49 protein-coding genes (2 of these 49 cut by a window edge) are annotated in these 57,671 nt (G+C 35.2%); 17 read left to right on the top strand and 32 right to left on the bottom strand.

What is annotated here, in order from left to right; translation table 11 throughout:
• Positions 1–986: the start of a M13 family metallopeptidase gene (locus tag ZA07_RS15545; RefSeq protein ID WP_053972686.1), read on the bottom strand. 1,036 nt of this gene lie to the left of the window's left edge; only the first 986 of its 2,022 coding nucleotides appear in the window; its start codon is at positions 984–986; its stop codon lies beyond the left edge, outside the window.
• Between the two features lie 253 nt (positions 987–1,239).
• Positions 1,240–2,790 carry a hypothetical protein gene (locus ZA07_RS15540; protein WP_053972685.1) on the bottom strand — a complete coding sequence of 517 codons (1,551 nt, stop codon included), beginning with the start codon at positions 2,788–2,790 and terminating at the stop codon, positions 1,240–1,242.
• A gap of 302 nt (positions 2,791–3,092) precedes the next feature.
• On the opposite strand from ZA07_RS15540, the gene ZA07_RS15535 reads away from it, so the two are divergent.
• Positions 3,093–4,241, top strand: a complete 1,149-nt coding sequence (locus ZA07_RS15535) for a hypothetical protein (protein ID WP_053972684.1) — start codon at positions 3,093–3,095, stop codon at positions 4,239–4,241.
• 78 nt (positions 4,242–4,319) lie between these two features.
• Here the strand turns inward: ZA07_RS15535 and ZA07_RS15530 are convergent, their stop codons facing one another.
• From ZA07_RS15530 to ZA07_RS15515, 4 genes are read right to left on the bottom strand one after another with little or no spacing between them, the layout of a single operon-like run.
• Positions 4,320–5,774 (bottom strand): lipopolysaccharide biosynthesis protein, encoded by a 1,455-nt coding sequence (locus ZA07_RS15530; protein WP_053972683.1) that lies wholly within the window; start codon positions 5,772–5,774, stop codon positions 4,320–4,322.
• Positions 5,765–7,051, bottom strand: coding sequence for a glycosyltransferase family 4 protein (locus tag ZA07_RS15525; protein WP_053972682.1), 1,287 nt, complete (start codon positions 7,049–7,051; stop codon positions 5,765–5,767). The genes ZA07_RS15530 and ZA07_RS15525 overlap by 10 nt, the downstream gene beginning before the upstream one ends.
• Positions 7,044–9,485 carry a YfhO family protein gene (locus tag ZA07_RS15520; protein WP_053972681.1) on the bottom strand — a complete coding sequence of 814 codons (2,442 nt, stop codon included), beginning with the start codon at positions 9,483–9,485 and terminating at the stop codon, positions 7,044–7,046. Before ZA07_RS15520 ends, ZA07_RS15525 begins: the two co-directional genes overlap by 8 nt.
• A 29-nt stretch (positions 9,486–9,514) precedes the next feature.
• Positions 9,515–9,793, bottom strand: coding sequence for a DUF4834 family protein (locus ZA07_RS15515; protein WP_053972680.1), 279 nt, complete (start codon positions 9,791–9,793; stop codon positions 9,515–9,517).
• Positions 9,794–9,963: 170 nt separating this feature from the next.
• Here ZA07_RS15515 and ZA07_RS15510 point away from each other — a divergent pair, with 170 nt between their 5' ends.
• Complete coding sequence (locus ZA07_RS15510) at positions 9,964–10,968, top strand: transporter (RefSeq protein ID WP_053972679.1); 1,005 nt, start codon at positions 9,964–9,966, stop codon at positions 10,966–10,968.
• A gap of 14 nt (positions 10,969–10,982) precedes the next feature.
• Positions 10,983–12,107 (top strand): hypothetical protein, encoded by a 1,125-nt coding sequence (locus ZA07_RS15505; RefSeq protein ID WP_053972678.1) that lies wholly within the window; start codon positions 10,983–10,985, stop codon positions 12,105–12,107.
• A 61-nt stretch (positions 12,108–12,168) separates the two neighbouring features.
• Here ZA07_RS15505 and ZA07_RS15500 read toward each other — a convergent pair whose 3' ends face one another.
• The 3 genes from ZA07_RS15500 to ZA07_RS15490 form a co-directional block, all read right to left on the bottom strand.
• Complete coding sequence (locus ZA07_RS15500) at positions 12,169–13,428, bottom strand: aminotransferase class I/II-fold pyridoxal phosphate-dependent enzyme (RefSeq protein ID WP_053972677.1); 1,260 nt, start codon at positions 13,426–13,428, stop codon at positions 12,169–12,171.
• 146 nt (positions 13,429–13,574) lie between these two features.
• Positions 13,575–14,615: a PLP-dependent cysteine synthase family protein gene (locus ZA07_RS15495; RefSeq protein ID WP_053972676.1), complete on the bottom strand. Its 1,041-nt coding sequence runs from the start codon at positions 14,613–14,615 to the stop codon at positions 13,575–13,577.
• A 69-nt stretch (positions 14,616–14,684) separates the two neighbouring features.
• Positions 14,685–16,703: an oligopeptidase B gene (locus ZA07_RS15490; protein ID WP_053972733.1), complete on the bottom strand. Its 2,019-nt coding sequence runs from the start codon at positions 16,701–16,703 to the stop codon at positions 14,685–14,687.
• A gap of 125 nt (positions 16,704–16,828) precedes the next feature.
• Between ZA07_RS15490 and ZA07_RS15485 the strand changes: the two genes are divergently transcribed.
• A complete protein-coding gene (locus ZA07_RS15485; protein WP_053972675.1) occupies positions 16,829–17,152 on the top strand; it encodes a YbaB/EbfC family nucleoid-associated protein in 324 nt (107 codons plus the stop codon).
• Positions 17,153–17,179: 27 nt separating this feature from the next.
• Here ZA07_RS15485 and ZA07_RS15480 read toward each other — a convergent pair whose 3' ends face one another.
• Positions 17,180–18,202, bottom strand: coding sequence for a low specificity L-threonine aldolase (locus tag ZA07_RS15480; RefSeq protein WP_053972674.1), 1,023 nt, complete (start codon positions 18,200–18,202; stop codon positions 17,180–17,182).
• A gap of 93 nt (positions 18,203–18,295) precedes the next feature.
• Between ZA07_RS15480 and prfB the strand changes: the two genes are divergently transcribed.
• From prfB to ZA07_RS15460, 4 genes are all read left to right on the top strand, one after another.
• Positions 18,296–19,406 (top strand): peptide chain release factor 2 gene (gene prfB / locus ZA07_RS15475; protein WP_157492176.1). Its coding sequence is split into 2 segments (ribosomal slippage): positions 18,296–18,358 and positions 18,360–19,406, totalling 1,110 coding nucleotides; the frame shifts between segments, so codons are not numbered across the junction.
• Entirely contained in the window at positions 19,403–20,020 is a 618-nt protein-coding gene (locus ZA07_RS15470; protein ID WP_231628696.1) for an HAD family hydrolase, read from the top strand. The genes prfB and ZA07_RS15470 overlap by 4 nt, the downstream gene beginning before the upstream one ends.
• A gap of 12 nt (positions 20,021–20,032) precedes the next feature.
• Entirely contained in the window at positions 20,033–20,374 is a 342-nt protein-coding gene (gene arsC / locus ZA07_RS15465; protein WP_053972671.1) for an arsenate reductase (glutaredoxin), read from the top strand.
• 105 nt (positions 20,375–20,479) lie between these two features.
• The gene (locus ZA07_RS15460; protein WP_053972670.1) at positions 20,480–23,005 is read left to right on the top strand and encodes an outer membrane beta-barrel family protein; all 2,526 of its coding nucleotides are present in this window, start codon (positions 20,480–20,482) and stop codon (positions 23,003–23,005) included.
• A 74-nt stretch (positions 23,006–23,079) separates the two neighbouring features.
• Here the strand turns inward: ZA07_RS15460 and ZA07_RS16235 are convergent, their stop codons facing one another.
• The 4 genes from ZA07_RS16235 to ZA07_RS15445 all read right to left on the bottom strand — a co-directional run bounded on the left by ZA07_RS16235 (position 23,080) and on the right by ZA07_RS15445 (position 25,729).
• Entirely contained in the window at positions 23,080–23,256 is a 177-nt protein-coding gene (locus ZA07_RS16235; RefSeq protein ID WP_166958593.1) for a hypothetical protein, read from the bottom strand.
• Positions 23,257–23,535: 279 nt separating this feature from the next.
• A complete protein-coding gene (locus ZA07_RS15455) occupies positions 23,536–24,282 on the bottom strand; it encodes a class I SAM-dependent methyltransferase (RefSeq protein ID WP_053972669.1) in 747 nt (248 codons plus the stop codon).
• A gap of 33 nt (positions 24,283–24,315) precedes the next feature.
• On the bottom strand, positions 24,316–24,957 hold the full coding sequence (locus ZA07_RS15450) for a peroxiredoxin (RefSeq protein ID WP_053972668.1): 642 nt from the start codon (positions 24,955–24,957) through the stop codon (positions 24,316–24,318).
• Positions 24,958–25,138: 181 nt separating this feature from the next.
• Entirely contained in the window at positions 25,139–25,729 is a 591-nt protein-coding gene (locus ZA07_RS15445) for a YkgJ family cysteine cluster protein (RefSeq protein ID WP_053972667.1), read from the bottom strand.
• Positions 25,730–26,002: 273 nt separating this feature from the next.
• On the opposite strand from ZA07_RS15445, the gene fumC reads away from it, so the two are divergent.
• Both fumC and hutI read left to right on the top strand, forming a co-directional pair.
• On the top strand, positions 26,003–27,400 hold the full coding sequence (gene fumC / locus ZA07_RS15440; RefSeq protein ID WP_053972666.1) for a class II fumarate hydratase: 1,398 nt from the start codon (positions 26,003–26,005) through the stop codon (positions 27,398–27,400).
• Positions 27,401–27,488: 88 nt separating this feature from the next.
• On the top strand, positions 27,489–28,724 hold the full coding sequence (hutI, locus tag ZA07_RS15435) for an imidazolonepropionase (protein ID WP_053972665.1): 1,236 nt from the start codon (positions 27,489–27,491) through the stop codon (positions 28,722–28,724).
• Between the two features lie 67 nt (positions 28,725–28,791).
• On the opposite strand, the gene ZA07_RS15430 is transcribed toward hutI, so the two are convergent.
• Positions 28,792–29,673, bottom strand: coding sequence for a hypothetical protein (locus ZA07_RS15430; RefSeq protein WP_053972664.1), 882 nt, complete (start codon positions 29,671–29,673; stop codon positions 28,792–28,794).
• An 80-nt stretch (positions 29,674–29,753) separates the two neighbouring features.
• On the opposite strand from ZA07_RS15430, the gene ZA07_RS15425 reads away from it, so the two are divergent.
• Entirely contained in the window at positions 29,754–30,776 is a 1,023-nt protein-coding gene (locus tag ZA07_RS15425; RefSeq protein WP_053972732.1) for an arginase family protein, read from the top strand.
• A 44-nt stretch (positions 30,777–30,820) separates the two neighbouring features.
• On the opposite strand, the gene aceA is transcribed toward ZA07_RS15425, so the two are convergent.
• On the bottom strand, positions 30,821–32,098 hold the full coding sequence (gene aceA, locus ZA07_RS15420) for an isocitrate lyase (RefSeq protein ID WP_053972663.1): 1,278 nt from the start codon (positions 32,096–32,098) through the stop codon (positions 30,821–30,823).
• Between the two features lie 72 nt (positions 32,099–32,170).
• Positions 32,171–33,769 (bottom strand): malate synthase A, encoded by a 1,599-nt coding sequence (gene aceB / locus ZA07_RS15415; RefSeq protein WP_053972662.1) that lies wholly within the window; start codon positions 33,767–33,769, stop codon positions 32,171–32,173.
• 121 nt (positions 33,770–33,890) lie between these two features.
• On the opposite strand from aceB, the gene ZA07_RS15410 reads away from it, so the two are divergent.
• The gene (locus ZA07_RS15410; protein WP_053972661.1) at positions 33,891–35,366 is read left to right on the top strand and encodes a helix-turn-helix domain-containing protein; all 1,476 of its coding nucleotides are present in this window, start codon (positions 33,891–33,893) and stop codon (positions 35,364–35,366) included.
• Here the strand turns inward: ZA07_RS15410 and ZA07_RS15405 are convergent, their stop codons facing one another.
• The 8 genes from ZA07_RS15405 to ZA07_RS15370 are packed head-to-tail and all read right to left on the bottom strand — an operon-like array spanning position 35,367 to position 45,059.
• Entirely contained in the window at positions 35,367–37,058 is a 1,692-nt protein-coding gene (locus ZA07_RS15405) for a DUF4199 domain-containing protein (RefSeq protein ID WP_053972660.1), read from the bottom strand.
• A gap of 10 nt (positions 37,059–37,068) precedes the next feature.
• Positions 37,069–38,238, bottom strand: a complete 1,170-nt coding sequence (locus ZA07_RS15400; RefSeq protein WP_053972659.1) for a carboxypeptidase-like regulatory domain-containing protein — start codon at positions 38,236–38,238, stop codon at positions 37,069–37,071.
• A 13-nt stretch (positions 38,239–38,251) separates the two neighbouring features.
• Positions 38,252–38,776: a hypothetical protein gene (locus ZA07_RS15395; protein WP_053972658.1), complete on the bottom strand. Its 525-nt coding sequence runs from the start codon at positions 38,774–38,776 to the stop codon at positions 38,252–38,254.
• A gap of 43 nt (positions 38,777–38,819) precedes the next feature.
• On the bottom strand, positions 38,820–40,055 hold the full coding sequence (locus ZA07_RS15390) for a DUF6638 family protein (RefSeq protein ID WP_053972657.1): 1,236 nt from the start codon (positions 40,053–40,055) through the stop codon (positions 38,820–38,822).
• Positions 40,055–40,642: an NUDIX domain-containing protein gene (locus tag ZA07_RS15385; protein WP_053972656.1), complete on the bottom strand. Its 588-nt coding sequence runs from the start codon at positions 40,640–40,642 to the stop codon at positions 40,055–40,057. The genes ZA07_RS15390 and ZA07_RS15385 overlap by 1 nt, the downstream gene beginning before the upstream one ends.
• Complete coding sequence (locus ZA07_RS15380; RefSeq protein WP_053972655.1) at positions 40,629–42,587, bottom strand: AAA family ATPase; 1,959 nt, start codon at positions 42,585–42,587, stop codon at positions 40,629–40,631. The genes ZA07_RS15385 and ZA07_RS15380 overlap by 14 nt, the downstream gene beginning before the upstream one ends.
• A 48-nt stretch (positions 42,588–42,635) precedes the next feature.
• Positions 42,636–43,685, bottom strand: a complete 1,050-nt coding sequence (locus ZA07_RS15375) for a hypothetical protein (RefSeq protein ID WP_053972654.1) — start codon at positions 43,683–43,685, stop codon at positions 42,636–42,638.
• Between the two features lie 36 nt (positions 43,686–43,721).
• Positions 43,722–45,059 carry a microtubule-binding protein gene (locus ZA07_RS15370; protein WP_053972653.1) on the bottom strand — a complete coding sequence of 446 codons (1,338 nt, stop codon included), beginning with the start codon at positions 45,057–45,059 and terminating at the stop codon, positions 43,722–43,724.
• A 229-nt stretch (positions 45,060–45,288) separates the two neighbouring features.
• On the opposite strand from ZA07_RS15370, the gene ZA07_RS15365 reads away from it, so the two are divergent.
• The 3 genes from ZA07_RS15365 (at position 45,289) to ZA07_RS15355 (ending at position 47,854) form a co-directional block, all read left to right on the top strand.
• The gene (locus ZA07_RS15365) at positions 45,289–46,149 is read left to right on the top strand and encodes an MBL fold metallo-hydrolase (protein WP_053972652.1); all 861 of its coding nucleotides are present in this window, start codon (positions 45,289–45,291) and stop codon (positions 46,147–46,149) included.
• 82 nt (positions 46,150–46,231) lie between these two features.
• Complete coding sequence (locus ZA07_RS15360) at positions 46,232–46,459, top strand: OadG family protein (RefSeq protein WP_053972651.1); 228 nt, start codon at positions 46,232–46,234, stop codon at positions 46,457–46,459.
• Positions 46,460–46,888: 429 nt separating this feature from the next.
• Entirely contained in the window at positions 46,889–47,854 is a 966-nt protein-coding gene (locus ZA07_RS15355; protein WP_053972650.1) for a hypothetical protein, read from the top strand.
• Positions 47,855–48,023: 169 nt separating this feature from the next.
• On the opposite strand, the gene ZA07_RS15350 is transcribed toward ZA07_RS15355, so the two are convergent.
• From ZA07_RS15350 to ZA07_RS15325, 6 genes are all read right to left on the bottom strand, one after another.
• Complete coding sequence (locus tag ZA07_RS15350) at positions 48,024–49,352, bottom strand: OmpP1/FadL family transporter (RefSeq protein WP_053972649.1); 1,329 nt, start codon at positions 49,350–49,352, stop codon at positions 48,024–48,026.
• A gap of 176 nt (positions 49,353–49,528) precedes the next feature.
• The gene (gene ettA, locus ZA07_RS15345) at positions 49,529–51,220 is read right to left on the bottom strand and encodes an energy-dependent translational throttle protein EttA (protein ID WP_053972648.1); all 1,692 of its coding nucleotides are present in this window, start codon (positions 51,218–51,220) and stop codon (positions 49,529–49,531) included.
• 46 nt (positions 51,221–51,266) lie between these two features.
• Positions 51,267–51,449, bottom strand: coding sequence for a CAL67264 family membrane protein (locus ZA07_RS15340; protein ID WP_053972647.1), 183 nt, complete (start codon positions 51,447–51,449; stop codon positions 51,267–51,269).
• Between the two features lie 99 nt (positions 51,450–51,548).
• A complete protein-coding gene (locus tag ZA07_RS15335) occupies positions 51,549–52,274 on the bottom strand; it encodes a pirin family protein (RefSeq protein WP_053972646.1) in 726 nt (241 codons plus the stop codon).
• Positions 52,275–52,291: 17 nt separating this feature from the next.
• Entirely contained in the window at positions 52,292–52,729 is a 438-nt protein-coding gene (locus tag ZA07_RS15330; protein ID WP_053972645.1) for a MarR family winged helix-turn-helix transcriptional regulator, read from the bottom strand.
• Positions 52,730–52,739: 10 nt separating this feature from the next.
• Complete coding sequence (locus ZA07_RS15325; protein ID WP_053972644.1) at positions 52,740–53,294, bottom strand: NADPH-dependent FMN reductase; 555 nt, start codon at positions 53,292–53,294, stop codon at positions 52,740–52,742.
• Between the two features lie 152 nt (positions 53,295–53,446).
• Between ZA07_RS15325 and ZA07_RS15320 the strand changes: the two genes are divergently transcribed.
• Both ZA07_RS15320 and ZA07_RS15315 read left to right on the top strand, forming a co-directional pair.
• Complete coding sequence (locus ZA07_RS15320; protein WP_053972643.1) at positions 53,447–55,090, top strand: acyl-CoA carboxylase subunit beta; 1,644 nt, start codon at positions 53,447–53,449, stop codon at positions 55,088–55,090.
• Between the two features lie 54 nt (positions 55,091–55,144).
• Positions 55,145–55,567, top strand: coding sequence for a DoxX family protein (locus tag ZA07_RS15315; RefSeq protein WP_053972642.1), 423 nt, complete (start codon positions 55,145–55,147; stop codon positions 55,565–55,567).
• A 28-nt stretch (positions 55,568–55,595) separates the two neighbouring features.
• Here ZA07_RS15315 and ZA07_RS15310 read toward each other — a convergent pair whose 3' ends face one another.
• Positions 55,596–57,671, bottom strand: the 3' portion of a protein-coding gene (locus ZA07_RS15310) for a VWA domain-containing protein (RefSeq protein ID WP_053972641.1). The gene runs 219 nt beyond the window's last position; only the last 2,076 of its 2,295 coding nucleotides appear in the window; its start codon lies beyond the right edge, outside the window; it ends in the stop codon at positions 55,596–55,598.

Raw genomic sequence — 57,671 nt, 5'->3', positions numbered from 1 at the left:
GTAAATTTAAAAGAAGCATCAACAAAAGGCGTGCTCAAGTAATCTGCATAGTTTGTTAAGGTTTTAGCTTTTAAATAGACTTTCCAATCTTTAAGAGGAACACTATTTAATATTGTATTTAAGGTTTCATAATAAGCAGGTTGTGCAACGTTTATTGAGTCTGTTTGGGTATTCAAATAACCTAAAAATTTGCTCCATTCAATGAATGGTTGATCTGTATTGAGGTTAGCTACTGCCATTTTGTTATAATTAGCTTTGATATCGCGTCGTTCTACCCTAGTCTTATGTGATTTGGCCATTTGCTTTTCTAAATCATAAACCAAGTTTGCTTGTTTGACTGCAACATCTTTATCAGTTCCAATAAGTTGAAGTAAGCTAGCAAGATATTCTTTGTAAGCATTTTGAATTTCTAAAGTAGCAGCATCTGTTTTAAAGTAATAATCTCTATCTGGTAACCCAATGCCCGTTTGATAAGCATGCGCCATATTCATGGCACTATTTTTATCATCAGGACCTACATATAGGCCCATAAAAGAATTGTTGTTCATCTTCATAGCTTCCGCTACAAACCTCATAATTTCCGACTTATTTTTAATGTCCTCTACATTATTAAGAATTCCTTTTATGGGGTCGTAACCTCTTTTTTCTATGGTAATCGTATCCATTCCCGAAGCGTAAAAATCCCCTACTATTTGTTCGATACTTCCTTCCTGATATTCATGACTAGAAACACTATCCAATATACTTTTCAACTTAATGCGTTGAGGGTAATTCATAAACCGATAGGCACCCACCCCTGCTTGTGTAGATGGAATACTTACCGTATCATACCATTTTGCATTGACATACCTAAAAAAGTCATCTCCAGGCCTCAAGTTTTCATCAATTCCAGTAATTTCAATAACAGGTTTGTTTTCAATTTTGGAAGTTTTATTACACGAGGTTAAACAGAGAAGTGCAATAAAGATTACAAATATGTTTTTCATGATTTAGATGATTGGTTTTCAAAAATTATAGTAGGAAAGAAACTTTAAGATTGGAATCTAGCTAAAGATAATCATTTTTATTAGAGGGATTTAAGGATTTAAAAAAAGGATTTTCCAAGTAAGGTTGGACTTTTAGGTATTTAAAATGGATTGTGATCCTATTTGCCTAAATTCAAAAAATTGAGGAGCCACTATTATCTAAATAAAAGCTAGAAAATTGAACAACTAAACTTATTAACTTGGCTAACCTTTTTCATTTAGTGAAATTATTTATTTCCTCTACTGATTGATAGAATGGAAAAGGAATATCATTAGTAATGGTTCCATTTTTAGCAATAAAGGAATACGTTGCTCCTCCGTAACAGAAGGCAGAAATATTTTTATCACTAAAGCTCTTTAATGTAGATTCATTTCCCTCAATAGATAAAAAATAGTGTTTAGCTTTCCAATCATTATCAATTATCCTTGCCGCCCATAGGTTCTTATGAGCTAAGTTATCTATGCATATATAAAGGACGTTTACCCTTTCTTTATTCGTTTCTTCAAACTCTTTTATTACAGGTAAATTATTTACCAAAGATGAACCGGCAAATTGCGCAGACCAAAATACAATGAATAAAGGCTTGTTCTTATAATTTTCTAGCAACCCATTAAATTGCTCATGATCTAACAAATTGTCACTTAAATTATACTCTGCATTATACAGTCCATTTTTCAACAAAGAATTAAAGAATTTAAGTCTTGACACATATTTATTCCCTGAGTTCATTGTGTCTAGTTTTTTATAATATACATTATGGTCATACCCCAAAGTCATGCTATATCCAGATAATGTTGAAAAATATTTAGAAAAAATATCGTTGTTGAAATTCTTTTTTAGGAAGTTTGCCGCCCATTCCATATAGTTTTCATAACGAGGGCCACTAAAAAAAGACTGCCAATTTCCATAAGTGATTTTAACTCCTTCCTTTTGTTTTAAATTTCGTAAATACTCTACTTTCAAAATGCTTTCTAAGCTATTTCCAAAATTCCAATCATTTATGTTATCTAAACTTCTATAGGCATTGCTATTGAAGACATCAAAGGCTTTTGAATTTAAGTTAATTTCTAAGGTCTCAGACTTTTTTTGTTCTGATATCATTGATAAAAAATGAGTCACTAAAGTATATTGCTGATAATTTATACGATTAACTAGGAAATTATATTCTTTTCTGGTCAAAGGAGATTCTAATATAATTTTTTCTATTTCAGCTTTGTTATCGGCTTTAAGAACCCAATCACTTTTTATGTCTTTATAATATATACTATTTAACAGGTTCATTTGTCCTGTAATTACCTCTTCAATATGTTTTGTAAATACAGTGAGGGTCTTATTGTTGTCAAAATCAAAATTATTATATCCAAATTGTTCTAAACGAATTGTATTTATTTTACCAGCTCCTCGACCTTTAACAAATAGAGAATTACTTGGGTTTTTCATATCAAATTCAAGCTGGATACTATCTCCCTGAAACAAAATAAGAGGTATTGAATACTTATTAAATTCTAAAATATAATTTGCCCCATCCGTGATGTGATCTGAATTAAAATTAAATTGGCCTCTTGAATTAATATGAGTAACAAGGCTTCTAAAGTTATCAAAGTTGAGGTTCCCTCGAATTCTTGAAACATAGCTTAAGCAAACATGCTCTTTGTTTGAATTCTTCACATACCCATCAATATAAACTTTTTGAATGTTACCAGAATTTGGTTTAAATGAAACGAGAAGAATAAATAAAATGAAAGCTGTAGAAATGTTTTTCATATTTGTTTAATTAGGTCTAAAGATTGATGGTTTGATCTATTTATTACCGTCATTATTCACCTCCCATTATTTTCAAACAGATTATTCTAGTTTTTATTGTAACCAATAAATAGGAAATTTCACCAGTACATCAGAATCAATTTGGAAATTAAAAATTCTATCAACCACGAATATAACTCCTCATAATCAATTATTTAGTCTAAAAAAGAGGATTCATTCACATATCAATAAAAAAGAACAAAAAATCTTTGGCACGTTGTTTGTAAAACTTAAAAACGAGTTTAATTCAAAACCCTTTCAAAATGAAAAATTTAATAGCTCTTATATTTACAACATTATTAGCCATACCCATGGTGAGTGCTAATACAAATCTTGATAACAAAGCCCAATCTACAACTTTGAGAGGTTATGGAAATTCTTTCATTTTTGTAGAAGGCGGAATTGAATTCTCCATATTTCCAGATGGTCAATTTGATTTTTACATGCCCAGTTATGGTCCTAATGTGAACGTAGCGGTAAATGTTCCTGGAGTAAGCATTAGTTTTAACTCTGGATATGATTATGGTGCCTATGTTCAATATGATGATTTTGGTGCTGTCGTGCAAATTGAAAACACTCCTATTTTTTATGATTACTATGGACGTGTTTCTCAAATAGGTAATGTGTTTATCAATTACAACGGATTTGGTTATGTATCCAGAGTCGGAGGCTTATATGTACATTACAACAATAGGGTTTTCACACATTGTACTGGTTTCATCAATGTTTATAATCGTGTTTATGTTTATAGACCTTGGCATCGATTTTATATGATTCCGCCAGCACCTTATTGTGTTGTTTACAATAGACCTTACAGAAGGTATTACACTCCTGTAAGATACCATTACACCAATCCGTACGTTAATAATTATAGAAGAACAACGGCAGTGGCAAGTAGACGTGGTACTACGGTTAGAAGAAACAGTGCTTTAGCTACACATACGAGAGGAAATGCAACAACTAGAAGAAATGCAACAACAAGAAGTAACCAAGCCCAATCTAGAAACAATCGTGCAACACAAGCAACTAGAAGCAATAGGTCTAACTCACAAACTAGAACGGCCTCTTCGAATAGCAGAAATAATAACTCTAGATCTGTGAACTCATCTCAAGGTAGATCAAGGAATCAAGCAAGCCAAAGAACTACTGGCAATAGATCCAATTCTATTCAAAGAAATCGAGTGGCCATGAATAACCAAGGTTCTCAAAGAACTTATTCCAATCAAAGGAATTCAGGTAATTCTGTTAAGGAAAACCAAAGAAAAACGACCAATAACCGTCAAAGTGTTGGAAAATCGTTAAATAATAGAAATAACTCACGTGTAAATAAACCAAATAACTCAAATACACGTAATTCTAATAGAAATGCACAACAAACAAGAAGTGCATCAAACAGATCGAATAGAAGATAGAATAAATTTTTTGGTTGGTTAGTTAGAAAGTCCTGCGATTAAGTTTGCCTCAAAGCAAATTCGCGGGATTTTCTCGTTTTACCTGTTAAGTAGTTTATTAATAATTTGATTGATATCTTCGGATAGATTGAGCGTATATACAATTATACCGTATCCCAAGGCAATCAATAACGATTTCAAGCCTATATTGACAATAGGATGAAATGAAAAGTCCCAGAAATAAAAAGCTCCCATACAAACCAAAATAAGGATAAATACTTTTACCGTATTGGAAGTGAATGGAGACATTCTAAACTTTTTATACACAAACCCTACCTTTGAAGCACTGTAAAAAAACATAGCCAATAATGTGGCAAATGCAGCACCATTAATGCCAAATAAAGGAATAAATAAAGCATTCAGGATGACGGTCAAAATAGCCAAAAAAACACCAAGGATTAACACCATTCTATAATAATCGCTATTGAACAAAATAGCATTATTATTACCGATTATACCTTCCATCAATTTGGCCAAACCAATTACAAATACCACAACCAAACCATCAGCATATCCAGATTCTAGCATCATATAGAGTTGATTTATATTTAGAACAATAATCAGAAAAATAAACCCTGTTATAATAAATAAGTTGATGGAACTTTTTTGATACAACAACTTTAATCCATCTCTATCCTTTTCATTTAACAATTTAGCTGTTAAAGGACTTGTAATCTGATGAAGAGATCTTGAAGGGACTCCAATAACCGTAGCAATGTAAATAGCCACACCGTAGAAGGCAACATTTTCAATGGGTACATAATAATTGATCATGAATTTATCAATTTCCAAAATAACATTGGCTACAGAACCCGCTATAATAATCAAGGCTGAATATTTTAAAATAGCTCTTACATTCGGGATTTTACTCAATTTAAAAGATGGAAATCGCAAGCTGTAAGCATATAATTTCATAACTATCATCCTTAAAATATAGATACCTACAATACCCCAGATCAATTGGTCTACAGTTAACCAATCCAAATAGAGGAAAACCAATAATAGTGTGGTTAAAATACGATGAAATACCTCCTTCATAAAATTCCCGAACACTGATTGCATTTGAACACGACTCCAGGCGTAAAAGACCTCAAAATAAGCAAAGGATACCGCTGCTATGTATATATGCCAAACATAATCCTTAACAATAGGATTATCACCAGACAACCATTCACTAATAGAAGAAAAAAATAGACATCCCAAAATGCCTGCAGGTATGATTATCGCAAAAGGCAAAAACAACATTAAAATTAAAAAACTGTTCTGGGACTGTTTGCTCCTGAAAGAGGAATAAAATTTGATAATCGTGTTATGAACACCAAAAGCCATTAAAGGCATTAAAATATTGGCAGTAGACAGTATATAGGTAATCAATCCAAAATACTCTGGACTAAGAAATTTGGTATATAAAAACAAGACATTTATAGCGCCAATACCAAATCCAAGGTAGGTCAATACCGTGTTCTTTGCCGATTGATTTAAAACTATTCCCATCGAATCAAATTAGACAAAACTTTAGTCAGTTCCCGTCTATGGTACTTCTGAACCCCAATAGGATTAGTTTTTAAGGAACCGCTTTGGAATTCAAGATAATACTTTAAAATGACTTCCTTTAAAGCAGGTTTGGAATCATAATAAAAATAACTTCCAGTATTGCTTTGGGTAATGATTCGCTCTACATCAGAACCTTTAGGGCCCAAAGCTATAATAGGTCTGTTGGCAGCCATATACTCAAAAAGCTTACCTGGAATAATAGCCTTGGTTTCCTCAGAATCAATCTCAATCAAAAGTAATAATTGAGATTTTTTCTGAAACACAATAGATTCATTATGTGACACATAACCTACTTCATTTACAAATTTAGTTAAACTATAAAGATTCATACTTTCCAATACTTCCTTACTCACAGATCCTACAAAATCCAATCCTAAATCGGTCGCAAAAGATGGGACATCTTGAACCAGCTCACTTAAAACTTGCCACAAAATTTGCGGGTTTCTTTTGGACAACAAAGAACCAATATGCGACAATGAAAATTTAGTGTCCAAAGGTGGTTGATTTACCTTCTCATCATCAAATCCATTGGTAATTACAGAAATGGGTTGTTGCGTAAGGCCTGAAAATTCATCTTTGGTAACTTGGCTTGTAACAATTATATGATCGGCAGAATTTAATACTAAGTGTTCCAATGCCTTGTGCTTCTTTTGGGCAAATGGCAAGAGTTTTAATTCTTTATGATACCCAATACTCGTCCATGGATCCCTGAAATCTGCAATCCAATGCACCCCCAATTGTTTCTTCAATTCTAACCCTATTAAATGGAGACTATGAGGTGGTCCCGTTGTAATTACCGTATCAATGCTATGAATCTTTAAATAGTCTTCCAAATACGTTACAGAAGGTTTCACCCAGGATTTCCTTGCATCAGGAATAAAAAAATTACCCCTTATAAATAACATGAGCTTCTCCACCACTCCTTGCTTCCTTTTATCTGGAATAATCCCTTTACTAATGGTTTTAGATTTATTTTTGGAAAACCTACTGGCTAACTTATAGGGTTCTTTAATAGGTGTCTTAATAACAGTAACATGCTCTGACACTTCGCTTTCAAGAGAAGAATCAGTTAAAGGGTAAGTTGGATTCTCTGGAACAAAAACAATGGGTTCTACATCAAACTGCGGTAGATATTTTACAAACTTGAGCCATCTTTGTACGCCTGGTCCACCGGCAGGTGGCCAATAATACGTTATGATGAGTACTTTTTTAAGCACTTTCCTCCTTTTTAGTCCTAAAGATGTAAAATAAGCCTCCTAAAAATAGTAAACCAAAGATTATGGAGCTTGCCATGGCAATTGTGCTTCCCTTAGAAATAACCTCAGGCTCAAATTTAAACGCCACTTCATGGGTTCCGGAAAGAATAAACATCCCTCTCAGAACATAATTGACTCGTACATGAGGAACTTTCTTTCCATCTAAATAAGCATTCCAACCTTGCTGATAATAAATCTCAGAGAATACTGCAAAACCATCTGAAGCATTATTGGTAACATATTTAATCTTATTGGGTTCATAGTCCTGTACCTTGATACTAGCCAAAGAATCGGTAACAAATTGAGTGGATTTTAAAGTCTTGAGATAGTCATCAAAAACACTTGCATCTATAATGGCCTCTTGTTTTGTATTTAAACTATCCAATGCCAAAATCTCCTCATTGCTATTCGACACGCTCTTCAAGGAATTGATAAACCAAGCATTACCATTGGCATCAGGATTAGTAAAAGGAAAAGGACTTCCTTTCTCATCTTCAGCAATGATATATTTGGTATTCAGCATATTCAAAACTTCCATATTATTTTTAGCAATGTGGAAATCATATAATTCGTCAAAACGTTTCAGTTTAGCAGCGTGATACCCACTCAATGAATTATAAAAGTAAGAAGCTCTTGCAGGTTCCCTATTGAATAAATCAAGCACCCGAAATTCTGTAGTGTCTTTACGAATGTATTGATCCAACTGATTTTCTTGGTAAGGTTTATTCACCTTGATTGAAGCTGTAAAATTCTCATTATTGACATATCTTCTATCAACTCCAACCAAATCAAACACTATTATAATTGCAAAGCCTATTATAACGGCATTTTGCGAGAGTTTTTTTCTTAAAAAGAAAAATATCATTCCAGCAGATATAAGCACTAATATCAAAGTTCTAAACGTATCTTTCATAAAGAAGGACAAACGATCTTCTTTGACGGCATCGATAAATTCCTGACCATAATTCTGACGATAAAACCCATCATTTCCTCCTGCAAAATCAAAAGACGATTTAAACAATAAAAGTAATATGGCTAAACCACCAGTAATGGCAGCCGTATATTTTAAAGCTTTTAATTTCTCCTCTTCTCTAACAACATCATTAAACAAACGAACCAATGCAAAAACTCCCAAAACAGGCATACACAATTCCAAAATTACCTGAATGGAAGTAATAGCTCTAAACTTATCGTAAAGTGGAACTACGTTGATGAAAAAATCGGTCAAAAAGGCTATATGATATCCATAAGATAGCAATAGTGATAAAATAGTACCTCCTACTAACCACCATTTAAGTCTGCCTTTGACCAAAAATAACCCCAGAACAAACAAAAAGATAATAACGGCTCCAACATAGGCAGGTGCTTCTAATATAGGCTGTTCTCCCCAATAAGTGGGAATTCGCTTAGTTTGCTCTAAAGCCTGAACCGGTGTTGCTCCCAATCTTAAAAAATACTGGTAGGAAGCGGATTCCTTTCCTACATCTTCCAAACTTCCTCCTCCCATTAATCTTGGAACAAACAAGTTTAAAGATTCTAAAAATCCATAGCTATATTCGGTAATCTTATCCTTATCAAGTCCGCTGGTGATCTCTTTTGGAGAACCATCCGGGTTAATAGTCAACGTTGATTTCCCACGTGTACTTTCTTTGGCATATTCTTGAGTTGCCATGATGTTTGTAGCATTTAATCCAATCGCTAAAACAACTGCTCCAACCATAATACCTACCGACTTAAAATAATGAGGTAGTTCTTTTTTCCTGCAGGCATCAACTAAATAGGCAATTCCCAAAACCACAACCAAAAACAGCAAATAATAAGTCATTTGAAAATGGTTGGCCACCAACTCCAAAGCCATCGCAATGGTCAATACTAAAAAGCCAGTAATATATTTTTTCCTAAAGGTTAAAATGATACCGCTTAATACCAATGGCATATAAGCTATAGCATGAGCCTTACTATTATGGCCTACTCCCAATATGATAATTAAATAAGTTGAAAACCCGAAAGCTAACGCCCCCAATGCTGATAACTTATAATCTACTTTTAGACATAACAAAAGAATATAGAAACCGATGAAATACAAGAACAAATAATCGGCTGGCCTTGGCAAAAATCTAATAGCCAAATCCAATTTTTTAATATAATTATGAGGATACTTTGCTCCTAATTGATAGGTAGGCATCCCACCAAAAGCACTATTGGTCCAATAGGTTTCTTCTCCGGTAGCTTCACGAAAATCGTTTTGCTGTTTAGACATGCCTATGTAATGAAGGATGTCACTCTGATAGATTTCCTGACCTTTTAAAACGGGATTGAAATAAGCAAGGGAAACAACCACAAAACCTATAAGTACCAAGAAATGTGGAAGTAACTTTTTAAAAGTAAACTGCATCAAATTATGTTAAATCTTGAAGGGGAAAATTAATCAATTTCTTCGTAATCTACATATTCTCCCACCTTTTTATTTGAAGATTGGCGAGATTGCGGCATCTTGTCAATGGTGACTTCTCCCTCCTTATTTTGTTGGGTTTTGTTTTGATAATTATTGAAACCACCATTAAAACGCTCCTCAGCCTTTTTTGCTACATACTTTACCAATACAGGCGCAAAAATTCTTGATAGAATTTTCAATCCATAATATATCAATAGAATGATTAAAATGGTCCTTAGTAAACCAGTAAATGAAGCGTATTGCAACATGCGTTTAGTTTTCAACAAAAATACAATTATCAAATCTTTTATTCCGTTTTAAATACTTAAAAAATCTATAAAATCAATATATTTGATTTTTAACTTTAGTGAAAAAACATAGTGATTTAAGGAGTTCAGAGCAATTGAATTTCTTATTTTAATTCCAAAACCAAAATTTAATGAAAGCTATAAAGCCCTTATTATCTGCACTTACCTTTTTTGCCTGCTTGAATGGATTTTCCCAATATACGGAGGTTATAAACTCCAACAGACCGGGAGTTTCAAAAAGCGCCTTTGCTGTTGGCACCAATGTTCTCCAATTTGAAGCTGGTCCCTACATGCTTACTGAAAAACACAATTTAGCCAATAGAAAAGACAATAGTTTTGGACTTGATTTTGCAGCTAGATATGGTTTGTTATGGTCTCCTTTAGAAATAAATGTCGAAGGTACCTTTCAATCAACCAAGAGAACATATTCTAATAATTTGGCAGAAGATGACAGATTCTCAAATTTTAAAACTTTAACAATAGGTGCTAAATATTTGGTGTATGATCCCTACAAGAACTCCGAAGAAGAAAAACCAAATATTTATAGCTGGAAAGCAAACCATAGCTTCAAATGGAAAAATTTAATTCCTGCCGTTGCTGTTTATGTAGGCGCTAACTTTGACACCAAAGACAACCCTTTTACGGATTATGGCGTTGAAGGATTTAGTCCCAAAGTTATGCTGGCGACGCAAAACAACTTAGCTGGAGGCTGGGTGTTTGTAACTAATTTTATTTTAGACCGCATCGGAACCGATCAAAATGATTTTTCCTATATATTAACCTTAACCAAGTCTATAACAGACCAGTGGGTGGCATTTGGTGAAACACAAGGAATCAAAAGTGATTTCTATGCTGATAACTTATTCCGTTTTGGGGGTGCTTATCTTTGGAGTAAAAACTTCCAATTGGATGCTGGCGTTACCTTAAACACAAAAGACACGCCCTCTGTTTTTGGAGCAACTTTAGGGGCCTCATACCGCTTGGATTTCCATGTAGACAAGAAAATAGACAATGCTAATTCTGCTGAAGAAGAATTGGAAAGAGAAATGAATTCTCGAGGAGAGAATAAAAAAGAAAAGAAAAGACAGCGTAAGCAGAATAGAAAAAAACAAAAAGACGTCGATTTTGATAGTTAGACTAAAAGTGCCTTATGAGTAATGTGACGTTAAAAAAAGTTTCCAACAAGAAGGAACTTAAGGAATTTGTAACCTTCCCATTCAAAATATATCAAGGTTCCAAATACTGGGTACCACCTTTGATTGCTGAGGAAATGACCACTTTCAATCAGGATAAAAATCCAGTTTTTGAAAATGCTGAAGCGCAATTATTTCTCGCTTATAAAAATGGTGAGGTGGTTGGACGTATTGCAGCGTTAATCAATTGGATTGAAATCAATGAACAACAGATTAAACGGATGCGTTTTGGTTGGATGGACTTCATTGATGACCTCGAAGTTTCAAAAGCCTTATTGGATCAAGCTGAAGAAATAGGTAGAGAAAATAACTTAGACTTTATTGAAGGGCCGCTCGGATTTTCCAACTTGGACAAAGCTGGAGCTTTGACCTTTGGATATGACCATATAGGTACCATGGCTACATGGTATAACCACCCCTATTATATTGAACATTTTGGTAAATTGGGTTATTTAGAGGAAAAGGAATATGTAGAGAGCAAATTTAAATTGGAGTCCCTAATTAATTCTAGATTCCTAAAAGCATATAATGCCATCGTCACTCGATATGGATATAAACCGAGAAACTTTTATAAAACCAAGGAAATCATTCCGCATATTGATGACATGTTTGCCCTGTTGGATCGCTCTTTTGGGGATCTACCATCTTATGTTCCTATCAGCGCCAAAGAACGCACCTATTTAAAGAAGAAATTTATCAACTTTGTAAATCCAGAATATATCAAATTTGTTTTTGACAAAGATGAACGTTTGATAGCCTTTGGAGTTGCTTTACCATCTTTCTCGAAAGCACTTCAAGAAATCAATGGGAAATTATGGCCTCTAGGCTTTCTTAAGTTGTTAAAAGCCAAAAAAGAAACCGAAACACTTTTGCTTTATTTAATAGGTGTTGATCCAGAATATCAGAATAAGGCTGCTCATGCTGTAGTCTTTCATGAATTCTATCAAACTTTTAAGATTAAAGGAGTTGTAAATTGTATTAGGTTACCAGAATTGGCAAACAACACTGCCGAACAACAAATTTGGAAGGATTCAGGTAGTGAAGTGATTAAGCGTAGAAAAACATTTAAGAAAAGTCTTTAAACTACAAATATAAAAACCAGCTTTTTCAAGCTGGTTTTTTTTATGAAATACTCTATATCATTTACTCTCCCATAGCTGCAGATACAGCCGCTGAAAGTCTTTTGTATGTACCGTTTTCAAGTCTATCCCTAATTGCTGAAAACGCATTTAAGGTCTCCTCAACATCTTCTAATGTATGTGTTGCCGTAGGAATCAAACGTAATAGAATTAATCCCTTTGGTATAACTGGATACACTACGATTGAACAGAAAATACCGTAGTTTTCACGAAGATCCTTTACTAAAGCCATTGCCTCAGGAATGCTTCCTTTTAGATAAACTGGAGTCACACAACTTTGTGTCGTACCCAAATCAAAACCGCGATCTCTCAATCCATTTTGAAGTGCATTTACGTTTTCCCAAAGCTTGTTTTTAAGCTCAGGCATGGTTTTAAGCATATCCAAACGCTTTAAAGCTCCTTTAACCAATTGCATTTGCAATGATTTAGCAAACATTTGAGAACGTAAATTGTATTTTAAATAATCGATGATTTCTTGATCGGCAGCAATAAAAGCTCCAGTACTTGCCAAAGATTTTGCAAAGGTTGCAAAATACACATCAATACCATCTTGTACACCTTGCTCCTCACCTGCTCCAGCACCGGTTTTACCTAAAGTACCAAATCCGTGCGCATCATCTACCAAGAATCTAAACTTGAATTTCTTTTTAAGCTCAACAATCTCCTTCAATCTTCCTTGTTCACCACGCATACCAAAAACACCTTCAGAAATCACAAGGATACCTCCCCCTGTTTGTTCTGCCATTTTAGTAGCTCTTTCTAGGTTCTTTTCCAGACTTTCAACATCATTGTGCTTATAAGTAAAACGTTTACCCATATGAAGTCTAACGCCATCAATAATACAGGCATGAGCATCTACATCATATACAATAATATCATCTTTAGAAACCAAAGCGTCAATAGTGGAAACCATTCCTTGATAACCAAAATTCAAAAGATATGCAGCTTCTTTACTTACAAATGCTGCTAATTCTTTTTGAAGCTTTTCATGTAAATCTGTATGTCCAGACATCATTCTGGCTCCCATTGGGTAGGCAGAACCATATTCAATTCCTGCCTCGGCATCAACTTTTCTTACCTCTGGATGATTTGCTAATCCCAAATAATCATTAATACTCCAGGTGATAACATCTTTACCCTGAAACTTCATTCTGTTAGAAATTTGACCCTCCAATTTTGGGAATACGAAATATCCCTCTGCTTGAGAAGCCCATTTTCCTAACGGTCCTTTATCCCTGTAAATCTTATCAAATAAATCTCTCATAGTTTAGCTATAATCAAAATTGCATATCATGCAAATGTATATATTTAAATGAATTTTGCATAATATTTTTATGAACTCTTGTTAACAACAAAGCCGCTCTAATTTCATTGTTTAGAACGGCTTTATTTTTATGTAGTAAAGGTAATTTATTTTACATATTGAATGCTTTGAGCAGCTTCTTCATTTTCAGTATCAAAAAATCCTTGATCACTCATCCATTGATCACTATAAACTTTACTCATATATCTCGACCCATGGTCTGGGAATATAACAACTACTTCATCCCCTTCCTTAAACTCTCCTTCTTCATTAAGCTGTTTGATAGCTTGCATTGCTGCTCCAGAAGTATATCCTACAAACAAACCTTCTTTATGGGCTATTTCTCTAGCTGTATGGGCACTTTCTTGATCGGTTACTTTGATAAATTCATCAATCGCATCAAAATCAGTTGCAGAAGGAATTAAATTTTTCCCTAAACCTTCAATGCGGTAAGGATAAATTTCGTTTTCATCAAATTCTTTGGTTTCATGATACTTTTTAATAACAGAACCAAAGGCATCAACTCCAATGACTTTAATATTAGGATTCATTTCCTTTAAAAATCTTGCTGTACCAGAAATGGTTCCACCGGTACCACTGCATGCTACCAAATGGGTGATTTCACCATTCATTTGATTCCAAATTTCTGGACCAGTTGATTGGTAGTGTGCATCAATATTCAACTCATTAAAATATTGATTGATATATACAGAACCTTTAATTTCTTCATGTAATCTCTTCGCCACCTGATAGTATGATCTTGGGTCATCTGCACTTACATGAGCCGGGCAAACATAAACCTTAGCACCCATAGCTTTCAGCATATCAATCTTATCAGCCGAAGATTTTGAACTCACCGCCAAAATACATTCGTAACCTTTGATGATACTAACCATTGCAATACTAAATCCTGTATTACCAGACGTAGTTTCAATAATGGTGTCGCCAGGTTTAAGAATTCCCTTTTTCTCGGCTTGTTCAATAATGTAAAGTGCTATTCTATCTTTTGAGGAGTGACCGGGATTAAAAGCTTCTACTTTTGCATAATAGTTTCCCTTGAATGAAGATGTCATGTTTTTTAGCTTAATGATCGGTGTGTTACCTACTAAATCTAAGACATTTTCACATACTTGCTTTTTTTGTTCCATAGAGAAAATTTAGAATAAGGCAATCTTAAACTGCCTCTCAAACCTGACAAAAGTAAAAAAAAATTTTAACTATTCCTTAATTCCTTCCAAATCTAATAAGAATGCATACTCTAAAGCGACTTCTTTCAAGCTTTCAAATCGCCCTGAAGCCCCACCATGCCCCGAATCCATATCCGTATAAAGCAATAGAATATTTTCATCTGTTTTTAAATCTCGCAATTTAGCAACCCATTTTGCTGGCTCCCAATATTGTACTTGGGAATCATGTAGTCCGGTTGTTACCAAAACATTGGGGTAATCTTGGCTTTTTACATTATCATAAGGTGAATACGATTTCATGTACCTGTAATAGGTCTTTTTATTAGGATTTCCCCATTCATCATATTCTCCTGTCGTTAAAGGAATACTATCATCCAGCATAGTCGTTACCACATCTACAAATGGAACGGCGGCAATAATTCCTTGATATAATTCTGGGTTCATATTCATTACAACTCCCATCAATAAGCCACCAGCAGAGCCTCCATAAGCATATAAATGTCCTTTAGCCGCTATTTTTTCATCTAAAAGAAACTTGGAGCAATCAATGTAATCGTAAAATGTATTTTTCTTTTTTAATAGCTTACCTGTTTCATACCAATCCCTTCCTAAATATTCACCGCCTCTCACGTGAGCTATCGCATAAACAAATCCTCTGTCCAACAAACTTAACCTGATGCTTGAAAAATAAGGGTCAATAGTTGATCCATAGGAACCGTAAGCATATAGCAATAAGGGATTTCCTTCTGCTTTTTTAAACTTTTTATGATAAACCAAAGAAATAGGAATTTTAACCCCATCTCTTGCTGTTGCCCAAATTCTATGAGACTCATAATTCGTCTTCTCAAATGTGGGATCCAAAACAGCTTGCTCTTTCTTAACAACCTTGGTTTTGGTTTTAAAATTATAGTCAATAACAGAACTAGGAGTGGTTAAGGAATTATAAGAATAGCGCAAAACATCGCTATTAAAGTCTGGGTTATTTCCTACATAGGCGGTATAAGTTTCACTTGAAAATGGTAAATGGTAATCTTCTTCTCCATTCCAACTGATAATTCTTAAATTGTTCAGTCCCTGCTCCCTTTCACTAACCACTAAATAATCTTTGAAAATATCGATGTCTTCAATAAGTACTTCTTCGCGATGAGGAATAACATCCTGCCAAAACTGCTTATCAGTTTTGTCGGTGGTTGTTTTCATTACCTTAAAATTATCAGCCTTATCCTTGTTTGTGATAATATAAAAATGATCTTCAAAATGAGCTATCGCATACTCCAGCTTTCTGGTACGTTTGCTAAATATCTTGAAGTCATCTTCTGGATTATCTGCATCCAAAATTCTGTATTCAGTTGTTAGGGTACTTGAAGAGCCAATGACAATATACTTCCTGGATTTGGTTTTGTATACATAGGTATTATACGTCTCATCCTTTTCATGAAATACTTCTTTATCGTTCTCAACCTTAGAATGAAGTAAATGTTTAAAAATCTTATGAGATCTTAAAGTTTGCTCATCTTTTCTGGCATAAAACAAGGTTTTGTTATCATTGGCCCACGTAACACTCCCAGTAGTATTTAAGATTTTAGTCGAATAAATTTCTTGGGTTTCCAAGTTTTTTACTTGAATGATATATTGCCTTCTACTAACTAAATCCACTGAAAAAGCCGCCAATTTATTATCGGGGCTAACAGAAATACTCCCAAGTTTAAAGTAAGAGTGTCCTTTGGCCATGTCATTACAATCAAACAACACTTCCTCCTCAGCTTCCAAGGTTTCCTTTTTTCTAGTATATATGGGATAATCCTTTCCCGTTTCATATCTAGTGATATACCAATACCCGTTAAGTTTATAAGGAACCGATTCATCATCTTCCTTAATTCTACTTTTCATTTCCTGAAACAATTTTTCCTGAAAAGGTTCTGTATGCTCCATCACCTTTTTAGTGTAACTGTTTTCAGCGTTCAAATAATCTATGACCTCAGGATTGTCTCGTTCGTTCAACCAATAATAATCGTCAATTCTAACGTCATTATGTGCCTCAAGTTCCATGGGGAATTTTTTTGCCTTTACGGGGAAAATGTCCTTATTCAAAGAGAGAAAATTATAGGGTATTAATCGACCAAAAATATAAAAATTAAATAGTTTTGCATTAATAAACTAAAAATATAGAAGATATGTTTGGAGATATGATGGGTATGATGAACAAATTGAAAGAAACCCAACAAAAAGTTGAAGACACCAAAAAAAGACTGGATACGGTACTAATTGATGAGTCAAGCAATGACAATAAACTAAAAGTAACCATAACTGCCAATAGAAAAATTAAATCTATAGAAATTGACGAAAGCCTGTTAGAAGATAAAGAAGAGCTGGAAGATTATCTGATCCTAACGCTTAATAAAGCGATAGAAAAGGCAACAAGCATCAACGAAAATGAAATTGGCGCCGTTGCCAAGGAAGGCATGCCAAATATTCCTGGTTTAGATATGTTTAAATAAATAAGAACTCCCAAAAAGGGAGTTTTTTTATGATTCTAAAGTCGACAGAACTTCCAAAAACCTCTCATGCATTTCCTGGGTATAATCTAAATGGGTAACTATTCTTAATTTTCCATTCCCCATACCACTTAACACAATTTTATTTTCCTGAAGATGATTTAAAAATGTTTTTTCATCTTCTTTTTGGTTCAATTCAAAAATAACAATATTGGTCTCTACAGGAGTCACTAGCTTCACCATGTCCAATTTCTTTAAAGCTATTTCAATTTCCTTAGCTCTTTGATGATCCTCTTTAAGTCTTTCAATATGATTATCCAGCGCATACAAACCTGCGGCTCCCAAATATCCGACCTGCCTCATCCCTCCTCCCAATATCTTTCTAATCCTCATGGCATTCTTCATCAACTCCTTTTTACCAACCAAAACGGAACCTACCGGACAACCCAGTCCTTTACTGAGGCAAACAGAAATAGTATCAAACAGTTTTCCATATTGTTTCGGCGACTCATTCTTGGCGATTAGGGCATTCCACAGACGTGCACCATCAAGATGAAACCCAAGGTGGTTTTGGTCACAAATTGCTCTAATTTTTTTCAGTTCCTCAAAATCCCAACAAGAACCTCCTCCTCTATTTGCTGTGTTTTCAACTTCTACTAATGCCGTAAGCGGACTGTGATAAAAATCTGGGGGATTAATCGCCTCGATTACCTGCCCAGATGTAAACATTCCTTTGTCTCCCTGGACCAGTTTACAAGATACACCACTATTGAATGAAGCACCACCTCCTTCATAATGATAAATATGTGCATCTTTATCACATATAACTTGATCTCCTGGTTGTGTGTGCAATTTTATGGCAGTTTGGTTGGCCATAGTTCCGGTTGGGAAAAATAAAGCCTGTTCCATCCCAAACATATCGGCTATTCGCTCTTCAAGTAAATTTATTGTAGCATCCTCTTTATAAACATCATCCCCTACTTTAGCCTGAAACATGGCTTCCAACATTCTTTCAGTTGGTTTGGTGACTGTATCGCTTCTTAAATCTATCATAACCTTAAATTATCCTTAAAACTAAAAATTTAATGTTTGAAAATTTTACTCACATGGACTTTAATTATAAATTTGGTGAAAATTTAACTTCTTATGATAACATCAGATCAGGTAAAAGATCTTATTGAACGCCTTGGTGCGTTAAGGAGGTATCTTTGACTTAGATGCCAAACTCATCGAAATTCAAAACGAAGAAGAACAAACCTTTGACCCCAACTTTTGGAACGATTCCCAAGCGGCGGAAGAAGTCATGAAATCCCTTAGAGGTAAGAAAAAATGGGTTCAAGACTACGATGCAGCCAAAACTTTTATTGAAGACCTTGAGGTCATCTATGAGTTCTATAAAGAGAATGAAGCGACTGCCGAAGACGTTGAAGAACGCTACGGTAAGGCTTTAGAAAAGATTGAAGATCTTGAATTCAGAAACATGCTTTCCGATGAAGGTGACAACCTAAGCGCTGTCTTACAAATAACTGCAGGTGCCGGAGGAACAGAGAGCTGTGATTGGGCCAGTATGCTAATGCGTATGTATCTTATGTTTGCTGAAAAAAGCGGCTTTAAAGTAAAAGAACTTAACCTTCAAGAAGGAGATGTAGCTGGGATTAAAACCGTTACTCTAGAAATTGAGGGGGAATTTGCTTTTGGTTGGCTTAAAGGTGAAAATGGCGTACATCGATTGGTTAGAATTTCACCTTTTGACAGTAATGCCAAACGTCATACAAGTTTTGCATCCGTTTATGTATATCCATTGGTTGACGATTCCATTGAGATTGAAATCAATCCAGCGGATATTGAAATTACCACGGCAAGATCCAGTGGTGCTGGAGGGCAAAATGTAAACAAGGTAGAAACCAAGGTACAATTGACCCATAAGCCTACGGGAATACAAATTTCTTGTTCAGAGACTAGATCGCAACATGATAACCGGTCTAGAGCATTACAAATGTTGAAGTCGCAATTATATGAGATTGAACTTCAAAAGCGCATGGAACAACGGGAAGATATTGAGGCTGAAAAAATGAAAATTGAGTGGGGAAGCCAAATTAGGAATTATGTCATGCATCCTTACAAATTGGTCAAAGACGTTCGTACAAGCCACGAAACTGGGAATGTAGATGATGTCATGAATGGTAATATCGAACCCTTTTTAAAGTCATACCTCATGATGATGGGACAGAAAACTGAAGATTCAAATGAGTTATGATGAAACCCATTAATACCATCATTTTTGATTTAGGAGGTGTCCTTATAGATTGGAACCCAGCCTATGTATTTCGTGACGTTTTTCAGGATGAGGAAAAAATGAACTGGTTCTTTGAAAATATCTGTACTAGCGACTGGAATGAAAATCAAGATGCAGGATATCCCATTTCACAAGCAACCGAAGATTTAGTTACCAAATATCCTGAGCATGAACAGTGGATTAGAATGTATTATGGTCAGTGGGAAAACATGTTGGGAGGTGAAATTTCTGGAACAGTTAACATTTTAAAATCTTTGATTGAGAATCCCCATTACAAAGTGGTGGCCCTTACCAACTGGAGTAGCGAAACTTTCCCTATTGCGCAGAAACGCTTTGATTTTTTGAGTTGGTTTGAAGGAATCGTTGTTTCAGGTGAAGAAAAAACTAGAAAACCTTTCAAGGAAATCTATGAAATCACTTTAAGTCGATTTGATCTGCAGCCTGAATGTTCCCTTTTCATTGATGATAACTTTAGAAATATTGAGGCAGCCCAAAAATTAGGTATCAATGGCATTCATTTTAAAGACCCAGATCAACTTCAAGAATGCTTGAAAAAATTTCAAATTAACATTTAATAATTATAACAAATGATTCAGATTTATCACAATCCCAGATGCTCAAAATCAAGACAAGGATTGGCCATTTTAGAAAATAGTGGAAAGGAATTTGAGGTCATCAAATATTTGGAGGATATTCCTTCGGAAAAAGAGTTTAAAGAAGTTCTAAAGAAGCTTGGTATTTCCCCCATAGAATTGGTTAGAAAAAATGAAGCTGTTTGGAAATCCGATTTTAAAGGAAAAGATTTATCCGATGATGAACTCATTCAAATCATGTTGGAACATCCCAAACTCATTGAGCGACCCATTGTTGTAAATAAAAATAAGGCAGTCATAGGAAGACCTCCAGAGAAAATCGAATCCATAATTTAACACCAAGCCCTGATTTTTCAGGGTTTTTTATTTAACAAACATTTAACCAATCCCCACTAAACCATAGGTTATTTTTGCCGTCTTACTTCCAAAACAACCGAGAATATGAACAAATACCTGCTTTTAGCACTAACTTTTATTTTTACTTCCGTAAGTCTTTCTGCCCAACCAGATAAGAATATTACCGTGACTGGAAAAGTAATTGATCAGTCATCAAAACAACCCTTAGAATACGCCACTATTGCATTTTATAGCACAAACGACAACCAATTGGTCACTGGAGGAGTCACAGATGAAAATGGAAATTTTGAACTGACACTTAAAAGTGGGATTTACAATGTGACTATTGAATTTATGAGCTTTAAGAAGAAAACATTGAGCAATCAACAATTGAGCTCCAGTAAAGATTTTGGAACCATTTCTTTGGAACCCTCTACGGAAGCCTTGGATGAAGTTGAGATTATTGCAGAAAAGACTACTGTTGAAATTCAATTGGATAAAAAAATATACAACATTGGAAAAGACCTTACTACCGCCGGTGGTACCGTGAGTGACGCCTTAAACAACGTACCATCTGTTTCTGTGGACGTTGAAGGAGCTATCAGCTTGAGGGGAAATGAAAATGTTAGAATTCTTATTAATGGTAAGCCCTCTGCTATGGCTGGGTTTGGAGACACCAATTTATTGAGTCAATTACCTGCCGAGGCTATTGAACGTGTTGAGGTGATCACCTCGCCTTCTGCCAGATATGATGCCGAAGGTACAGCCGGAATCCTAAATATTATTTTAAGACAAAAAGAAACTTTAGGTTTTAATGGATCGGTTAACTTAACAGTTGGTCATCCTGATAATGTGAGTACGAATTTCAATTTAAACTATCGAACTGAGAAATACAATCTCTTTTCTAATGTCGGCTGGAGATACTTTGACGCTCCTAGAATAAGCTTTAATGATGCTACCTATTTTCCAACTCTGGACGAGGATGGAAATGTAGTGCAGCCTACCTATGACAGAGTAAGAGAAGACCAGGATGTGGAACGCTTGAACAGAAATTACAATGCCAATGTTGGTATGGAATATTTTCTATCAAAGAAAACTTCATTAACTGGTAGTATATTTTACAGATATGGTTCTGATGCCGATCTTTCATTAAACACTAGTGATCGTTTTTCTAATGGTAGTAATGTAGAAAGAACCTTAAGAAGGGAAAAGCAAACAGAAAGTGATAATAGTTATCAAATTTCATTGAATTACATCACCAAATTTGATGATAAAGGTCACCAACTGACCGCAGACTTTCAATATGAAAACGACAAAGAGGATCAATACACAAATTACAATGAGTTTTATGTGTTTACTAACCAAATGGACCCTGAAAATATAGCTAGAGAACAGATATTTACTACAGAAGATCAGAATGAATTTCTATTTCAAGTAGATTATGTTAAACCATTAGGTGAGAATGGTAGATTCGAGGCAGGATATCGAGGGAATTTTCAAAATCAAGTGACCGATTATAAATTAGAGCAAGAAGATACTAATGGTAATTATGTGGTCAATGATACCTTGACAAATATTTTTGACTACACCCAAAATATCAATGCCATTTACAGCCAATATGGAAACAAAATAGGAAGATTCTCCTATTTATTGGGGCTAAGATTTGAGCAGACTCAATTAAAAGGAGACATAAGCTCGTTATTAACACAGGATGAATTACAAGAGGCTTTTGGATTTCCAATTGAAACCAAATTTGACAACAAGTTTTTTGGTGTGTTCCCTACTGTTAATATCATTTACAACTTAGCAGGAAGTCAAGAAGACAGTGAAGAGAATTTGAGTTTTGGATATAACAGAAGGGTCAATAGGCCTAGGAGTTGGTTTATCAATCCATTCCCATCTAGATCCTCAAGAACCAATGTATTTCAAGGAAACCCTAATTTAGATCCTGCTTTTGCAAGCGCTTTCGATTTAGGCTATTTAAAAAGATGGGGAGAATTAACTTTAACCTCTTCTGTGTACTATCAGTATGAATCAGACTCTGTAGAATGGGTAGAAGAAAATACAGGTTATCAAACTTCGGATGGAATTGATATCATCAGAACCATTCCTGTGAATTTATCAAGTAACACCAGAATTGGTGGGGAACTTGGCCTAATGTATAATCCTACTAAATGGTTAAGATTAAATTCTAGTTTCAACTTTTTCCAATTTGAAACTAAGGGAGATTTTAATGATGTAAATTATGATACAAAAAACACCAGTTGGTTTGCAAGATTCAGCTCTAAAGTAAGCTTACCTTGGAAAATCGATTGGCAAACAAATGCGCATTATAGAGGGCCTCAACAGGATGCTCAAACTTACAGAAAAGGAATGTTTGCTATGGACTTAGCATTCAGTAAAGAAATCATGAATGACAATGCTACAATTTCTTTAAACGTAAGAGATGTATTCAATTCAAGAAAAAGATTAGCAACCACCACCACTGACTTCTTTGAAAGATATAGTGAGAATCAATGGAGACAAAGATCAATCAACCTATCTTTTATCTATAGATTTAACCAACAGAAAAGACAACAACAAAGAAACGGTAACGGTGATATGAATGGAGATATGGAATTTGATGGTTAAAACCTTCAAATTCCACTAAACAAAAAGGGAAGCAAATGCTTCCCTTTTTTTATTATTATATATTTTAAACGAAATTAGGCTTGACCTCTTTTAGCTTTCTTCTCAGCTCTTATTTCTTTCCATCTTTCAATTGCAGAACCAAAAATCCAATAAGGAACTACGAACGTTGCTAAGAAAATCAATAACCAAAAACCAATGGTCAAAATGGTTAAAAATGCTAAAAATCCTAAATATTGATCAAATTCAAACATGTTGGTTTATTTTTTGTTCTTTTTGCAAAGATAAAACAAAGGTAATTGTTACACAATACCCTACTAACATTTATCAACAGGGTTATAAACAGTTTTAAGTATTTAAAATTAAACACATATAAATCAGACAGATATAACAACTCATTTCAAAATGAATTGATTAACTTTCTTCTAAAAATTAATCTCATGATCTATTTTTTACTTTCAAACACTTTTTACAAACAAGGAAAAACCTAATTTCAAACAAAATCTATTATTTCTTTGAGCCATTCAATTTGGTTATTTTGAATACAATCTTAGAAACAATGGAAATGAGACTTTCATCTCCTCACCTTGCCAAAACCCTTTGACATCTTCAACCAAATTCGGAACTGGATTTATACCTTTATTTGCTTTGATATAATTTTGAACAGCAGACCACGAGTTAAAGAAACCTTCAAATTGAGTCATATTCCATAAGGTATCTATATAAAACTCATGATTAGATTTGATGTATTTCAACCCCAACGTCAAGTTTTCATATTGTTCTTCGATATGCCGTCTTTCAAAATTCCAATAATCACCCACAATTTCATGGTAAAAATGATCGACTTTTTCATCTATTTCTGTTGAAATTCTTCCCAAACCATACCCCCAAACCGCAACCAAACCGTTAGGTTTTAAAACACGTTTTACCTCTTTGGAAAAAACCTTCATATCAAACCAGTGTATGGCCTGAGCCACAGTAATGAGATCGAAAGAATCATCAGGAAAATGGGTCTTCTCTGCTCTTTGAATGCTATATTGAATATTCTCTTTAGAAATTGCCCATTCAAGTTGTTGCTGACTGATATCTGAGGCATAAACAGATTTAAATTTATTGCCTAAAACAGCAGCTACCTGCCCGTTTCCTGTTGCACAATCCCAAGCAGATTCAAAATTGGAACATTGAGAAAATAAAAAATCATACAATTCCTGAGGATAGGTAGGCCGAAACTTTTTATAAGCTCCTGATTGCGCCGAAAAATTATCGATTGGTTTTTTCATAATAAAAAAAGCACCAAAATATGGTGCTTATCTTTAATTTAAATTCGGTTGAGGTGTTGTGCGTAAATATGGTTTTATTTCCTTGTAGCCCTTGGAGAAATGCTTAGGTATATCTTCCGTTGCAATGGACGGAACAACTACACAATCATCCCCATTTTGCCAATTTGCTGGTGTGGCTACCTGGTGGTAAGCTGTTAATTGTAAAGAATCAATTACCCTTATTAATTCGTCAAAATTCCTCCCTGTTGATGCTGGATAAGTAATTATCAACTTGACTTTTTTGGCAGGATCGATTACAAAAACCGAACGTACTGTTGCCTTCTCACTGGCATTGGGGTGAATCATATCATATAATTCTGAAACAGTTCGGTCTTCATCTGCAATAATTGGAAAGTTAACCGTTGTGTTCTGGGTTTCATTTATATCACTAATCCAACCTTTATGAGATTCCAATCCATCTACACTCAATGCCGCTACTTTTACGTTACGTTTGTCAAACTCAGGTTTATATTTAGCTACTGTTCCTAACTCTGTAGTACAAACTGGCGTATAATCTGCAGGGTGCGAAAATAACACTCCCCAACTGTCACCTAACCAGTCATGAAATTGAATTTCTCCTTCTGATGTTTGAGCCTTAAAATCGGGCGCAACATCTCCTAATCTTATTGTTGCCATAATTTGATTTGTTTTGATTTATAAATCAAAGATAAATATAATTCCCACTTAATAAGTAGGAATTAAGACCTTTATCATTTCTTTAAGATATCTAACCTTTATAAAAAAGAATAGACTAAATTAAAGTTATCGAATTAAACAGCATAAAATCAAAGTTTAACACGCTTTTAAACAAAACATTTTACGCTGACCTCGGCCGGCGATAGGCATAGTAACTTAAAACTATTTTGAGAGCCTCTTCTATCGCTTTGTTAATAGGCATTAATTTAGAACAAAGATCACCATCTATACTTTGTAATTTAAAATAATAATGGCGCATAATGGGTGTATCCTTTCCCTCCATTATGTGGCTGTTTGCCTTTTCTACAGCATCTGGGTAAGTTTCCTTAATGGATTTGCATGTTACCAATTCTGGATTTCCATATTTATTTAAAGCAGCCGAAAAACCAAATAATCTGCATATCAATCCTCTATAAGGATATTCTGAACAAAACCCTGGTTTATCTGGAATCAAAAGTGGTGATAAAACAATACAATTGGAATTTGGATGATCCTTAATCCGATCCAAATATTCCAAAGCCAAACCTCGTTTGTAAAGGTGATAAGCAAAAGGTAAAAATTCCAATGGAGAAGCACTTATATCTGGTTTGTTGCAACATTTTCCACAACCTACCAAGCACTCAAGCCTTGTGACATGTTTAAAGGCCGCCACATCCTTTTCCAATCCTTTGAACACCCGTTCCACGGCTTGGATTTTTCGGTATAATGTCATCGCTAAATAACGATGCTAATGTAAAACAAAATGCAATTCGAAATGATATGTAACTTCAAAAAAAGTTATATCATTCAGACAATAATTATTGACCTATTAAAAGGATAAATATCATGTTATTCTTCATTATAATTCTATATGAAAAAGGGAATAAATTAAACATCTTCACAGACCTTAAAAAAATTCCATTTAGTCCGTAACTATTTAAAAATCGATGGCAAAAAGACCAACCAAAAACCTTAAATTTGTTGGAAATTTATAACGTATCTCACAATGAACTATCGTATAGAAAAAGACACGATGGGCGAAGTAAAAGTCCCTGCAGATAAACTTTGGGGTGCCCAAACTGAAAGATCTAGAAATAATTTTAAAATAGGTGCTCCTGCATCCATGCCTTTAGAAATAGTTTATGGTTTTGCTTACCTCAAGAAAGCTGCTGCATATGCCAACCATGAATTGGGTGTTTTAGATGAAAGTAAACGAAATTTAATTGCTCAGGTATGTGATGAGATTTTAGCTGGGAAACATGATGATCAATTTCCATTAGTTATTTGGCAAACTGGATCTGGAACCCAAAGTAATATGAATGTTAATGAGGTTGTGGCCAATAGAGCACATCAATTGGCAGGTAAAACCATAGGAGAAGGCGAAAAAACCATTCAACCAAATGATGATGTTAATAAATCGCAATCTTCAAACGACACCTTCCCTACCGGAATGCACATCGCTATCTACAAAAAGATAGTAGAAACTACTATTCCAGGAGTAATCAAATTAAGAAATACGCTTTATGAAAAATCACAAGCGTTTAAAGATGTTGTGAAAATTGGTAGAACGCATTTAATGGATGCAACGCCTTTAACCTTAGGTCAAGAATTCTCTGGTTATGTAGCACAATTAGATCATGGTATTAAAGCCGTTGAAAACACGCTTCACCATTTAGCTGAATTAGCTTTAGGAGGAACCGCAGTTGGAACTGGATTAAATACCCCTAAAGGCTATGATGTTTTGGTTGCCAAATACATTGCAGATTTCACTGGCTTACCGTTTATCACAGCTAAAAATAAATTTGAAGCTTTGGCTGCACATGATGCATTGGTTGAATCACACGGTGCTCTAAAACAATTGGCTGTTTCTTTAAATAAAATAGCAAATGATATAAGAATGATGGCTTCTGGTCCTCGTTCAGGGATTGGAGAAATTATTATTCCAGCAAATGAACCTGGAAGTTCTATAATGCCTGGAAAGGTAAATCCAACGCAGTGTGAGGCAATGACTATGGTTTGCGCCCAAGTTATGGGGAATGATGTAGCCGTTACCGTTGGAGGTACACAAGGACATTATGAATTGAATGTTTTTAAACCTGTTATGGCTGCAAATCTTTTACAGTCTGCCCAATTGATAGGAGATGCATGTGTAAGTTTTAATGACCACTGTGCTGATGGAATCGAACCTAACTATGATGTTATCAAAACACTTTTGAACAATTCATTGATGCTGGTTACAGCACTTAATACCAAAATTGGCTATTACAAAGCCGCAGAAATTGCTAATACTGCTCATAAAAATGGTACCACCCTACGTGAGGAGGCCATTAATTTAGGGTATGTAACGGCAGAAGATTACGATTCTTGGGTTAAACCCGAAGAAATGGTAGGCAGTTTAAAATAATTAGAATTTATCATATTTTTAAAACGCTAAGGGATTTCTATTAGCGTTTTTTTTATTTTTATCAAAAACCAACCTAATAATTTGCATTTTGACTATTTTAATTAAAAACATCAAAGAGCTCCTTCAAACTCGAACCACAAACGTAACCGTTTTAAATGGTGAAGAAATGAAAGAGTTGCCCTCCATTAAAAATGCCTACTTACTCATTGAACATGATACGATTGTTGAATTTGGAAAAATGGACGATTTTGAAGACATGGATGCAGATGAAGTAATCGATGCCTCAGGAAAAATGGTACTACCCACATGGTGCGATTCCCACACTCACATAGTCTATGCAGGAAATAGAGAGCAAGAGTTTGTAGATAGAATTAATGGACTTAGTTATGAAGAAATTGCTAATCGTGGTGGAGGCATCCTAAATTCTGCTGAAAAGCTTCAAAATACTTCTGAAAACGACTTGTATGATCAATCTGCGCAACGGCTAACAGAGGTCATGAAAATGGGAACTGGAGCTATCGAAATAAAATCAGGATACGGATTGACTTTAGATGCCGAATTAAAAATGCTTCGTGTCATAAAAAGATTAAAACACGATTTCCCCGTTAAGGTGATATCCACATTTTTGGGGGCACATGCCATTCCAAAAGAGTTTAAAGATAATCCCGACGGCTATGTAAATGTTATCATAGAGGAAATGATTCCTCAAATAGCTAAAGAGCAGTTATCCCAATATATAGATGTTTTTTGTGAAAAAGGGTACTTCTCTTTAGAACAAACCGAACACATCTTACAAGCGGGAGCATCTTACGGGTTAACTCCAAAAATTCACGTCAATCAGTTTAATACTTTTGGGGGAATTGCTCTAGGAGTAAAATACGATGCTTTATCAGTAGATCATCTTGAAGAATTATCAGAGGAAGATATTGCTGTTCTCAAAGATAGTAATACCATGCCTGTGGCCTTACCTTCATGTTCCTACTTCTTGAGCATTCCTTATACACCTGCAAGAAAACTTCTAGATGCTGGGATTCCAATAGCTTTGGCTTCAGACTACAATCCAGGTTCTACCCCAAGCGGGAATATGAATTTTGTGGTGAGTACCGCTTGTATCAAAATGAAAATGACGCCAGAAGAGGCTATTAATGCAGCAACCATCAATGGTGCTTATGCCATGGGAATTAGTAATATGTATGGAAGTATTTGTCGGGGCAAAAAGGCCAATATAATGATTACCAAAGAAATTCCAAGTTATCACTACCTACCCTATGCTTTTGGAGATAATCACATTGAAGCCGTTTACATCAATGGCGTAAAGATTTAAATTTACATAAAAGAAAACCCCGAAAGTAAATCACTTGCGGGGTTTATTTTATTTTCTAAGTTTTGTATTACTTCAGAGTAAATTCAGTTGAAGAAATCAATTCTTTATCGTTGTAAACATTTACTTTATATCGTCCATCTTCAAATTTATCATTTAAAGGCTCAACAAACTCGCAAATATTCAAATTGGTATTTTCATAATTAAAAGTGCTAACGAGACTGTAATTGATTGTTTCTTCTCCCATTTGAATTTGTTCATTTACTCCTAAAATTTGATTATTAGGTCCAACAACTTGAACATATAATTCTTGTTCCCCAGCTTGAACCAACTTATTTTTAGCCACGGTGAAACAAACTCTTATTTTATCAGAACGTCTTGCTCTCTCAGTTGGTATTAATTTTCCAGAAGAACGCTCAATAACGCCAAACCCTTTTAAATCAACTGTTTGTAACACAGAAGCATCACTCATTACTTCAGCAAGGGCAGTATTTTGAACTAACAAAGAGTCAGTAAACATGGTTCTTTCTTCAAGTCTGATTTTTGTACTATCCAATGAAGTAGCCAATAGTTGATTTTCAATTTTCAATTTATCATTTTCAGCCATTAACACATCCATTTCTTGTTGAAGGTTCAAATATTTCTTTTTGTATCTCCAAAGGCTTTGAACATTGGTTTCCGATACTTTTAAAGAATCAATTAATCCTTCAATACGTGCTTTAGCATCTACCAAATTTTGGTTTGAAATTTCATTATCTTTAATAGCTAGATCATATTGTTTGGCCAATTTATCATAATCATTAATGACCATTTGTTTCTCTTTAGTCAATTGAGCTTCAGTTTCCTTTTTCTCGTTTAGTAGGCTAAAAGAGTAAAATGCCGCACCAAGAAATAAAACTAGGGCAATACCTAATGCAACTTTTAATCCTGTATTACTCTTATTGTTTTCCATAATAACTCGTTTTAATTTTTAGATTTACTAATTTTAGTTTAGGTTAGAATAACAATTTTAAACATTATATGCCAAACTTGATGGACAATTTCATTTTATTCGATAAAAGTAACTTGAAAGGTTATTTAAATAAAAGAACGGCCGAATCAAAACTTGGGGAACAAATAAAAAAGTTAACCACCATTTCTTCTATATACGATCAACTCAAGGACTTAGACGTTTCTTATGTCATTTTTGGCATAAATGAAAATGCTGGAGTGTTTGCACACAATGGAAATTCTGGGACTTACGATATTTGGGAAGAGACGCTTAAAGTTTTGTTAAACACGCAAAGCAACCCATTCACTCCTGCCAAGAAAGTGATGATTTTAGGTCATTTCGATTTTAAAAATTATGAGAAGAAACTGGAAAAACTAGAACCGAAAAAGAAAAAAGACCAGATCAAAGCCCGTAAATATGTATCAAAAATAGATGTTGAAGTAAGCTATTTAGTTTATCAAATTGTCAAAGCTGGTAAAATTCCAATCGTCATTGGAGGTGGACAAAATAATGCCTATGGCTGTCTTAAAGGTAGTGCTTTAGGCTTTCAAAAACCCATTAATGCGATCAATTTCGATATTCAGGCAGATTTCAATAAAGAAGATGGACGTCATAGCTCCAATTCTTTTAGTTATGCCTTTAGTGAAGGTTTTCTAAACAAGTATTTTATTTTTGGAATGCATGAGAGTTATATTCTTGAATCAAACCTAGCAACCCTAAATAAATTGAATGAAATTGAATTCAATACTTTCGATGCCTTTAATAGGAAAGAATTGAAGTTTAAACAAGAACTTAAAAGAGCAAGCGAATTTATTTGTGATGACTCCTTTGGAATCGAAATTGACTGTAAATCAATTCAACATGCTTCGGGCTCCCAATCCAATCCAAGCGGATTCAATTTGAATAAGGTAAGAAAGTATATCACCTATTTTGGGCAAAAACCCAATGCTTCCTACCTCCATATTTCTGAAGGATTTATTAATGAAGATAAACCATCAAATCCTATTGGTAAGGTAATTTCATATCTGATAACAGATTTTATAAAAGCCCACGAAATCAAATAAAAAAAGCACCTCAAAACTGAGGTGCTCAACTAAATAACACCTAACTAAAATTGGGCTACTTCTGTACTATCTTTCATAGCAACAGTAGTAGAAGCTCCTGATGTAACCGTATTTTGGATAGCATCAAAATAGGTAGTTCCCACAAATCCTTGGTGCTTGACGGCATGAAAGCCTTCTTTTTGCAAAGCAAATTCACGTTCTTGTAATTCTGAGTAACCTGCCATTCCTCTGCTTTTATAAGCCTTTGACAATTCAAACATGCTGGTATTTAAGGCATGGAAGCCTGCCAATGTAATAAACTGGAATTTATAACCCATTTTTGCCAATTCCTCTCTAAAAGATTCCATTTCAGAAACACTTAATTTAGCCGCCCAATTAAAAGATGGAGAGCAATTATAAGCCAACATTTTGCCTGGATACTTAGCATGTATGGCATCTGCAAACTTCTTAGCTTGTGCCAAATCTGGAGTAGAGGTTTCCATCCATAATAAATCGGCATAAGGCGCGTAGCTTAACCCTCGATCTATCCCTTGCTCTACTCCATTTTTCACATAAAAGAACCCTTCCGAACTTCTTTCTCCCGTTACAAATTTCTTATCACGTGCATCGATATCACTAGTTAGTAAATTAGCTGCATCTGCGTCAGTTCTAGCAATAATTAAAGAAGGAACCCCCATAACATCACTAGCCAATCTAGCGGCAATTAATTTATTGATCGCTTCTTGAGTTGGCACCAAAACCTTCCCTCCTAGATGTCCGCACTTTTTGGCAGAGCTAAGCTGATCCTCAAAATGAACCCCAGAAGCTCCTGCTTCTATCATGGCTTTCATCAGTTCAAAGGCATTCAAATTTCCTCCAAACCCAGCCTCGGCATCAGCAACGATAGGCACCAAATAATCCAATTTATCTGCAACCCCATTTACTGATTGTATTTGGTCTCTTCTTAAAAGTGCATTATTGATTCTTTTAACCACTTGAGGAACACTGTTAGCCGGATATAAAGATTGATCTGGATACATTTCCCCTGCTAAATTGGCATCTGCAGCTACTTGCCAACCACTCAGATAAATAGCTTCCAATCCAGCCTCAACTTCTTGAATAGCTTGATTGCCTGTTAATGCACCTAGACCAGCCACATAATCCTTAGTTTTCAACTTTTCCCATAATTTTTGAGCTCCCAATTTGGCAATGCTATGCTCTAGTTTATAGGATCCTTGAAGTTTGATAACTTCTTCTGCTGTGTAAGGTCTTTCAATGCCTTTCCACCTTGGGTTTACAGTCCAATCTGTAATTAATTCTTGAATTCTGTCATTAGTTTTCATAGTTTTGTAATGGGTATTAAAATGTTAATATTCAAATCCTGTGGAGTGTGCCAGCACTCTCAGGATTTTTTTTTATAAATATTGATACGCTGATAGCGTTAAAAATTCTTCAAAATCATTGCTGATTACCAAATCGTTAAATAGTTTTATAGCTAAATCAAATTTGGATTTTCTAACGTATTCCTGTCCATACTCCTTAATGAGTTTTTCTACTTCATCGTCAAAAATATCTGCATATAATTGAGTTGTAAATTCTCTTCCATCCTCTAACAGGACTCCGTTCTTCAACCACTGCCAAACCTGAGTTCTGGAAATTTCTGCTGTGGCAGCATCTTCCATTAAATGATAAAGTGCTACGGCTCCTTGTCCTCTTAACCAAGATTCCAAATAAAGGATTCCCACATTAATATTTTTTCTGATTCCGGCTTCAGTTACTGTTCCTTGAGGTACTTCCACCAAATCTTTTGCAGTCACATAAACATCTTCCCTTAAAACCTCCAATTGGTTGGATTGAGGCATGTATTGATTAAAAATAGTCATTGCGATTTCTACTAGTCCAGGATGAGCCACCCAAGTACCATCATGTCCATTAGTTACCTCTCTTAATTTATCTTGTCTTACTTTTTCAATGGCCAATTCATTGGCATATGAATCATTCTTAATAGGAATTTGAGCCGCCATACCACCAATGGCAAGAATTCCTCTTTTATGGCAGCGTTGTATGACCAATTTACTGTAAGCATCCATAAAAGGAGCTGTCATGGTCACTTGATCCCTATTGGGAACAACAAAATCCTTATGGTTTCTAAATTTCTTGATATAAGAAAAAATATAATCCCATCTCCCACAATTCAACCCTACTATGTGGTCTTTTAGTTCATAAATGATTTCATCCAATTGAAAACTGGCAGTAATGGTCTCTATTAAAACCGTTGCCTTAAAAGTACCAATTGGTACACTTAGGAATTCTTGAGCAAACTTGAAGACATCATTCCACCACCTTGCTTCTAAATAGTGTTCAAGCTTAGGCAAATAAAAATAAGGAGCGGTTCCTTTCTCGCGTAAAACTTTAGTGTTATTAAAGACATATAATCCAAAATCTACCAAACTACCCGATGCTTGTTCACCATTAATCAATAGGTGCTTTTCATTTAAATGTAAGCCCCTTGGTCTCACTAATAAAACAGCATGTTCTTCATTAAGAGTATAAGATTTATTTCTCTTGACATCAGTTAGCGAAATCGTTTTCGTATTGGCATCAAATAAATTTTGTTGCCCTTGGATGGTATTATACCAAGTTGGGGCATTGCTATCTTCAAAGTCAGCCATAAAGGTCTTGGCACCAGAATTAAGAGCATTTATAACCATTTTTCTATCTACCGGACCAGTAATTTCAACTCGTCTATCTAGTAAATCTTTCGGGATACAACCTGCCTTCCACTCTCCATCTCGAATATGCTTGGTTTCAATTGGAAAGTCTGGAAATTGCCCTTTATCAAATATAGCTTGCTGTTTGATTCTTCTTTCTAAAAGTTCCAAACGGGAGCTATTAAACTTCTCATGAAGTGCTACTAGAAACTCCAAAGCCTCATCGGTTAAAATATCTGGATAGTAGTGATCCACTTCTTTCGCGTAGCGAACTCGTTCTGCAATTATTGAATTTTGAAACATGGTAAAGTATTTAAGATGAGAACAATATTAAAACAAAGAATTTGAAAAAACAAGCGAACGTTCGCTATTTTTTATTTTACGCTAAAAATAGAAGTTCGCAAAATTGATTATATTTGTTGTTATGGAGGAAGAATATATCAAGCTTATTTTTGGTTTAAAACTAAGACAGATAAGGACTGACAGAGATCTTTCCTTATTTGGTCTATCCAAATTATCAGGTCTTTCCAAGTCTTATTTAAATGAGATAGAAAAAGGAAAAAAATATCCAAAACCGGATAAAATTGTTTTGCTTTCAGAAAAATTGGATGTGCCTTATGACCAATTGGTATCCTTAAAATTGGATAAGAATTTAGCGCCAATTGGTGAAATTCTTCAATCTAAAATTTTAAAAGAGATTCCCTTGGATCTTTTCGGTATCCATGAAAATGATTTGATAGACATCATCAGTAATGCTCCTGCAAAAGTCAATACGTTTATTAGTACCATTATTGAAATTGCCCAGAACTACAACTTTGGCAAGGAAAGTTTTTACTTAGCATCCGTTCGCACTTTTCAGGAGACTAACAACAACTATTTTGATGATTTGGAAAAGAAAGTAGCGTCTTTTGCTAAATCCTATCACATTGATCTCGATCACCCCATATCTCCAAAAGAGCTTGAAGAAATATTGATTGAGGAATTTGGTTACACCATAAACAAAGAAGAACTTAAACAGCATAAAAGCTTGGATAACTTAAGGTCTGTATTTGTTCCGAAGACAAAAACATTGTTATTGGCGGATCAAATGGACGATGCTCAAAGAAATTTTATCTTTGCCAAAGAAATAGCCTATAATTATTTAAAGATTACCGAAAGGCTCTATACCTTTTCTTGGATAAAATTTGATCATTTTGATCAGGTATTAAATAATTTCTATGCCTCCTATTTTGCGGGAGCCCTTATCATTCCAAAAAAACAGCTTAGTCAGGAATTGACAAATCTATTTTCCAAAGATTATTTTGATACCGATCTCTTTTTAAACACATTAAATACTTTTAACGCCTCTCCAGAATCCTTTTTTCAGAGGCTAACAAACATCCTTCCAGAAGCATTCAACCTGCAAAACTTATTCTTTTTAAGATTCCAAAACAGGGAAGGAAGCGACCATTTTCAATTGGATAAAGAATTACATTTATCACACCACCACTCCCCCAGAGCTAATGAAACTAACGAACATTATTGCAGAAGGTGGATTGCATTGAAGGTTTTGGAAAAAATAAAAACAAACAAATCAAACCACGAATTTGATATTCAAATTTCAAATTATCCGTCCGACGGCTTTAAATACTTAGTTTTATCATCAGCAACCAAAGATCCATTTAAGGAAGGTTATTACCGCAGCATTACTTTAGGATTGTTGATCAATAAGCAACTTCAGAACAAGGTTAAATTCCTGAATGATCCGCATATTGAATCTAAACAAGTGGGTGTCACCTGTGAGCGCTGCCAAATTAAAAACTGTGAAGTCAGAAAGGCAGAACCCATCAAGATTTTAAAACAACAAAAACACATGGAAATAGCCCACGTGGTTGAGGAAATTAACAAAAAATTCAGTTAATTATTCTCCGTTGATAGCTTTTAAAGAATCGATTCTTTTTTGGAGTTGCTCAATTTCCTTTTCATTCCTATTGATATTTGGCAATACAGGAACCGAATCAGTTGCTGTTTTTATATCTGTTTCCTTGATTTCATCTTGATAAAAATACCCGATACCTTCACTGGATCTCCATGCTTCATTTAATTGCTTGTATACATCAAGGTCCCACTGACTTGGATGCTTGACATCAATCCAAATGACATCACGATATTCGGCATCGATTAAGGCTAGATCTGGAGTTGCCGACCCATCAAAATTCTTATCGCCTTCACGTACCGCAGAAACCGTACTGAGATAAAACAATCTTTTTCTACCGGCAATATCTTTGATATAAGGTCTAAATTCCACGGGTTTGTTCACAGACCAATCATACTCTTTTCGAGATTCTATAACCTTGAGGGGCATAGCTGAAACTCCGGCATACCCTTGTTTTTTGGATGCGTGATCATAATAGAATAATTTGTCTGTGCCGTCGGCTGGTATAAAAACACTATAAGACAAACTGGTGCGTTCATCTCCTACTGGCTCCAATCCAAACCAATGATACAACCCATTATAAGCAGGAATTCCAGTTCCTGAAAAGTCGAAATCGGTTACAAATGGCTGCTCATTTTGATCATCTGGCAAATCAGGAATTTTAACGGCTGTTTGCATATTCCAAGGCAATGGATCACTAAATCCTCCCAAAAACTTTAAAGATTCGGCTTGCAGTCTTGATACTTTTTCTGATAAGGTATTTTGTCTTTGCAGGAATTCGTGATTTTTCATTTCCTCAGGACTGATATAAGTTCCTTTCCCAATTAAAATGCGTTCCACATAATCATTAAAATCATGAGCACCATTATCAATGACCATAACTCCTCCAAAGGTGGGGTACGGAAAGAAAAATCCTTTCCAATTGATTAAACTCACCACTTCAACCCATTCATCAGAATCATTCTTCATATAAAATACATCTCCTGGTTCATAGGAAAGCAGTTTCCAAAGACCAAATCTTTGAACGACGGCATTGTAGGTATTACGGCTAAATTTTAAGGATTCCCCTATAGAAAAAGTGACCGGTATCCTATTATCACTTGAAAACCTGGGAAAAGGTGTTGTACTTGACACTGAAAATACTTCTTCTGTATTATCACTGATACGTTGCCATACATATTTCTCTGTAGGCTGAATAGCCATGGTCCATTTGTTCTCATTATCAACCCTTACCAAATGCGGTAAAGATACATCCTTGGTCTCTCCTACACTTTCATTGGCCATTGAGAAGATATTTCTCATTGGTTGAATGCGCTCATTTTGCGTCAATGGCAATTCACTCACTTCAACACGATTTAAATGAAGAAATACATTGTAGGTCTTCATATAATCATACATTTTAAAATGCCAACCTATGATATAGAGCAATGCAAAAAAAGCAATAAGCATTCCCAAGATGCCCAAACGTCCTCCTGTTCCTGCTGTTTTTCGAAATTTCCTAAATCCAAAATATAAGAACAAACCTGCTAAAAGAAGGACGAAAATATATTTCCTAATGAATAGTAGTGCAGGCTGGTAATCATCCCGTAAAACAAACAACAAAATTAAAATAACGATAGACACGAAAATGGTTATACGTTTTTGCTTTTTGCCCTTATTCCAGTAATTCTTAATCATTTTTTGTGTGTTATTTTGAAACGGATTCAATAAATGCTTCTTCTTCGTTATTCAACGGAAATGCATTGTAATTTTCCCAAAAATTCTCTGTAAAGCTAGTCCCGGCTTCATAAATCGTTCTATTATCATAACCATCATCAGGGATCTCCACGTCATTTTCAAAAGCATAGACAAATAAATCTGAACTGAAATTGAAATTATCATCTACATATTTTCCAAACTTCAAATACATCCCAACAGATTTCTGATTGTATGATAAGACATATTTGTCCTCAATGACTCTAAATTTCGTCCAAATAAGAAGGCTATTGACCTTTACTTTCATAATCAACATCACATTTTGAAGTTTAGAGTATTTAAGATGATCACTTGATGTATAAAATTTAAGTTCTAAAACATCTCCTGTTTTTGGATCAATGACCACATAGCCTTTGAAAAGAAGTTCTTCCACATCACTTTTAGGGCTAACCTCAATGTATTCGTATTCTAACCCGCCTTCCTCTTTTTTTATTTTTCTGACAAAATCATAATTTTTATCCTTGAGAAGTTTCTTTATAAACTTATAGTTATAGGCATTTTTCACGTATTCATCCAAAGTAAATGCCGAATTAATGTTGTCTATACTTGCAAAGTCCTCTTCACTAATTTTATCGCTTTTAAATGCCCGATGTTGCGGTAAGGTAATAACAGACTTCCCATTCCCTTTTTTCACATAATAATTTACCAAACCATCAGAAAATTTAGTGTATTCATCATTTACCTTAACAATTTCACGACAATAACTTTTAAATAGGGTGTTCTTATCAATCTTATTGTCTGCAGCCTTAATGATACTTTTTAAATAATCTTCTGCCGACACATCTGAAATGACAACTTCATCCAAAACAAAATCTTTAGGTTTTAAAAATATTTCGTTAAAGCCATCTTGAAGTTCCACTTCCTTTTCCTCATAACCTAAGTAGCTAAAAGTGACTTTAGAGCCGTTATCCATGATAGAAAACTCGCCTTCTCCATTGGAGATAGAACCAGTATAATTTGAATCTGGACCATTATCAATATAAACACTCACAAACTCCAAAGGTTCTTTAGTGTCTGCATCTTTTATTATTCCTGTTTTCCGTTCTTGGCTAATGGCAAATTGTGTAATTGTAAAAATAAGTAGGAAGAAAATATGTTTCATTCTTGTCTGGTTGTTATAGTAATCCTTTATCTTTTAAGCGTTCTCTAGCACTTTTTTCTTCTGGTTTTGGGGATTCCTTAATTTCAGTTTTTGGCTCCTCCAATTGCTTTTCATCCCTATCCTGTAAATCTTCTAAAAAATCCTTCCCTTTTTCAATAGTCTGTTTGAACTTATCTTCAATCAGCCCACCTTCTTCTTCTATAATCTCATTTGACTTGAAAATAAAACTGGCCAAATAAGTTCCAATTAACGTTCCTACAATCATGGAAGCAAACAAGGAAATGGTCGCTATATCTATCGGTATTAAAAATCTTACAATGACAATAGCTACAAGAAAAAAAGCTGAAATGAATACCAAACGCAACAGAAAGGATTGCTGGAATACAAAACCAGTACGATCATTTGATTTCATTTGAAGCTCCTTGGAATATATCATTTTGTTAAAAAAGCGATACAATTTATTTCCATTGGATTCCCTCCAATAGATAAGCGCTCCAAATAAAATAGCAGCAATAAAAATTATAAGTTCCAGTGTCATAAGGCTTAAGATTGTTGGTTTCTATAAAATTAGTCTAATAAAATCAAATATTGTTACGTATTTGTTCAATCACCCAATCCTGAAAGGAGTCATCCCATGTTTGGTAAGCTTTATAAAATTGCTCTTTGTCATACCAAAATAAAAATAAGACATCCTTTGGAGAAATATTGACTAAAAGCTTCCAAATCAAATCTTGATGAATTGGCTCCAATGAGGAGTGGGGCTGATGTAAGGCATGATAAAAATCCAAATCAACCATATCCTCCAATTTGTATTGATTGCTACGTTGCAAACGCTCCAAATAAATTTCAACGCCATTGATTTTTTTGAGAGAATTCAATTCAATTTTGTTTAAATAGCTTTTAAATAAAATCTTGTCTTCCAATATTTCTTTTATCGGATGAAATCCATTTTTTAATTCTTGATGGAATTCAAACTTTTTGATACGTTCATAACGTGGTGTTTGAACCACTTGATCTAAATGGCATTCTGCAATCAAGTGATCTCTTAATTTTTCCACCAACTCATCATGATCAATATGAAACATCAAAATATCATATGAGGTATCATCAATAGCCTTCTTGAACATGGTTTCATCCTCAAAGATGATCATGTCCTTTATAAAATCTTTCAAAACATAAACCCCACCAAAAGCTCTAGAAAAATAAGAGCTTACTTCATATTTCAATTCAGGTAAATCTAAATTTCTATGTCTTAAATCTCCATATTTTTTAGCCGAGTCCAATAATTGGGCATGAATCTTTTCATCAATAAAATTGTTTCCTGATTTAAACTTCTCAATCAGCTGAAATTGCTCTTGTTGCGCTTTACCAATACCGTGAATCAACTTAAATCGAACAATGACCTCTCGATAACGCAACATATCCAATGGCTCATAAAAAGCATCAATCCCTTGATCAAAATCCAAACATATGGCCGAATCTCTTGTAATATCAGTAATCTGATCGGAATAAGTTTTAAAAATTAACTTCATCAACTCCCTATCAAAGGAATGGTTGGGCATGTAAACCGGTGCTCCCTTTTGCAATGGGGAAACTATAATACCATGGGAGTTGGCTTCTCCGTGATTTAAGAAATATACATTATCTCTCTCTTCAGCGATTTCAGGACTCCAACCCAAACCATCAATTGAAAAAGCCACTAAATTGGTTGGTTCAAATCCCAAAGTTTTAAGGCAATCATTGTAGCGTTCTACCATTTTACCTCCTATAGGAATCAATTGTCCCCGAAAAAGATGTGCTTCCTTTAGTTTCTGCATTACTCCATCAATTTATGTACCTGAGCATATTGCAATAATATACAGGTTTTAGCATCTTGGATTTCACCATTTTCAAGCATGTCTATAACCGTTTTAAACGGCAACTCCATGACCTCAATATCTTCGTGCTCACAGTCTAACCCTCCACCATCACTCACTTTCATGGAATCATCATATTCTGCTATGAAATAAAAAAGTTTTTCGGTCATCGCTCCTGGAGACGAATACATTTCAAATATTTTTGTGGCAGAAGGTACTTTATAACCTGTTTCCTCTTCCGCTTCCCTGATGATGCATGTAACAGGGTCATCTTTATCAAGCATACCCGCACAGGCCTCAATCATAAAACCAGCTTGTGGATCATTGGCAAAGGCAGGCATCCTAAACTGCCTAGTAAGAATAACCGTTTTCTTTATAGGATTATATAACAATACCACGGCACCATCGCCTCTATGATACGTTTCTCGGGACTGTCTAATCCATTGACCATTTTCCAATTGATAATCAAAATCAATTTTATTCAGTTTGGCCCAATGATCAGAAAGTACCGTGTCAGAAATATTTTTTATTCTTTTAGTTTCCTTCATACATTTTCCTTGCTTCCATTTCAATATTTAGTTGATTAACCCTCGCCTCCACTTGTCGCTTAAAATCGGTATCGGCTATGGTTGCCACATTATCCAAATATCTAATGACTTCTTGTTTTCTGATATCTGAAAAGTTTAACCCTTTCATATTGGCCTTCATAAGTTCTTGAAGCATATGAAATTTAGTTTGATAATCTTTTTTGAAATAGGTTTCTGGGTTTTCAAACCAATCAGATTCCAAATCAAAATCTGTCAATCTCAAGGAAATTGCAGATTGGATATTCCTAACATCTCGAGAAGAGAAAAACGGAAATATTTTTTGTATTTCTTTGTATAGTGAGGCATAAAACATGTGATCATCGTCTTTGTGAAGGCTTTCAACTTTGTCAAACGTTTCCAATACACGTTCTTCTGAAGGTCTTTCTAAGGACTGAAGAATATCACCCATGTTTTTGGCTAACCCTTGATTACTTAAAAACTCATATCCATTTGGATTATTCATGTTGACAAAACTTGGCATGGTCTTTTCAAACTTTTTCCACCACAAATAATCTTGATCCAAGAAATCATGCTCTGTTCGAGCTCCATCTATTTTGAAACGTCCCTGAACACGGGAAATGACTGCTTTATCAAGCATTTCAGGTAAATTAGTAAACAATCCAATGGAACTATTTCCATAGTTAACGGCATAAGCCCCTTCTGTGTACCTTAAAAAAACACCTATTACTTCCTTCACCCCTGCCGAAACTCCTTGTGCAGTTCTTTCTTGAAGATTGTTTTCTGCATCGTCAATAGGAGCAAAAATTAATTTGGAAGGATCCTGTAAAGGTTTCATCCATTCCACCATTTTTTCTGCCGATCCCCCTTGAAACGTACTTATTAAAGTATCTGGCATCGGATGAAAAAGAAAAGGAATTTCTAATTGATCACAATGGTCTTTAAGCTTGGTGGCAATAGCAGCAATCAACATACTTTTTCCTGTACCAGGTATTCCATACCCCATAAAAACGGGCATAAACCCACCTAACTCCTGAAATGGATTTTTCTTTTCAGCAAAGTCGTAACTCAACATCCTTTCAGTCAACCTTCGTGCAAAGTGTTTGGCATCTCGGTTTCCTACAATTTGTTCAAATTGTACTTTATTGAATTCGATACTTTTGGCTGCTCCTGAAAAGACATTATCCCAACCAGAAATTGAAAAATCAGATTTTTCCAATTTGTAAGTTCTATCCAATATGGTTTCTTGATATTCCAAAGTGCTTTTGCGCATTTGAATTTCAGCAATAAGCGCCTCAAAATATACCATAGTAAAATCGACGACATCTTGGTCATTTGTTATAATTTCAGGATGGTCCAAGTATTTATCATAATAAAATAACGCACATGAAATACCTTTTAAGGGAGACAATAAGGAAACCTCTGGAATCCCAGCAAATTTCTGCTTCATCACACTTAAGTCATCCGATGCACTATTTCTTAAATCGTGTAATATTTTATAGGCCATAGAGAATAACATAAATGCTGTAGCAGTATGCTGCTTGCTTTCAAATTCTCTTTTCCCAGAATGATCTAATGCGGGCCTTCGTTCACTTAAACTGGACAAGCCCGATGCATCATAAAAACTATCACGAATCCAAAGTCCTAGGGTAATCCCTTCTTGAACTGCAAATAGCGATTGATTTAAATGTAAAGGAATAGCCACCGATTCTGGGAGCAGCCTTTTTTTAAGACCTAAAATAGTTTTTGATACTGAGGTTATATGAGCTTGACTACCGTTATTGGCACGAGATAAATAAAGTAATATGGAACTATCATTTTGATCTTTATCCCGATTTTTAGCTCGTTGCCCTTGCTCCCATTGAATACTCTTTAAATAGGATGTCGCCTCATCACGAAGCATATCCAATTCGTTTTGTTTTATGGGAAATGTTGAGTTATGTTGCATTTTTTAATTTCAATATTCGGTGAGCAGCAGAGAACTACTCTTTTTTAATTAATCTCCATTGGTTGGCAAACTACTCATTTGAATAGGTGGTTTTGCCAATCCATTCATCCAATCTGGCGTTTTGTTGTATAACATTTGAATAACCCTGTGCGGTGCAAACACATATTTTTGTTGCAAGACGTCGCTCCAGTTTTGAAGAACTTGTTTATTAAAAAAGTTCCCTTCTTTAAATTCACCCTTAGAAAAAACTTCATCCACCGTAAGCGAAATGGCATAGGACTCCAGAGGAATTTCCTTTTTACCTATGCTCTCCAATAATGCGTGCGTCAAATCGTGTTCATCTTTGGCAAAAATGTTATGTAAAGGACCTAAATCAATTCGCTTGACCTGCTTAGGATGAATATTTGGTAATTTTCTATCAATAGCATAAGCCATGGTATCCAAATTCATTTCGCGGTCTGCAATTTGCTTCAAGGCCTGATACATTTCCTCCTTTTCCTCTAAAATATTGGAACCATCATAATCAAAATACATAAAACAAACGAATGGTCTATTGTGTGTTACATCATAAAAACTCCAACTGGTCATCAATTTTGCCAAGGGATTATCTTCCACCTCTATGATTTTGCCTTGAACAAAACGGTTAAAAATATATTGTTTATTAACCGTCTTGTAATAGGCAATAGAAGCTGCTTGAAAAAGTCTATTTCGTTTGACAGGCTGCTTTTTTCTTAAAAGGGTATCTAGAAACTCCTCTTCCAATTGCTGAATAGGCGTTAATTTTTCTAAATAATGGTCTCGCAATTCGAGATCATTAAACAAATAACGAAACTCTAAATAGTTTGGAAATCCGGAATCTGTCAAATCAACCTTCATGTGTTCCTCATCATCAAACATATATTTGATTCGCATTGCTTCTATGGAATACAACAACAAATCACAATATTGTTTAAAAAAGGTAAGTTCCTGACCAGTACACAACCCTTGATATTGAATACTCACAATCAATTCCTTGAGCACAAAATCTACCATTCTATGGTAAAACACATAATGCTCCTTGGAATCTAATTGTGCTGAATCTAACGGCGTTACAATCATTCGTTAAAAATCAAAATTTGATTGTATCATTTAAGCCTAGGATAATAAATCATCATCACCTGACTTTGGTTCAGGTTTCGCACTTTCTCCTTCAGGCTTAGAAGGCTCATTTTCGGCTGCGTAATAATCTTCAAAAATTTGCTTCATATCAATACCGTAACGTTCAGCAAAATTCTTTTGAATATCAACATCTTTAGCCCTTATTTCCTGTAATGCTTCAGCATAACTACTGTAAACACCTTGCATTACTTTTTCATGAACCGGGATGTTATCCATCATTTCTTGACGTGCTTTGGCACTTGCTGTGTGCATTGCAGCCAATGTTTCACCAATGTGCTCATCGGTTTTCACCCCTAGATGCTCTAAAATGGCAGCAAATTCTTGATCTGTTCTAGCCTTTAAAGCAACTACATAACCGTCATAATATTTCAATCGCTCTTCGGTATCACTTTTTAGTTTCGCACGATGGGTTTGGAGATTACTTCTTAAAGAAGTCAATACTTTTATTGTTAAATTATGCTTATGAACAAAGCTATCTTTACTTGCCGCTAAGGTGGTGTAGGCATTTTTCAAACCTTCCAATTCCTCTACTTTTTGCTCAAGAGTTGTTACTTTTCCAACTGCCTCAGCATATTCTGCAGACTGTTTATCTACAATTTCTTCCAAACCTTGGCGCGCTTGTTTTAATAAAGCATATTGTTCTTCTAATTTAGTTTCAACTTCTTTCTTCTTCTCTAATGCTTTGGTATGATTTTTAGTTGCTTCAACAATTGCATCTTGCAACTTGTCTTCTACTTCCTTGATTTCAACTTCACGATCTTTCAACCTTTTTACGGCTGCCTGACTCTTAAATGACAACTCATTTAAAAGGGTTTGCACATCCGCACTTTCAATACGTTGTTGAAACATGGCCTTAGCTTTAGTATCGGCTTCATCTCTTGCCTTTTGGGCAGCTTTAAGCTCTTCTTCTGCCTTTCTGATTTTGGCCTTTCTTCCCCATAGGTTATTCCACCAAGTATCTGGTTTAGCCTCTGCATCCTCCAATTCAACTCTTGCCCTTTCCAATCTCTTGATGGCATTGTCTATTACCTTCTGCTCCTCAGCATTAAGAGAGGAAAAAGCTTCAAAAATAATACCCACCTCATCTTGGTAATCGGTCAAATCTTTAATGGCATCCAAAAGTGTAGTTCTATCCTTTTCAGCCATATGCACCACATCATCTAAAGTGGCATTTAAGATTTTTTGACGCACCTCGGGATCATCTTCCTGGGCTAATTTTGATTTCATAGTGTCTATGGCCTTTCCCCAATTGACATCTACTTTGGATTGTTTTTCATTGGAATTGGTTTCCAGTAAGTCAAATTCGTCTGACATATTAAGTCGTGTTAATGTTTAACAATAGTTAGGGTAAGCAATTTCGCTAAATTTTACGATTATAAAAATTAAACTTGCTCAAATTATCAGTACGAATTTATATTTAATTGTTACAAAAGATGTTAAAAATAAATGACAATCTGTATCTTTAAGGATAAGCAGAATAAATTTCTTAATACAAGGAAAACAATTCTAATATCAAACTTAAAACCTAGTAAAGATCAAACTCATGAAAAAAATTTATTTACTCCTATTTGCTTCTATTCTAATTGTGGGGTGTCAATTTAATAACAAGAAATCTGAAGACGCTACGGATATGGAGATGACAGAGGACTCTATCACCATAGAGGCCCCTTCAGTAATTGAAGATAAGGAAGCTGCTGATGAAAGTTATGCCATAAGCTATGATACGGATGATGTAAAAATTACTCCAATTAGTCATGCCACCTTTGTCTTGGAAACAGACAATACGGTCATTTATGTAGATCCCGTAGGAGGTGCTGAAGCCTTCGAAAATTTCCCGAAACCACAAATCATTTTGGTAACTGACATTCATGGAGACCATTTAAATGCCGAAACCTTAGAAGGGCTTTACAAGCCAAACGTACAATTGGTGGTGCCTAAAGAGGTTAAAAAACAATTACCTGAATCTATTAAAGAAAAAACCGATGTCCTTTCAAATGGTCAGAGTATTAGTTTAAAAACTAGTAAAATGAATGTCGATATAGAGGCTATCCCTATGTACAACATTAGACCCGAAGCATTGCAATATCATGAACCTGGGAGAGGGAATGGTTACATTCTAACAGTGGGAGGAAAACGTATTTATATTTCTGGAGACACCGAAGACATTCCAGAAATGAGAAATTTAGAAAATATTGATTTGGCATTAGTTTGTATGAATCTCCCATATACAATGACTGTAGAAAGTGCTGCCGATGCCGTTTTGGAATTTAAGCCTAAAAAAGTTTTTCCTTACCACTACAGAGGAACTGATGGGTTAAGTGATGTAAAAATGTTTAAAAAGTTGGTTAGCGCTGGAAATAAAGACATTCAAGTAGTACAATTAGAATGGTATCCAAGCTACTAAATATTTCATTTTTAATTGTTTACTAAATAAAAAAGATTATCTTTGACCGAGCTATTAACCCAATCTATTAAAACCTACGTAAATGACTTTAAACTCTATTCCTCCACCGGTTTTTCTAATTGAACAAAGCAGTATTGTGATGTTGCTTTCAATTAGTGTTGTTTTCTTTTTAATTCTTTTGATTCTTGGGATTAGAAAATCTTATAAGTTAAAAAAGGAGAATGAGCGTTTGGCAAATAAAAGTCAATTGAGCTCTACAGAGGACAACAAAACCTATAAAGATTTTACAGATGGCCATCTTTATGAGTGATTATCATAAATTATACAAATAGTTGTTATTCAAAAATTTACAAAGCCTTTAAGAAATTAAAGGCTTTTTTTTGGAAAATATGGAGCTAATCCCAAAAAACTAATATATCAAATTGAAACCTTAAATTCGCTTTACCTACAAAAACATTACAAAAACTATCTTATTATCAGTATTTTAATTAAAATCGTAAGATTTTTAAATAATTTATTTTGATTATAAATAGTGTTTTTAATGGTTTTTTAGCTGTTTCAATAAATCATTAATAATATTATATATTTTAAATAAATAGAATACATAAATAAATCCTTAATTTTTTAAACAAATCTCATTTCATTAAGAATAACACTTTTAACATTCAGCTTATTTGGTTCTTTTCTTGATAAACCTATTTTTGGCACTGATTAATTGTAAACCAAGAATATTAAATTTATGAAAAGATTATTTTTATTAAGCACTCTTTTATTTAGCGGGCTTGCTTTCGTGTCATGTAGTAGTGATGATGACAGTACTTCAGACAATGGAGGAAATGGAGACGGTAACACAGAAACACCAGTAGCTACTTCTATTACTTTAGCATCTGATGTAACAACTGTTGATTTAGGTGACACTTTCACTTTCACTGTTATGAATGATTTGGATGAAAATGTAACAACCACTTCTTCATTTCAAATCAATGAAATGGAAGCAACCACAAACAACACTTTTACAGCAACCGAAGCTGGAACTTACAACGTGACCGCTACAAATGGTGATTTAACCAGTAACACTATTTCTTTAACTGTAAACGATCCTGTTTCAGCTGAACCAAATTCTGTTTTTTATAATGGCGTTAATTACCCAATCAATAGTTCTACAATTGTATTATGGGGCGGTGTAGACCCTAATAATACAGGGGCAGTGACTCATATCTGGGGGAGCATCATTGGAACGAACGGGACAAATGCTGATCTTGCTACTTTAATTGATGATTTATACGGGGAGAATGGAGATGAAAGTATTGATATCTCTACTTATGTTGACACATATGTCGAAATAGACTTCTATGCTGAATTAAATGCAACTCTTGATAATTTTGCTTCTCCTAATTCTATTATATACGTAGGTGTGTACAACTTAGTAAATGGAGGAACTGTTATTGTAGATGAAGCTAATTTAGATGAAACAAACAACGTCTTTTCTATTAATACTGACTTAGCAACTTTACTTTTAGATGAGAACGCTTCTACATTTGATTACGATTTAGACTCTACTTTGGATGGAGTTAGTACTATTATCGATTACAATAGCACCTTTACCTGGGATGTTACTGCGCGTCAAGCAAATGAGATCAATTTAGATTATTTCACTTTAGAAAATATTACTTCAACACCTATTAGCGTAAAGTCGTTAAAGTAATTTTCTTAAGAAAGACTTTTTTAACTAACTTACTTACCAATACTAACCAAAAAATGAAAAGGGCTGTTTTAATAAGAGCCCTTTTTTATATAAAAGTAATCCTTCTTTCTTGTAAATGACAGTCTCTGCTTTTCAAGACTCAAAAGGTTGTAATACCTAATAATTTAGCTTACCTACTCTTCTCTTGCCCGCTATTAAATTTATAGCTTATTCCCAACATAATCATGGAAGTTGTCATATCGTATGAGACCTCACTATAAGGAATTGCCCCATATGGTGGATATGCATCAGCAAACATAGGATTTAGCAATGAACCCGATGTCTTTCCAGAACTATCACCGTAGTGGAAAACTCCATCCAATTGCCAGTTTTTATTGACCAAATAACTTAAACCAAATTGATAGGCATTCTTAATAACAGCTGTGGCTGGGATATTATAGAAAGTTACTTCGCTTGGGATTGGATTTGAATTATAAGTATATCCCAATCGTAAGGGTAACTTATTAATACCCCTAAATTGTATTCCAGCTGAAACTATGGATATGTTATTCCAGCCAAATCCCGCAACCGATGCATTTTCTGTCCACCCTGTATTGGCGAAACCTTCTGTGTTCTCATAATCAACAAAACGATAATCTAAGGCAAAATCAAAATTGGATAACGAATACCCCAACCCAATAGAGAAAATTGCTGGATAGTCCATTTGGAAATTGTTTTTAGCGGTTTCACCATTTGGATACGTATTATCAAATTCAAAATCAGCGAAAGATTGTTTTGTTTTATAGGAAACCCCAGCTTTAAGTCCAAATTCCGACTTATAGAACACTCCAAATTGAGCTCCAAAACCTAGAGCAGATGCTTTATCTGTACTTGGATAACCTGATGAATTTGGGTACATCGTGGGATTCGGCATAAGTTCAAGGGTGGCAAAATCAAAATTTGGCTGTACCCCAATGGAAAATTTTTCTGAAAGTTCATAAGCCCAAGAGAGACCTATTTGCAATAGCATATAATCAGATTCAATGCGTCCAAATCCTCCCATTGACTGTGGCATATTAACTGGATTAGTCATACTTTCTGGAAAGGTGACTCCAAAGCCACTTATTCCAAACGCAGAAAAACCAAAGGTGTGTTTACTGCCTTCTTTACTCCAAATATAAGCTAGGTTAGGCATAACAGAAGAACCTCTATCATCGGCTGTACTACCACTAAAAAAATTGCCAGTTGGCTGACCGTCTTGACCAAATTCTGGTACCGTCGAATAAAGTTTTGGTGATGAAAAAAAGAGTCCCACATCTAACTTCAAAGTGTTATGATCAAATTGTGAAATAGCAGCGGGGTTCCACTGTAAAGCGCCAGAAATATCTAATGGCTGACCGGTTGCTGCCCCTCCCATAGACATATTAACTGCTCCTACTCCCTGCATGATATGACCAGATTGAGCAAAAAACATAGTTGTGACTAGCAAAAGTAACGGTGTTATAATTTGTGTTTTCATAGGAATGAATTTAAACTATGGAGATCCTGATAGTTGTTTAGCTTCTTACTATAACAAATTTACAATTGCATTATGCCATTTATCATGATTTAAATCATATAAATGATTAAGGTTCCCAACCAAATAAGAAAACTGAAGGATATAAAAAAGCCTGCTAAAAGCAGGCTTACAAATTACTATCTAATAAGTTTTTTATACTTAATCCGTTTGGGCATCAAATCACCTCCTAGACGTTTCTTTTTATTTTCTTCATAGTCACTAAAACTTCCTTCAAAGAAATACACTTGGCTGTCTCCTTCAAACGCCAAGATATGCGTACATATCCTGTCTAAAAACCAACGGTCGTGAGATATGACTACAGCACATCCTGCAAAGTTTTCCAAACCTTCCTCTAAAGCTCTAAGTGTATTCACATCCAAATCGTTGGTAGGCTCATCCAATAACAATACGTTACCTTCTTCCTTTAACGTCATTGCCAAATGCAATCTGTTTCTTTCCCCTCCAGAAAGTAAATTCACTTTTTTATTTTGTTCACTACCTGAGAAATTGAAACGACTTAGATAAGCTCTGGAGTTGACCTGTCTGCCACCCATCATGACCAACTCTTGCTCATCACTAAAATTTTGCCAAATGGTTTTGTTCGGATCAATATTGGAATGGCTTTGATCTACATAGGCAATTTTTGCCGTATCCCCAACTTCAAATGTTCCTTTGTCTGGTGTTTCTTCGCCCATTATCATTCTGAAAATAGTTGTTTTACCAGCTCCATTGGGACCAATCACTCCCACAATACCTGCTTGTGGTAATTTAAAATTTAAATCTTCATATAACAATTTATCATCATAAGCCTTACTAACGCCTTTGGCTTCAATTACATTAGTACCAAGTCTTGGACCGTTAGGTATATATATTTCCAATTTCTCATCCAATTGTTTTTGGTCTTGACTCATAAGTTTGTCATAATTGTTCAAACGGGCCTTCTGCTTAGCTTGACGACCTTTAGGAGCCATCTTAACCCACTCCAACTCGCGCTCCAAAGTTTTTTGACGCTTACTCGCTTGTTTTTGTTCTTGAGCCAATCGCTTTGATTTTTGATCCAACCAAGAAGAATAATTTCCTTTCCAAGGAATACCTTCTCCTCGATCCAATTCCAATATCCACCCAGCGACATTATCCAAGAAATAACGGTCGTGAGTCACAGCAATCACAGTTCCTTTATACTGTGCTAAGTGATGCTCTAACCAATGAACAGATTCCGCATCCAAGTGGTTGGTAGGCTCATCAAGCAGCAACACATCTGGTTCTTGCAAAAGCAAGCGACATAATGCAACACGACGTCTTTCACCTCCCGATAAAACTCCAATTTTTTTATCAGCGTCTGGCGTTCTAAGAGCATCCATGGCTATCTCTAGTTTAGTATCTAGTTCCCAAGCATTGGAGGCATCAATTTTATCCTGAAGTTCTGCTTGACGATTCATCAACTTTTCCATTTTGTCTGGGTCACTATAGACTTCTTCCAAACCAAACATATCGTTGATTTTATTGTACTCCTCTAAAATGGCTACTGTTTCTGCTGCGCCTTCCTTGACTACCTCTAAAACCGTTTTATTCTCATCCAATTGAGGTTCTTGCTCCAAATAGCCAACCGAATAACCCGGAGAAAAAACTACATCTCCTTGGTAATTCTTGTCAACTCCTGCAATAATTTTTAAAAGGGTCGATTTACCAGAACCATTCAATCCTAGGATACCAATCTTGGCCCCATAAAAGAAGCTTAAATAGATGTTTTTTAGAACTGGTGTATTGGCACTTTGGTATGTTTTAGTAACACCGGCCATTGAAAAAATGACTTTTTTATCGTCGCTCATAAATTGTAATTGTTTTAAGTAAAATAAATTTGAAGATAAGATTTAGCTATACCCTTCCTTTCAAAGCATTAAAAACCCATGCTATGGCAAAAAATCCGATACCCACTGAAGCAAAGCCCCAACCAGCTACATCATCATATCTAAAAGCTCCCAACGCTATTAAACTCAATCCTACTAATATCATGATCCATGTCGCCCAGGCTAACACAGTATTTTTGTTCATTGCCATCTTTAATTTGTTTTTAATTTTAAAATACAAATATCGTGTTTTTTAAAATAAAAAAAAGCACCACTTACGTGATGCTTCCTTTGAAGTTCCAAAGCTTATTTATAACACAATCATGGGCACTTCAATAAATAGCAACTGACTTTCAGTTATTGCTTTTAGAGAAAAATCATTAGTTTCTGAAATACCTATGGCATCTCGAGTCTTTAATTCTTGACTTTCAATAGCAATATCGCCATCAATCACCATCATATAGACACCGTGGTTTTCACTAGAAACTTTATAAGTGAACTCTTTATTAGTATCTAAATCTATTCTAGAGATTTTGGCATCTTGGTGAATTTTCAAACTGCCATCATATCCAGAATTCATACCACTGACAAGCACTTGCAATTCATTTTTTCTGTCTTCATCAGAAAATGTCTTTTGATCATACCTAGGCGAAACCCCTTGGGTATCTGGAATAATCCAAATCTGAAACAAATTAAGGTATTCATCGCTGGTTCCATTTATTTCGGAATGTTGAACACCTGTTCCAGCTGACATTACTTGTACTTCACCAGGAACTACTGGCTGCCATTTTTCATGCATATTGTCCCTATGTTTCAACACCCCTTTCAAAGGAATCGTTATAATTTCCATGTTATCATGAGGATGAGTTCCAAATCCCATATCAGGAGCCACTATGTCATCATTCAAAACACGTAAGGCGCCAAAATGAATCCTCTCAGGATCAAACCATCTTGCAAAGCTAAAGGAATGATTCGCCTGCAACCAACCATGGTTTGCAAACCCTCTGGATTCTGCTTTATGTACTACTGTTTTCATTTTTTAATCTCCTTTCTTCATCTTAGTTTATCGAGCAAATCACTTAATTGTGTTGCCTCTTCTTCTGAAATATTTTTAAGCCATTCGTCATTAAAGTCGTCTGAAATCTCATCCAAAAGCTCCAAACCTTTATTGGTAATTACCACATGAACTACCCTTCTGTCTTCTTTACAATCAAAACGCTCTACTAAGCCTTTAGCGCATAGTTTATCCATCAAACGAGTTGCATTGGGAGAACGTTCTATCATACGTTCTTTAACAACTTGAGCTCTTAAAGGGCCTTTGGCTCCCTTTAAAATTCTTAAAATATTGTATTGCTGCGGTGATAATCCAAACGTTCCAAAAAAAGTATTTTGTTTGGCTGTTATCCAGCCCGCCGTGTATAGAATATTTATCAAAGCCTTGGTATGCTGGTCTTTGAATTTGGAATTTACATCTTTTGAAATATCACCCATAATTTAAAATTTATACTAATTGCGCTTCAGTTACAACGGCTGCCTGGAAGATATCTAAGTAACGATTGAGTTCCATCTTTAAATCTTCATTAACAATATCTCCATCTACAAAATTGTCATAAAACATGGGCATTGAAAAAGTACCTGTAATGTCGGCAGCATGAAAAGGAAACCTATTTTCTGCAATATTTAAAACCGATTTTCCACCACGAGGACCTGGCGCCGTAGCCATCAAAAATACTGGTTTACCTTCAAAAAACTCTCCCATTATCCTAGAAACCCAGTCCATCAAATTCTTAAACCCAGCAGAATAAGCGCCATTATGCTCTGCTAAAGAAATCACTATACCGTCTGCTTCTTGTAATTTTTTAAAAAATGAATGAGCATTGGCTGGTTGCCCTCCCATTTCAGCTTCTAAATCGACACTATAAATGGGTAAAGGAAAATCATTTAAATCCAGAACCTCATAGTCTACCCCTTCCATTAACTCTCCAACATAACTTGCTAATTGCTTGTTGATGGATGCTTTCCCAATACTGGCTCCAAATGCTATTATTTTTTTCATATCCTATTTAATTTATTTTCCATGGCAAATATATGACAATTTAATTTATTTTCCAAGGAAACTAATTAAAAGCTTACTACCTTCATTTTTCTGACTAGAGCGATTTGAGTCCTAACAAGTTTTGTATTTTAGCACACACAAACTTTACAAACATGGATATTAACTTCAATAAGAACGAAGATTATAATAAACTTTTAGTTTCCGATTTAAAAAGCAAATTGGCCCAAGTGAAAATGGGTGGTGGAAAAAGTCGGATTGAAAAACAGCATTCTCAGGGCAAATTAACGGCCAGGGAACGCATCGATTACTTGCTGGACAAAGACTCCAAAAATATAGAAATTGGTGCTTTTGCAGGGGATGGTATGTATGCCGAACATGGTGGCTGTCCCTCTGGAGGCGTTGTTGTAAAAATAGGCTACATCCAAGGGAAACAATGTATTGTAGTCGCTAACGATGCGACTGTAAAAGCCGGGGCCTGGTTCCCTATCACAGGTAAAAAAAACCTGAGAGCTCAAGAGATTGCTATAGAAAATAAACTACCAATCATTTATTTAGTAGATTCTGCCGGGGTTTATTTACCCATGCAAGATGAAATTTTTCCAGATAAGGAGCATTTTGGACGCATTTTTAGAAACAATGCCGTAATGAGCAGTATGGGGATTACCCAAATTGCTGCTGTTATGGGCAGTTGTGTTGCCGGTGGGGCTTACCTTCCTATCATGAGTGATGAAGCTTTGATCGTTGATAAAACGGGAAGCATCTTTTTGGCAGGAAGTTATTTGGTAAAAGCTGCCATAGGTGAATCTATTGATAATGAAACCTTAGGAGGTGCCACTACACATTGTGAGGTGAGTGGCGTTACTGATTATAAGGCCAAGGACGATAAAGATGCTTTGGATACTATTAAAAATATTGTAGATAAAATAGGAGATTTTGACAAAGCAGGATTCAACAGAAAAGATGCCATAAAACCTAAAGAAAATCCAAGTGATATTTATGGTATTTTACCTAAGAGTAGAGCCGATCAATACGATATGTATGAAATTATCAAACGCTTGGTAGATGGTTCAGAATTTGAAGAATACAAGGCAGGTTATGGTAAAACCATTATCACGGGTTATGCAAGGATTGACGGTTGGTCTGTTGGTATTGTTGCCAATCAACGGACGTTAGTAAAAACGACAAAATCTAAAACCAAACCAAGTGAAATGCAGTTTGGTGGCGTGATCTACAATGATTCTGCCGATAAAGCGACCCGATTTATAGCTAACTGCAACCAAAAGAAAATACCCTTGGTTTTTTTACAGGATGTGACGGGCTTTATGGTAGGGAGTAAAAGTGAACATAGTGGCATCATTAAGGATGGAGCAAAAATGGTGAATGCAGTTAGTAACTCGGTTGTTCCTAAATTCACCATCGTCATAGGAAATAGCTACGGAGCAGGAAACTATGCTATGTGCGGTAAAGCCTATGACCCTAGATTGATTGTAGCCTGGCCTAGTGCTGAGCTTGCTGTCATGAGTGGTAATTCGGCAGCTAAAGTTTTACTTCAAATTGAAAAGGCATCCTTAGAAAAACAGGGAGAAAAGATTACCAAAGAGAAAGAAGAAAAGTTATTTAATCAAATCAAGGCAAGATACGACAATCAAGTGTCCCCTTACTATGCCGCAGCTAGATTGTGGACCGATGCCGTCATTGATCCTTTGGACACCAGAAAATGGATTTCAATGGGAATAGAGGCCGCCAATCATGCTCCTATTGAGAAACAATTTAATTTAGGGGTGTTACAAGTTTAGAATAATCGTGTTTTTTTCGTACCTTAAGCATTAACAATCAACAAATTAATAGCGATGGGAACAATTAAAACACTTAACAAGTGGGCAAATGCGCATACGTATTACCCATTAGATGCCGTACGGGTGGCTCTAGGTGTCTTTCTTTTTATTAAAGGAATACACTTCATGAGCAACACCCAAATATTAATGGATCTCTTTACTCCTATTCAAAATTTAGCGGGAGGTATGATTACTGTTCATTATGTGGCTCCTGCACATTTTATTGGAGGTATGTTGATAGCTTTCGGTCTATTGACACGTTGGGCCATAATTGCCCAATTACCAATTTTGATTGGAGCTATAATGATCAATTTTGTAGGAGAAATGCATGTAGGCAACCTTATTGTCGCCACAGCCACACTGATGGTATGTATTTTCTTCATTTTTTATGGCTCGGGAAAGCATTCTGCTGACTATTACTTTAAAATGCAACAGTAAAAAAAGCGACCAATTGGTCGCTTTTTTTTTAAATTCCTTGATAGGTTTGAATCAGTCGGATAAATTCTGCGCGATACCCATTTCTATCTGGCCCTCTACCCTCTTTCGCCAAAGCAACAACATCTTCTAGGCTGGTATCATTGGCATATTTAGAATGTCGTAACTGCATACCAGCCAAGGCTACTGCTGCACTAAACTTCATATCAACACTTGGAGAATTCAACTCATCCCGTTGCACATGTACCATCTCAATACTGGAGTTTTCATCAGGCTTTTTGTATCTAAATTTTACGGTAAATAATTCATTCGAAGCGTTGACATTTGTTGGTTTTGTATATTTCAAATCTGGTGTTTCTCTTAAATATTTACTGCTGACACCCACGGGAATTACCTCATACAAAGCGGTAACCGTGTGACCACTGCCTAATTCTCCCGCATCTTTTGTATCATCAATAAAGTCTTCATCTGCCAACATTCTGTTTTCATATCCTATTAATCTATAGGCTTGTATTTTAGCTGGGTTGAACTCTATTTGAATCTTTACATCCTTGGCGATGGTGAAAAGGGTGCCTCCAAACTCTTTCCCAAATACCTTTTGAGCTTCTTGCATGTTATCTATATAGGCATGATTGCCATTCCCTTTATCTGCCAAAGTTTCAAGCTTAGAATCTTTGTAATTACCATATCCAAACCCAAGTACCGATAAAAACACACCCGATTTTCTTTTTTCTTCTATCAGTTGCTTCATATCCTTATCACTTGAGGCTCCGACATTAAAATCTCCATCAGTGGCCAAAATCACACGGTTATTCCCTCCTTTTATAAAATGCTTTTCGGCCAATTCATAAGCCAAAGTAATCCCGGCACCACCGGCCGTGGATCCACCGGCTTCCAATCGGTCCAAAGCATTGATTATTTTAGATTTAAACTTTCCTGAAGTAGGCTCTAAAACCATTCCAGCAGCCCCTGCATAAACCACTATAGAAACCTTGTCATCCTCTCGTAATTGATTGACCAAAAGTTTAAATGCTTGCTTTAAAAGCGGGAGCTTATTTTCTGAACCCATAGAGCCAGAGACATCTATCAAGAAAGTTAAATTGGATGGTGGTAAATTCTTGTTTTCAATGGTTTTTCCCTGCAAACCAATACGTATCAATTTGGAGTCATTATTCCACGGTGTTTCCACCACCTCTGTATTAATGGAAAAGGGATGCTCTCCCGTAGGCTGCGGATAATCATAAGAAAAATAATTCACCATTTCTTCAATTTTGACGGCATCAGGTTCCACAACATAACCACTATTAATCATTCGCCTAATGTTGCTATATGCTGCCTTATCTACATCTATAGAAAATGTAGACAAAGGTGAGGAATGAACATTCTCAAAATTGTTTTCTTGGATCGTTGCATAACTTTCGTTATCAGAAATTCTAAAATTCCCACCTTGTGTTGTGATTACAATACAACCATTTTTAGCTATTCTCCCGAATTTCTTTTTAGCCTCCGCTTTGTCATAAACAACCTTTGAGTGAATACTGTCCTTTGCAATGGATTCAACCAATGAATTATTATCTTGGGCTATGGGCATTCCATCTACAATATATAAGGGCGCTTCTTTAATTTTTTTGGATTTGCCCTGACTTTTTGTTTGAACTACCAAGACGCCGTTACCTCCTTGAGCCCCATATAATGCAGCTCCATTGGCTCCTTTTAAAATCTCTACATTTTTGATATTCTTCTGGTTTATTTTGGATAATTCCTTCTCTGAGGAAATAACCCCGTCAATAACAATTATAGTATTGCTATTTCTATTTACTGAGCGGTTTCCCCTTAAAACTATGCGCGTATTCTGCTTTTTATTAGGATTTCCATTATTAATTTGTAGGCCAGAAACCTTTCCAGATAAGCTATTGACTAAATTTGGGTTTTGTGCCTGACTTAGTTCTTCTGCCTTTATCACTTGGCTAGATGTTGTAATTTGATTAAGACTTCTCTTGGTGCCAAGAACGGATATTACAACTTCATCTATGCTTTGAACATCAGGCTCCATGGCAAAACTGAAACCTGTCTGCCTTTCAACTTTTTTTTCAGTAGTCACATAACC

It is taken from the genome of Mangrovimonas sp. ST2L15, assembly GCF_001280515.1.
In the GTDB taxonomy this organism is placed as follows: Bacteria; Bacteroidota; Bacteroidia; order Flavobacteriales; family Flavobacteriaceae; genus Mangrovimonas; species Mangrovimonas futianensis.
Note: the sequence above shows the minus strand (reverse complement) of the source record. Positions and strands in the feature narration are given on the sequence as shown.

Excerpts from the sequence above, each read along its gene's own strand:
- ZA07_RS15410 (WP_053972661.1), top strand. The coding sequence starts at position 33,891 with ATGGAGGAAGAATATATCAAGCTTATTTTTGGTTTAAAACTAAGACAG.
- aceA (WP_053972663.1), bottom strand. The coding sequence starts at position 32,098 with ATGAAAACTAATGACAGAATTCAAGAATTAATTACAGATTGGACTGTA.
- ZA07_RS15455 (WP_053972669.1), bottom strand. The coding sequence starts at position 24,282 with ATGAAAAAACCAATCGATAATTTTTCGGCGCAATCAGGAGCTTATAAA.
- ZA07_RS15505 (WP_053972678.1), top strand. The coding sequence starts at position 10,983 with ATGAGTAATGTGACGTTAAAAAAAGTTTCCAACAAGAAGGAACTTAAG.
- ZA07_RS15425 (WP_053972732.1), top strand. The coding sequence starts at position 29,754 with ATGGACAATTTCATTTTATTCGATAAAAGTAACTTGAAAGGTTATTTA.
- ettA (WP_053972648.1), bottom strand. The coding sequence starts at position 51,220 with ATGAGCGACGATAAAAAAGTCATTTTTTCAATGGCCGGTGTTACTAAA.
- ZA07_RS15380 (WP_053972655.1), bottom strand. The coding sequence starts at position 42,587 with ATGCAACATAACTCAACATTTCCCATAAAACAAAACGAATTGGATATG.
- ZA07_RS15540 (WP_053972685.1), bottom strand. The coding sequence starts at position 2,790 with ATGAAAAACATTTCTACAGCTTTCATTTTATTTATTCTTCTCGTTTCA.
- ZA07_RS15385 (WP_053972656.1), bottom strand. The coding sequence starts at position 40,642 with ATGAAGGAAACTAAAAGAATAAAAAATATTTCTGACACGGTACTTTCT.
- ZA07_RS15485 (WP_053972675.1), top strand. The coding sequence starts at position 16,829 with ATGTTTGGAGATATGATGGGTATGATGAACAAATTGAAAGAAACCCAA.
- ZA07_RS15315 (WP_053972642.1), top strand. The coding sequence starts at position 55,145 with ATGGGAACAATTAAAACACTTAACAAGTGGGCAAATGCGCATACGTAT.
- ZA07_RS15450 (WP_053972668.1), bottom strand. The coding sequence starts at position 24,957 with ATGGCAACAATAAGATTAGGAGATGTTGCGCCCGATTTTAAGGCTCAA.
- ZA07_RS15375 (WP_053972654.1), bottom strand. The coding sequence starts at position 43,685 with ATGATTGTAACGCCGTTAGATTCAGCACAATTAGATTCCAAGGAGCAT.
- ZA07_RS15500 (WP_053972677.1), bottom strand. The coding sequence starts at position 13,428 with ATGAGAGATTTATTTGATAAGATTTACAGGGATAAAGGACCGTTAGGA.
- ZA07_RS15535 (WP_053972684.1), top strand. The coding sequence starts at position 3,093 with ATGAAAAATTTAATAGCTCTTATATTTACAACATTATTAGCCATACCC.
- ZA07_RS15355 (WP_053972650.1), top strand. The coding sequence starts at position 46,889 with ATGAAAAGATTATTTTTATTAAGCACTCTTTTATTTAGCGGGCTTGCT.
- ZA07_RS15360 (WP_053972651.1), top strand. The coding sequence starts at position 46,232 with ATGACTTTAAACTCTATTCCTCCACCGGTTTTTCTAATTGAACAAAGC.
- ZA07_RS15495 (WP_053972676.1), bottom strand. The coding sequence starts at position 14,615 with ATGGAACAAAAAAAGCAAGTATGTGAAAATGTCTTAGATTTAGTAGGT.
- ZA07_RS15365 (WP_053972652.1), top strand. The coding sequence starts at position 45,289 with ATGAAAAAAATTTATTTACTCCTATTTGCTTCTATTCTAATTGTGGGG.
- ZA07_RS15325 (WP_053972644.1), bottom strand. The coding sequence starts at position 53,294 with ATGAAAAAAATAATAGCATTTGGAGCCAGTATTGGGAAAGCATCCATC.
- ZA07_RS15320 (WP_053972643.1), top strand. The coding sequence starts at position 53,447 with ATGGATATTAACTTCAATAAGAACGAAGATTATAATAAACTTTTAGTT.
- ZA07_RS15340 (WP_053972647.1), bottom strand. The coding sequence starts at position 51,449 with ATGGCAATGAACAAAAATACTGTGTTAGCCTGGGCGACATGGATCATG.
- ZA07_RS15480 (WP_053972674.1), bottom strand. The coding sequence starts at position 18,202 with ATGATAGATTTAAGAAGCGATACAGTCACCAAACCAACTGAAAGAATG.
- ZA07_RS15530 (WP_053972683.1), bottom strand. The coding sequence starts at position 5,774 with ATGGGAATAGTTTTAAATCAATCGGCAAAGAACACGGTATTGACCTAC.
- ZA07_RS16235 (WP_166958593.1), bottom strand. The coding sequence starts at position 23,256 with ATGTTTGAATTTGATCAATATTTAGGATTTTTAGCATTTTTAACCATT.
- fumC (WP_053972666.1), top strand. The coding sequence starts at position 26,003 with ATGAACTATCGTATAGAAAAAGACACGATGGGCGAAGTAAAAGTCCCT.
- ZA07_RS15470 (WP_231628696.1), top strand. The coding sequence starts at position 19,403 with ATGATGAAACCCATTAATACCATCATTTTTGATTTAGGAGGTGTCCTT.
- ZA07_RS15510 (WP_053972679.1), top strand. The coding sequence starts at position 9,964 with ATGAAAGCTATAAAGCCCTTATTATCTGCACTTACCTTTTTTGCCTGC.
- aceB (WP_053972662.1), bottom strand. The coding sequence starts at position 33,769 with ATGTTTCAAAATTCAATAATTGCAGAACGAGTTCGCTACGCGAAAGAA.
- ZA07_RS15335 (WP_053972646.1), bottom strand. The coding sequence starts at position 52,274 with ATGAAAACAGTAGTACATAAAGCAGAATCCAGAGGGTTTGCAAACCAT.
- ZA07_RS15370 (WP_053972653.1), bottom strand. The coding sequence starts at position 45,059 with ATGTCAGACGAATTTGACTTACTGGAAACCAATTCCAATGAAAAACAA.
- ZA07_RS15430 (WP_053972664.1), bottom strand. The coding sequence starts at position 29,673 with ATGGAAAACAATAAGAGTAATACAGGATTAAAAGTTGCATTAGGTATT.
- ZA07_RS15390 (WP_053972657.1), bottom strand. The coding sequence starts at position 40,055 with ATGCAGAAACTAAAGGAAGCACATCTTTTTCGGGGACAATTGATTCCT.
- ZA07_RS15445 (WP_053972667.1), bottom strand. The coding sequence starts at position 25,729 with ATGACATTATACCGAAAAATCCAAGCCGTGGAACGGGTGTTCAAAGGA.
- ZA07_RS15405 (WP_053972660.1), bottom strand. The coding sequence starts at position 37,058 with ATGATTAAGAATTACTGGAATAAGGGCAAAAAGCAAAAACGTATAACC.
- ZA07_RS15520 (WP_053972681.1), bottom strand. The coding sequence starts at position 9,485 with ATGCAGTTTACTTTTAAAAAGTTACTTCCACATTTCTTGGTACTTATA.
- arsC (WP_053972671.1), top strand. The coding sequence starts at position 20,033 with ATGATTCAGATTTATCACAATCCCAGATGCTCAAAATCAAGACAAGGA.
- ZA07_RS15395 (WP_053972658.1), bottom strand. The coding sequence starts at position 38,776 with ATGACACTGGAACTTATAATTTTTATTGCTGCTATTTTATTTGGAGCG.
- ZA07_RS15350 (WP_053972649.1), bottom strand. The coding sequence starts at position 49,352 with ATGAAAACACAAATTATAACACCGTTACTTTTGCTAGTCACAACTATG.
- ZA07_RS15400 (WP_053972659.1), bottom strand. The coding sequence starts at position 38,238 with ATGAAACATATTTTCTTCCTACTTATTTTTACAATTACACAATTTGCC.
- ZA07_RS15460 (WP_053972670.1), top strand. The coding sequence starts at position 20,480 with ATGAACAAATACCTGCTTTTAGCACTAACTTTTATTTTTACTTCCGTA.
- ZA07_RS15490 (WP_053972733.1), bottom strand. The coding sequence starts at position 16,703 with ATGGAACTTGAGGCACATAATGACGTTAGAATTGACGATTATTATTGG.
- ZA07_RS15330 (WP_053972645.1), bottom strand. The coding sequence starts at position 52,729 with ATGGGTGATATTTCAAAAGATGTAAATTCCAAATTCAAAGACCAGCAT.
- ZA07_RS15515 (WP_053972680.1), bottom strand. The coding sequence starts at position 9,793 with ATGTTGCAATACGCTTCATTTACTGGTTTACTAAGGACCATTTTAATC.